46 protein-coding genes and 2 tRNA genes (2 of these 48 running past the window's edge) are annotated in these 57,671 nt (G+C 74.3%); 35 read left to right on the top strand and 13 right to left on the bottom strand.

The genetic code is table 11. From position 1 onward, the window contains the following. The 4 genes from JOF54_RS05495 to JOF54_RS05480 all read left to right on the top strand — a co-directional run. Window positions 1–1,284: the 3' portion of an extracellular solute-binding protein gene (locus tag JOF54_RS05495; RefSeq protein ID WP_210053715.1), read on the top strand. 351 nt of this gene lie to the left of the window's left edge; 1,284 of the gene's 1,635 nt are visible here — the last part of the coding sequence; the start codon falls outside the window, past its left edge; it ends in the stop codon at window positions 1,282–1,284. Beyond that, window positions 1,281–2,288, top strand: coding sequence for a hypothetical protein (locus JOF54_RS05490; RefSeq protein WP_210053714.1), 1,008 nt, complete (start codon window positions 1,281–1,283; stop codon window positions 2,286–2,288). The genes JOF54_RS05495 and JOF54_RS05490 overlap by 4 nt, the downstream gene beginning before the upstream one ends. Before the next feature lie 68 nt (window positions 2,289–2,356). Then, the gene (locus JOF54_RS05485) at window positions 2,357–3,130 is read left to right on the top strand and encodes an endonuclease/exonuclease/phosphatase family protein (protein WP_210053712.1); all 774 of its coding nucleotides are present in this window, start codon (window positions 2,357–2,359) and stop codon (window positions 3,128–3,130) included. 97 nt (window positions 3,131–3,227) lie between these two features. After that, the gene (locus JOF54_RS05480) at window positions 3,228–4,076 is read left to right on the top strand and encodes an aldo/keto reductase (protein ID WP_210053711.1); all 849 of its coding nucleotides are present in this window, start codon (window positions 3,228–3,230) and stop codon (window positions 4,074–4,076) included. Between the two features lie 7 nt (window positions 4,077–4,083). On the opposite strand, the gene JOF54_RS05475 is transcribed toward JOF54_RS05480, so the two are convergent. After that, a complete protein-coding gene (locus JOF54_RS05475) occupies window positions 4,084–5,331 on the bottom strand; it encodes an MFS transporter (protein WP_210053709.1) in 1,248 nt (415 codons plus the stop codon). A 52-nt stretch (window positions 5,332–5,383) separates the two neighbouring features. Here JOF54_RS05475 and JOF54_RS05470 point away from each other — a divergent pair, with 52 nt between their 5' ends. Continuing rightward, entirely contained in the window at window positions 5,384–6,016 is a 633-nt protein-coding gene (locus tag JOF54_RS05470; RefSeq protein WP_210053707.1) for a DUF2238 domain-containing protein, read from the top strand. A gap of 7 nt (window positions 6,017–6,023) precedes the next feature. Beyond that, window positions 6,024–7,256 carry an MFS transporter gene (locus JOF54_RS05465; RefSeq protein WP_210053705.1) on the top strand — a complete coding sequence of 411 codons (1,233 nt, stop codon included), beginning with the start codon at window positions 6,024–6,026 and terminating at the stop codon, window positions 7,254–7,256. A gap of 7 nt (window positions 7,257–7,263) precedes the next feature. Here JOF54_RS05465 and JOF54_RS05460 read toward each other — a convergent pair. Together JOF54_RS05460 and JOF54_RS05455 are read right to left on the bottom strand one after the other, a co-directional pair. Further along, window positions 7,264–7,337, bottom strand: a tRNA-Gly gene (locus tag JOF54_RS05460). A gap of 80 nt (window positions 7,338–7,417) precedes the next feature. Further along, window positions 7,418–7,490: transfer RNA gene (locus JOF54_RS05455), tRNA-Pro, on the bottom strand. 184 nt (window positions 7,491–7,674) lie between these two features. Between JOF54_RS05455 and tig the strand changes: the two genes are divergently transcribed. From tig to clpX, 4 genes are all read left to right on the top strand, one after another. Then, complete coding sequence (gene tig / locus JOF54_RS05450; RefSeq protein ID WP_210053704.1) at window positions 7,675–9,138, top strand: trigger factor; 1,464 nt, start codon at window positions 7,675–7,677, stop codon at window positions 9,136–9,138. Window positions 9,139–9,636: 498 nt separating this feature from the next. Further along, entirely contained in the window at window positions 9,637–10,311 is a 675-nt protein-coding gene (locus tag JOF54_RS05445; protein WP_372443472.1) for a ClpP family protease, read from the top strand. A gap of 10 nt (window positions 10,312–10,321) precedes the next feature. After that, entirely contained in the window at window positions 10,322–10,981 is a 660-nt protein-coding gene (locus JOF54_RS05440) for an ATP-dependent Clp protease proteolytic subunit (protein WP_372443471.1), read from the top strand. 120 nt (window positions 10,982–11,101) lie between these two features. After that, window positions 11,102–12,391: an ATP-dependent Clp protease ATP-binding subunit ClpX gene (gene clpX, locus JOF54_RS05435; protein ID WP_210053702.1), complete on the top strand. Its 1,290-nt coding sequence runs from the start codon at window positions 11,102–11,104 to the stop codon at window positions 12,389–12,391. Between the two features lie 92 nt (window positions 12,392–12,483). Here the strand turns inward: clpX and JOF54_RS05430 are convergent, their stop codons facing one another. The 3 genes from JOF54_RS05430 to JOF54_RS05420 form a co-directional block, all read right to left on the bottom strand. Continuing rightward, entirely contained in the window at window positions 12,484–13,038 is a 555-nt protein-coding gene (locus tag JOF54_RS05430) for a uracil-DNA glycosylase family protein (protein WP_210053700.1), read from the bottom strand. Between the two features lie 76 nt (window positions 13,039–13,114). Beyond that, window positions 13,115–13,813 (bottom strand): hypothetical protein, encoded by a 699-nt coding sequence (locus JOF54_RS05425; protein ID WP_210053698.1) that lies wholly within the window; start codon window positions 13,811–13,813, stop codon window positions 13,115–13,117. Between the two features lie 130 nt (window positions 13,814–13,943). Beyond that, window positions 13,944–14,402, bottom strand: coding sequence for an SRPBCC family protein (locus JOF54_RS05420; protein ID WP_210053696.1), 459 nt, complete (start codon window positions 14,400–14,402; stop codon window positions 13,944–13,946). Window positions 14,403–14,520: 118 nt separating this feature from the next. On the opposite strand from JOF54_RS05420, the gene JOF54_RS05415 reads away from it, so the two are divergent. Together JOF54_RS05415 and JOF54_RS05410 are read left to right on the top strand one after the other, a co-directional pair. Beyond that, complete coding sequence (locus JOF54_RS05415; RefSeq protein WP_210053695.1) at window positions 14,521–15,558, top strand: NADPH:quinone reductase; 1,038 nt, start codon at window positions 14,521–14,523, stop codon at window positions 15,556–15,558. A gap of 21 nt (window positions 15,559–15,579) precedes the next feature. Then, window positions 15,580–16,542 carry an aldo/keto reductase gene (locus JOF54_RS05410; RefSeq protein ID WP_210053693.1) on the top strand — a complete coding sequence of 321 codons (963 nt, stop codon included), beginning with the start codon at window positions 15,580–15,582 and terminating at the stop codon, window positions 16,540–16,542. A gap of 177 nt (window positions 16,543–16,719) precedes the next feature. Here JOF54_RS05410 and JOF54_RS05405 read toward each other — a convergent pair whose 3' ends face one another. Next, entirely contained in the window at window positions 16,720–17,580 is an 861-nt protein-coding gene (locus JOF54_RS05405) for an SDR family oxidoreductase (RefSeq protein WP_210053691.1), read from the bottom strand. Window positions 17,581–17,640: 60 nt separating this feature from the next. Continuing rightward, window positions 17,641–20,244 (bottom strand): valine--tRNA ligase, encoded by a 2,604-nt coding sequence (valS, locus tag JOF54_RS05400; protein WP_210053689.1) that lies wholly within the window; start codon window positions 20,242–20,244, stop codon window positions 17,641–17,643. Window positions 20,245–20,378: 134 nt separating this feature from the next. Between valS and JOF54_RS05395 the strand changes: the two genes are divergently transcribed. The 14 genes from JOF54_RS05395 (at window position 20,379) to JOF54_RS05330 (ending at window position 35,427) form a co-directional block, all read left to right on the top strand. Beyond that, window positions 20,379–21,449, top strand: coding sequence for an ABC transporter substrate-binding protein (locus JOF54_RS05395; protein WP_210053687.1), 1,071 nt, complete (start codon window positions 20,379–20,381; stop codon window positions 21,447–21,449). Between the two features lie 19 nt (window positions 21,450–21,468). Further along, window positions 21,469–22,926 (top strand): bifunctional folylpolyglutamate synthase/dihydrofolate synthase, encoded by a 1,458-nt coding sequence (locus JOF54_RS05390; protein WP_210053685.1) that lies wholly within the window; start codon window positions 21,469–21,471, stop codon window positions 22,924–22,926. Then, window positions 22,923–23,273, top strand: a complete 351-nt coding sequence (locus tag JOF54_RS05385) for a DUF4233 domain-containing protein (RefSeq protein ID WP_307803857.1) — start codon at window positions 22,923–22,925, stop codon at window positions 23,271–23,273. Before JOF54_RS05390 ends, JOF54_RS05385 begins: the two co-directional genes overlap by 4 nt. A gap of 57 nt (window positions 23,274–23,330) precedes the next feature. Next, complete coding sequence (gene ndk / locus JOF54_RS05380; protein WP_210053683.1) at window positions 23,331–23,762, top strand: nucleoside-diphosphate kinase; 432 nt, start codon at window positions 23,331–23,333, stop codon at window positions 23,760–23,762. A gap of 24 nt (window positions 23,763–23,786) precedes the next feature. Further along, on the top strand, window positions 23,787–25,025 hold the full coding sequence (locus JOF54_RS05375; protein WP_210053682.1) for an NAD(P)/FAD-dependent oxidoreductase: 1,239 nt from the start codon (window positions 23,787–23,789) through the stop codon (window positions 25,023–25,025). Between the two features lie 78 nt (window positions 25,026–25,103). Then, window positions 25,104–28,109, top strand: a complete 3,006-nt coding sequence (locus JOF54_RS05370) for a Na+/H+ antiporter subunit A (RefSeq protein ID WP_210053680.1) — start codon at window positions 25,104–25,106, stop codon at window positions 28,107–28,109. After that, entirely contained in the window at window positions 28,106–28,726 is a 621-nt protein-coding gene (locus JOF54_RS05365) for a Na(+)/H(+) antiporter subunit C (protein ID WP_210053677.1), read from the top strand. The genes JOF54_RS05370 and JOF54_RS05365 overlap by 4 nt, the downstream gene beginning before the upstream one ends. Beyond that, window positions 28,723–30,315, top strand: coding sequence for a Na+/H+ antiporter subunit D (locus JOF54_RS05360; RefSeq protein WP_210053676.1), 1,593 nt, complete (start codon window positions 28,723–28,725; stop codon window positions 30,313–30,315). The genes JOF54_RS05365 and JOF54_RS05360 overlap by 4 nt, the downstream gene beginning before the upstream one ends. Beyond that, window positions 30,312–30,920, top strand: a complete 609-nt coding sequence (locus JOF54_RS05355; RefSeq protein ID WP_210053673.1) for a Na+/H+ antiporter subunit E — start codon at window positions 30,312–30,314, stop codon at window positions 30,918–30,920. The genes JOF54_RS05360 and JOF54_RS05355 overlap by 4 nt, the downstream gene beginning before the upstream one ends. Further along, window positions 30,920–31,270: an MrpF/PhaF family protein gene (locus tag JOF54_RS05350; protein WP_245357978.1), complete on the top strand. Its 351-nt coding sequence runs from the start codon at window positions 30,920–30,922 to the stop codon at window positions 31,268–31,270. Before JOF54_RS05355 ends, JOF54_RS05350 begins: the two co-directional genes overlap by 1 nt. Then, window positions 31,267–31,665, top strand: coding sequence for a monovalent cation/H(+) antiporter subunit G (gene mnhG / locus JOF54_RS05345; RefSeq protein WP_210059368.1), 399 nt, complete (start codon window positions 31,267–31,269; stop codon window positions 31,663–31,665). The genes JOF54_RS05350 and mnhG overlap by 4 nt, the downstream gene beginning before the upstream one ends. 13 nt (window positions 31,666–31,678) lie before the next feature. Beyond that, window positions 31,679–33,655: a TIGR03960 family B12-binding radical SAM protein gene (locus JOF54_RS05340; protein ID WP_210053671.1), complete on the top strand. Its 1,977-nt coding sequence runs from the start codon at window positions 31,679–31,681 to the stop codon at window positions 33,653–33,655. A gap of 149 nt (window positions 33,656–33,804) precedes the next feature. After that, on the top strand, window positions 33,805–34,734 hold the full coding sequence (locus JOF54_RS05335) for a hypothetical protein (protein ID WP_210053669.1): 930 nt from the start codon (window positions 33,805–33,807) through the stop codon (window positions 34,732–34,734). Window positions 34,735–34,803: 69 nt separating this feature from the next. Next, window positions 34,804–35,427 (top strand): pyridoxamine 5'-phosphate oxidase family protein, encoded by a 624-nt coding sequence (locus JOF54_RS05330; RefSeq protein WP_210053667.1) that lies wholly within the window; start codon window positions 34,804–34,806, stop codon window positions 35,425–35,427. 72 nt (window positions 35,428–35,499) lie between these two features. Here the strand turns inward: JOF54_RS05330 and JOF54_RS05325 are convergent, their stop codons facing one another. Beyond that, window positions 35,500–35,988: a hypothetical protein gene (locus JOF54_RS05325; protein ID WP_210053665.1), complete on the bottom strand. Its 489-nt coding sequence runs from the start codon at window positions 35,986–35,988 to the stop codon at window positions 35,500–35,502. A 192-nt stretch (window positions 35,989–36,180) separates the two neighbouring features. Then, complete coding sequence (locus tag JOF54_RS05320) at window positions 36,181–37,695, bottom strand: Dyp-type peroxidase (RefSeq protein WP_210053662.1); 1,515 nt, start codon at window positions 37,693–37,695, stop codon at window positions 36,181–36,183. A gap of 125 nt (window positions 37,696–37,820) precedes the next feature. Here JOF54_RS05320 and JOF54_RS05315 point away from each other — a divergent pair, with 125 nt between their 5' ends. From JOF54_RS05315 to JOF54_RS05305, 3 genes are all read left to right on the top strand, one after another. Beyond that, window positions 37,821–38,558 (top strand): TIGR03936 family radical SAM-associated protein, encoded by a 738-nt coding sequence (locus JOF54_RS05315; RefSeq protein WP_210053660.1) that lies wholly within the window; start codon window positions 37,821–37,823, stop codon window positions 38,556–38,558. A 313-nt stretch (window positions 38,559–38,871) separates the two neighbouring features. After that, entirely contained in the window at window positions 38,872–42,321 is a 3,450-nt protein-coding gene (locus JOF54_RS05310) for an Rne/Rng family ribonuclease (protein ID WP_307803856.1), read from the top strand. 87 nt (window positions 42,322–42,408) lie between these two features. Beyond that, a complete protein-coding gene (locus tag JOF54_RS05305; RefSeq protein ID WP_210053658.1) occupies window positions 42,409–43,848 on the top strand; it encodes an FAD-dependent oxidoreductase in 1,440 nt (479 codons plus the stop codon). A 9-nt stretch (window positions 43,849–43,857) separates the two neighbouring features. Here the strand turns inward: JOF54_RS05305 and JOF54_RS05300 are convergent, their stop codons facing one another. The 3 genes from JOF54_RS05300 to JOF54_RS05290 are packed head-to-tail and all read right to left on the bottom strand — an operon-like array spanning window position 43,858 to window position 45,475. Beyond that, a complete protein-coding gene (locus tag JOF54_RS05300) occupies window positions 43,858–44,331 on the bottom strand; it encodes a PH domain-containing protein (RefSeq protein ID WP_210053656.1) in 474 nt (157 codons plus the stop codon). Next, on the bottom strand, window positions 44,328–44,720 hold the full coding sequence (locus JOF54_RS05295) for a DUF3037 domain-containing protein (protein ID WP_210053654.1): 393 nt from the start codon (window positions 44,718–44,720) through the stop codon (window positions 44,328–44,330). Before JOF54_RS05295 ends, JOF54_RS05300 begins: the two co-directional genes overlap by 4 nt. Next, window positions 44,717–45,475 carry a HipA family kinase gene (locus JOF54_RS05290; protein ID WP_210053652.1) on the bottom strand — a complete coding sequence of 253 codons (759 nt, stop codon included), beginning with the start codon at window positions 45,473–45,475 and terminating at the stop codon, window positions 44,717–44,719. The genes JOF54_RS05295 and JOF54_RS05290 overlap by 4 nt, the downstream gene beginning before the upstream one ends. Window positions 45,476–45,681: 206 nt before the next feature. On the opposite strand from JOF54_RS05290, the gene rplU reads away from it, so the two are divergent. From rplU to JOF54_RS05260, 6 genes are all read left to right on the top strand, one after another. After that, entirely contained in the window at window positions 45,682–45,990 is a 309-nt protein-coding gene (rplU, locus tag JOF54_RS05285) for a 50S ribosomal protein L21 (protein ID WP_210053650.1), read from the top strand. A gap of 7 nt (window positions 45,991–45,997) precedes the next feature. Further along, the gene (gene rpmA, locus JOF54_RS05280) at window positions 45,998–46,285 is read left to right on the top strand and encodes a 50S ribosomal protein L27 (RefSeq protein ID WP_210053647.1); all 288 of its coding nucleotides are present in this window, start codon (window positions 45,998–46,000) and stop codon (window positions 46,283–46,285) included. A 178-nt stretch (window positions 46,286–46,463) separates the two neighbouring features. Beyond that, complete coding sequence (gene obgE / locus JOF54_RS05275) at window positions 46,464–48,056, top strand: GTPase ObgE (protein ID WP_210053646.1); 1,593 nt, start codon at window positions 46,464–46,466, stop codon at window positions 48,054–48,056. Then, complete coding sequence (gene proB, locus JOF54_RS05270) at window positions 48,056–49,198, top strand: glutamate 5-kinase (protein ID WP_210053643.1); 1,143 nt, start codon at window positions 48,056–48,058, stop codon at window positions 49,196–49,198. The genes obgE and proB overlap by 1 nt, the downstream gene beginning before the upstream one ends. Window positions 49,199–49,413: 215 nt before the next feature. Continuing rightward, window positions 49,414–50,286 (top strand): LuxR C-terminal-related transcriptional regulator, encoded by an 873-nt coding sequence (locus tag JOF54_RS20740; RefSeq protein ID WP_307803855.1) that lies wholly within the window; start codon window positions 49,414–49,416, stop codon window positions 50,284–50,286. A gap of 201 nt (window positions 50,287–50,487) precedes the next feature. Continuing rightward, window positions 50,488–57,671: the 5' end (the start) of a malectin domain-containing carbohydrate-binding protein gene (locus JOF54_RS05260; protein ID WP_210053641.1), read on the top strand. It continues 7,876 nt past the right edge of the window; 7,184 of the gene's 15,060 nt are visible here — the first part of the coding sequence; its start codon is at window positions 50,488–50,490; its stop codon lies off the right edge, out of view.

Raw genomic sequence — 57,671 nt, 5'->3', positions numbered from 1 at the left:
ACCCGGCTGCGGGCCGAGCTCGCGCTGCAGGTCGTGCCGGCCGCCGACTACGCCGTCAAGCTCGCCACCACCGTCAGCAGCGGCGACCTGCCCGACGTGCTGGAGATGCTGCCCGTCCAGCCGCAGCTGCCCCAGCTGCTCGGCGCCACCTGCGCCGACCTCACCCCGTTCCTCGCCGGGGACGCCGTCCTCGACTACCCCAACCTCGCGGCGTGCACGCCGGACATGTGGCGCACCACCGTGTTCGACGGGAAGATCTTCGGGGTCCCGGTGCCGCGGCCGGTGCAGTCCGTCGCCCCGTTCGTCCGGACCGACCTGCTGGAGCAGCGCGGCCTAGACCCCGACGTCACCAGCTGGGAGCAGCTGCTCGACCTCTGCGCCGCGCTGACCGAGCCCAAGCGTTCGCGCTACGCCTTCAGCCTGGCCCCGGTCAGCTACCTGACGGGCGCGCTGGGCGGCATCGCCGACTGGGCCGAGCAGGACGGCACCTTCGTCCGCTACCAGGAGAGCCCGCAGTACCGGGAGGCGCTGGCGCGGTGCGCCGAGCTCAGCGGCAAGGGCTTCCTGCACCCCGACGCCTTCGCGGCCAACGCGACCGTGCTGGGCAAGCAGCGCCTGGTCGGCGGCCAGGTGGGCATCCACCCGGACGGCTTCTCGGCCTGGGGCTCGCTGGCCCGCTTCCTGCCCGCCGGCCAGCAGGAGGTGATCGGCGCCCTCCCCGTGGCCGGGTTCGACGGGGCGACGCCCACCTACACCGTCAGCGCCGGCTCCTCGAACTTCACCGTCATCCGCAAGGCCGACGAGGGCCGGGTGCGCGAGCTGCTGCGGATCCTGGACTACCTGTCCGCGCCGTTCGGCTCGGCGGAGTTCCTGTTCCGCAAGTACGGCACCGCGGGCGTCCAGCACACCGTCGAGGGCGGCAACCCGACGCTGACGAAGAAGGGCACCGACGAGGTCACCCCCGTCACCGAGGCGCTCGACTACCACCTGGCCGACGGGATGAAGGTGGCCTACGAGGGGGCGCTGACCGGGATCACGAAGGCCAAGCACGCCTACGCCTCCGCGGCCGAGCCGGCCTACGTCCGCAGCGCCACCACGGGCCTCTACTCCGAGACCTTCGCCCGGCGCAACAACAACTTCGTCGCCATGATCACCGACGTGCAGAACGGGGTGATCACCGGCCGGCGGCCGCTCACCGACCTGGACGAGGCGCTGAAGACGTGGAACGACGGCGACGGGGCCACCATCAAGCGGGAGCTGGCCGCCGCGAAGGAGCAGCAGTGAGCAGCTACCGGCACGACCTGACCGGGTTCGTCGACTTCCTGGGGGAGTGGCTGCCCCGCTACGCGCTGGAGGGCACCGGGCGCTACGCCCGCCACCTCCACCGGGCCGACGTCGAGGCCGGCGTCCCCGACGCCTACGGCTGCGCGGACGCCGCCGGCATCCTCTACATGCTGGGCGCCCTGCCGGCCGGCGCGGACGAGCGGGCGGCGTGGGTGGAGAGCCTGCGGTCCTTCCAGGACCCGACGTCCGGCGTCTTCGCGGACCGGACGCACTCCGACCTGCACACGACGGCGCAGGTGACGGCGGCCCTCGAGCTGTTCGACGCCCGCCCCGCGCACCCGCTGGCCGTCCTCGCACCGGTCCTGGAGCCCGCCGCCGTCGCCGGCTTCCTCGACGGCCTGGACTGGGACCACCCCTGGCCCTCCTCCCACGACGGGGCCGGGGCGGCGGCCGCGCTGGCCATCACCGGGGAGGCCGGACCGGCCTGGTTCGACGCCTACTTCGCCTGGCTGGACGCCGAGGCCGACGCGGCCACGGGGCTGTGGCGGCGCGGCCGGATGCTCCCGGCGCAGGAGTGGCCCGGGCTGTTCTCCAACCTCGGCGGCTCGTTCCACTACCACTTCCTCTACGACTACTTCCGCCGTCCGTGGCCGCACCCCGAGCGGGTGCTGGAGACCTGCCTCACCCTGCTGCACGACTCGGCGGCCGCCATCGCCGAGACGTCGGTCGGCTTCGCCGAGATCGACCTCGTGTACTGCCTCAGCCGGGCCCGACGGCAGACCGACGTGCACTTCCGGGCGGCGGGGGAGGCGCTGGAGTTGCTGGCCGACCGGGTGGCCGCGCTGCTGGGGGACCCCGGCTACCTCGGCTCCGACGCCACCGACGACGTGCACGTCACCTTCGGCGCCGTCTGCACCGTGGCGGAGCTGCAGCGTGCCCTGCCCGGCAGCATCGCGACGCCCGTGCCGCTGCGGCTGGTGCTGGACCGGCGGCCGTTCATCTAGGCCGGGCCCGCGGCGACGCCGGCACCCGGCGGCGCAGGGCGGGCCGGGTGCCTCGTAGCGTCGGGGGCATGCGGCTGGTGACCTTCAACATCCTGCACGGGCGCAGCCTGCGCGACGGCCAGGTGGACACGGGACGGCTGGCGGAGGCGGTCCGCCGCCTCGACCCCGACGTCCTGGCCCTGCAGGAGGTGGACCGCGCCCAGGCCCGCTCCCACCACGCCGACCTCACCGAGGTGGCCGCCACCGCCATGGGTGCGGTCGACCAGCGCTTCGTCCCCGCGCTGGCCGGGACGCCCGGCGCGGCGTGGGCGCGGCCGTCGGACCCCGACGACCCGGGCTCGGCCGCCTACGGGGTGTCGCTGCTGTCGCGCTACCCGGCGACCGCGTGGCGGGTGCTGCACCTGCCGTGGGTGGCCCGGGGCTTCCCGCTGCTGCGCCGGTTCCCCACGCGCTTCGGGATGCACCACGAGGAGCCCCGCGCGGCCGTGATCGGGCGCTTCGAGACCCCGGACGGCCCGCTGACCGTGGCCACGACGCACCTCACCTTCGTGCCCGGGCTGGCCCACCTGCAGCTGCTGAGGCTGCGCCGCGCGCTCGCCGACGTGGCCGGCCCGGTGGTCCTGATGGGCGACCTCAACCTCGCGGGCCGCCAGCCGGAGCTGGTCACCGGCTACCGGTCGCTCGGCCGGCGCCCGACGATGCCGGCCGGTCGCCCCGCCCGCCAGATCGACCACGTCCTGCTGCGCGGCCGGCTGGGCCGGGTCCGTGCGGTCGAGAACCCCGAGCAGGAGCTCTCCGACCACCGGCCGCTGGTGGTCGAGCTGGGTCCGCGGCAGGGGTGACCGCCGCCGCCCGGCGGGCGCTGGCTAGGCTGAGCAGCCGTGCGCGGGGCGAGCGCGCCGGAACCGGCGCCGCCCCCGGACCACGAGGAGGACACCCATGAGCAGCGTTCCCACGATCGACCTGAACAACGGCCAGACCATCCCGCAGCTGGGCTTCGGGGTCTTCCAGATCGACCCCGCCGAGACCGCGGACGCCGTCCGGCAGGCCCTCGAGATCGGCTACCGGCACATCGACACCGCCGAGATGTACGGCAACGAGGCGGGCGTCGGCCAGGGCATCCGCGACGCCGGCCTCGACCGCGACGAGGTCTACATCACCAGCAAGCTGAACAACGGCTTCCACGAGCCCGACGACGCCCGCCGCGCCTTCGACCAGACGCTGGTCGAGCTGGGCACCGACCACGTCGACCTGTTCCTCATCCACTGGCCGCTGCCGACGCTGTACGGCGGCGACTTCGTCTCCACCTGGAAGACGCTGGAGGAGTTCTACCGCGACGGCCGGGCCCGCTCCATCGGCGTCTCCAACTTCCAGGTCAACCACCTGCGCCGGCTGGCGCAGGAGAGCGACGTGGTGCCGGCGGTCAACCAGATCGAGGTGCACCCCTACCTGCTGAACAGCGAGGTGCGGGCCTACGGCGCCGAGCACCGGATCGCCACCGAGGCCTGGTCGCCCATCGCCCAGGGCGCGGTCCTCGGCGACCCGGCCATCGTCACGGTGGCCGAGAGGCTGGGCCGCACGCCCGCCCAGGTGACCCTGCGCTGGCACGTGCAGCGGGGCGACATCGTCTTCCCGAAGTCCACGACGCCGTCGCGCATCCAGGAGAACTTCGAGATCTTCGACTTCGAGCTCACCGACGACGACATGGTGTCCATCTCGGCGCTGGACCGCGGCGACGCGGGCCGCACCGGCGGGCACCCCGACACGATGGACTACGTGCCGGCCTGACCCCGGCTCAGCGCAGCTCCCGACCCCCGTCGCCCTCCGGCGACGGGGGTCGTGCCGTCCCCGGGGCCAGCGGCCGGATGGTGCCGGCCAGCAGCGCGGCCAGCCCCAGCAGCCCGGCCGTCACGGTCAGCGCCCGCAGGACGCCGACGTGGTCGCCCAGGAAGCCGATCAGCGGGGGACCGGCCAGGAACGCGGTGTAGCCGATCGAGGCGACGACGCTGACCCGGCCCGCCGCCCGCCGCGGGTCGTCGGCCGCCGCGCTCATCCCCACGGGGAAGCCCAGCGCCGTGCCCAGCCCCCACAGCACGGCGCCCGCGGCCGCCAGCGGCAGGACGCCGCCGAAGACCACCAGCAGCAGCCCCACCAGCGCCACCAGGGCGGAGGCGCGGACGGTGGCGACCCGGCCGGAGCGGTCGATGAGCTGGGGGCCGAACCAGCGGCCCAGCGTCATCGCGGCCAGGAACCCGGCGAAGACCAGCGGACCCGCCACGGGCGGCGCGCCGTAGCCGTCCAGCACGGCGACGGCCAGCCAGTCGTTGCCGGTGCCCTCGGTGAAGGCCATGCAGAGCACGAAGACCCCGATCAGCAGGGTCCGGGGCTCGGTCCAGGCCGCCAGCGGGTGCCGGGCCGTGCCGGCGGCGTCCCGCTCCGGCTCGACCGGCGGCTCGACGGGGAGGAAGCGGCGGGTGCCCAGCGGCACGACGACCGCGACGACGACGGCGGCCGCCACCAGGTGCACCGCGACCGGGACGCCCAGCGCGACCATCGCGGCCCCGCCCAGCGCGCCGGCCACCGTGCCGACGCTGAACCCGGCGTGGAAGCGCGGCATGATCGCCACCCCCAGGCGCTGCTCGACGGCGGCGCCCTCGACGTTCATGGCGACGTCCCAGGTGCCGTTGCCGAAGCCGATGAGGAAGAGGCCGACGACGACGGGCGGGATGCCGGCCGGGTACCCGAGCGCGACCACGGCCAGCCCCGCCGCCACGCAGCAGGCCATCACCGTGACCGTGCGCGCCGTGCCCAGCCGGGTGACGACGACCCCGGCCAGCGGCAGCGCGACCAGGGAGCCCAGGGCGACGGCCAGCAGCACCAGCCCCAGCGTCGACGGGGACGCCTGCAGCGCGTCGCGGAGCTGCGGGATGCGGGAGGCCCAGGTGGCGAAGCCGAACCCGGCGCCGATGAAGGCGACGTAGGTCGCGTTCCGGGCGGACAGCACCGCGGGCGGGTGCGGGGTCGGGGTGCGCGTGGTGTCCATGTCCCGCGCGACGCTACCGGTGCGGCCCCGCCGCCCCTGCCAGGATGGGCGCGTGCGCCGCCTCCCGGTCCTCGACGTCGCGGTGAAGGTCGCCCTCGTCGCGCTGCTCGTGTCCGCGCTGGTCCTCCCCGACCTGTCCGGGGTGAAGGAGAAGGCGGGCACGGCGCGGCTGGTGGTCTACCCGCTGGGTCTCGCGGCCGTGCCGCTGTGGTGGTGGGCCTGGGGACGGCGCCGGGCGGTGCGGAGGGACCCGGTGGCCCGGCCCGGCTTCCCGTGGGCCGCCGACCTGCTCGTCTCGCTGCCCTGGCTGCTGGACACCCTGGGCAACCGGGCGGACCTGTTCGACACCGTCAGCTGGTGGGACGACGGGATGCACTTCCTCAACTGGGCGCTGCTCACCGCGGGCGTGCTGCTGGCCTGGGCGCCGCGCGGGGTGTCCCGGGCGCTCGTGGTGCTGGCCGGGCTGGCCTTCGGGATGGCGGCGGCGCTGGCGTGGGAGCTGGGCGAGTACGCCACCTTCCTGCGCACCTCGCCGGAGCTGCAGACCGCCTACACCGACACCCTGGGCGACCTGACGCTGGGCTCGCTGGGCGCCCTCGTCGGGGCCCTCGCCGTCGCGCTCACCCGGCCGCGGGCCGCGACCCCCGCGGGCGGGCGGGAACATCGCGGCGCCGGAACGGCTTGAGCACGGCGTGACCCAGGGAGCAGCCGAGCAGACCCGCCCCGCGCCGACGGCGGAGGTCGCCTGGACGCCCCGGCTGCTGGCCCTCGCGGTGGCCGCCGCGGTGGCCGTGGCCGTCATCTACATCCCGCAGTCGCTGCTCACCGACGTCGCGGCCGACCTCGGCGTCAGCCCGGGCGCCGCCGGCCTGGTGGCCACCGCGGTGCAGGCGGGCTACGCGCTGGGCATCCTGCTCCTGGTCCCGCTGGCCGACCGGGTGCACCCGCGCCGCCAGATCACCGTCCAGTCCGTCCTGCTGGCCGCGGCCCTGGCCCTGTCCGCGACGCTGCCCACCGTCGCCGCTGTCGCCGCCGGCTTCGCCGTCGTGGGCCTGGTGGCCAACATCGCGCAGGTCGTCATCCCGGCCGCGGGCCGGCTGGCCCCGGCCGCCCGCCGCGGCACCACGACCGCCACCATCGTCGGCTCCCTCTCGGTCGGCATCTTCGGCGGCCGGATCCTGGCCAGCCTGGTGGTCGAGAGCGTCGGCTGGCGCTGGGTGGCCGTCGGCTTCGCCGCCCTCGTGCTGGCCACCGTGCCGTTCACCCGGTGGGCGCTGCGCGACGCCGCCGTGCCGGCCGAGGCGGGCACCGGCTACCCGCGGCTGCTGCTCGACACCCTGGCGCTGGTGCGCCGCAGCCCCCAGCTGGCCCAGTCCGCGCTGCTGCAGTTCTTCGTCTTCGCCACCTTCAACTCGGCCTGGACGGTGATGGTGCTGCACCTGACGGCCGAGCCCTACGGCTGGAGCGTCCGCGCCGCCGGCCTGTTCGGGCTGGTCGGGCTGGCCGCGGGGCTGACCACTCCGCTGTCGGGGCGGCTCGTCGACCGGTTCGGCACGCTGCCCGTCGCCGGGGCCGCGCTCGCGGTGATGCTGGTGGCCATGGCCGCGGTCGTCGTCGACGCCGACCGGCTGGTGCCCTTCGCGCTCAGCATGTTCGCGGCCACCGCGGCCGGCCAGCTGCACCAGTCGGCCCACCAGAGCCGCGTGCTGGCCCTGGAGCCGGAGCGCGCGGCGCAGGCCAACACCGTCTTCATGTTCTTCGTCTTCCTCGGCGGCTCGGCCGGGGCGTTCCTCGGACCCGCGGCCTACGCGGCGGGCGGCATGGCGCGCGTCGGGGTGGTCTGCTGCGGGCTGCTCGTGGTGGCCCTGGCGGCCTGGGCCGTGGTCTCGCTCCGGGCCCGGCGGGCCGCGCCGGCGACGCGCTGAGAGGTGCTGGAGCGGGTGACGAGAATCGAACTCGCGTAGCCAGTTTGGAAGACTGGGGCTCTACCATTGAGCTACACCCGCAGGGCTGACGGACCCGGTCATCCAACCACACCGGGGACCGGCCGGGCACATCCGCCGAGGCCTCGCGGCCAGCAGCCGGGTCGGGGCGACAGGACTCGAACCTGCGATCTTCTGCTCCCAAAGCAGACGCGCTAGCCACTACGCTACGCCCCGCGACCGCCCGTCGTCGTGCACGGCGTCGAGGCCCGAGTGTAGGGCACCGGCCGGGGTCCTGCGATCGCGGTTTTGGCCCGCCCGGCCGCGCGGAAGTAGGATGACCGTTGCTCTAGACGAGCCGTGACCCGGGCGCTGTTCCGACGACGCCCTGGGACGAAACCCCAATCCAGGAGTGACAAGAGTGCCCAGCACTGTCGAGCAGCTGAGCCCCACGCGGGTCAAGATCACCGTCGAGGTGCCGTTCACCGATCTCAAGCCGAGCATGGACAAGGCCTACGCCGAGATCGCCAAGACCATCAGCATCCCCGGCTTCCGCCGCGGCAAGGTGCCCCCGATGGTCATCGACCAGCGCTTCGGGCGCGGCGCGGTGATCCAGGAGGCGTTCAACGACTCCTGGATGCGCTTCTACGGCGCCGCGGTGGCGGAGAACTCGCTGTCGCCGCTGACGCAGCCCGAGGTCGAGGTGACCAAGCTCGAGGACGGCGACCTCATCGAGTTCACCGCCGAGGTCGACGTCCGGCCCGAGTTCGACCTGCCCGACTTCTCCGGCCTGACGGCCACCGTCGACGCCCTCGAGGTGCCCGACGCCCAGGTCGACGAGCAGATCGACGTCCTGCGCAGCCGCTTCGGCTCCCGCGAGACCGTCGAGCGCGCGGCCGCTGACGGCGACATCGTCAGCATCAACCTGGTCGCCACCCAGAACGGCGAGGCGCTGCCCGACGCGACGGCGGAGGACCTCGAGTACACCGTCGGCTCCGGCCAGATGCTCGACGGGCTCGACGAGGCCGTCACCGGCCTCTCGGCGGGGGATTCGAAGACCTTCACCTCCACCCTGGTCGGCGGTCCCCTCAAGGACGAGCAGGCCGACATCGAGGTCACCGTCACCAAGGTGCAGCAGCAGGAGCTGCCCGAGGCCGACGACGAGCTCGCCCAGCAGGCGTCGGAGTTCGACACCATCGGCGAGCTGCGCGCCAGCATCGCCGACCGGCTGACCGCGATGGCCCGCCTCGACCAGGCCGGCCGCGCCCGCGACGCCGTCCTCGAGGAGCTCATCTCCCAGCTCGAGATCGACGTGCCGGAGAACATCCTGGCGTCGGAGACCGAGGCCCGGAAGCAGCAGATCAGCCAGCAGCTCGCGCAGGCCCAGCTGAGCCTCGAGCAGTACCTGACCGAGGCCGAGGAGGGGCAGACCGAGGACGAGTTCTGGGCCGACGTCGAGACCCGCTCCGTGCAGGCGCTCAAGGCCCAGATGATCCTGGACAAGGTCGCCGACGAGCACCAGGTGGGCGTCGACCAGAACGACCTGACCCAGCACATCATCCGCAAGGCCCAGCAGGACAACGTGCCGCCGCAGCAGGTCGCCGACCACCTGCAGGAGCACCCGCACCACATCGACGAGTACATGACGGAGATCCGTCGCGGCAAGGCGCTCGCGCTGATCGTCGAGTCGGCCACGGTGACCGACAGCGACGGCGCCCCCGTCGAGCTGGCGAACCTCCGTGAGGACGGCACGATCGGCGACCCGGCCGAGGAGACCGAGGCCGTGGAGGGCGAGGTCCTCGACGGCACCGCCCCGGTCGCCGAGGGCGACGGCACCACCACCGCCGACGCCCCCGTCGACGAGGAGGAGCAGGCCAAGGCCTGACCCACCGCCCCGCACCACCCGCAGAGCCCCCGTCCGGTCCCGGACGGGGGCTCTGCTGCGTCCAGGGGGTCCGTCCTGAGGTGGCGGGGCCAAGCCTGCGCCGATCCTGAGCCGGGGCCGACGTCGGCCACAGCCCGCGCCGAGGTCGGCCCGGCATCGTTCTCATCACCGGACGACGAGGGGGATCGCCGGTGAGCAGGGCCCCGCAGGGGCGGCGCAGGTCAGGGGGAGCGCCGCCGCACCGGAGCCCGGCGGACGGAGCGGCGACCCACGTCTGGGGGAGGGTCGGCGCCCGGTCGGCCGGGGCCCGGGCGGGCAGGGGAGCGGTGCACGGCAGGGACGGCCCACGTCAGGGGAGGGTCGCCCGCGCCGTCGCCGACGGGAACGGCGCGGCCGTGGCTCACGTCTGGGGGAGAGCCACCGCCCGCCGCCACCCGTGTCCGGGCGGGCCCCGGGCACGCTGCGCCGACAGCGAACAACGCGCGCGCTCACCCCGGGATGTCAGTCCTGCGGGGTAGGTTCGTCGACGTGAACGCACACTCTGAGTACCCAGGGCAGGCGGGCGTCGTCCAGCCCCGAGCAGCGAGCCGGAACGGCATCGGACTCGACGACAACGTGTACCAGGCGCTGCTGCAGAACCGCATCATCTTCCTCGGCTCCGAGGTCCGCGACGAGAACGCGAACGCGATCTGCGCGCAGATGCTGCTGCTGAACGCCGAGGACCCGCACCGCGACATCTACCTCTACATCAACTCCCCGGGCGGCTCCGTCGACTCGGGCATGGCGATCTACGACACCATGAACTGGATCTCCAACGACGTCGCGACCGTGGCCATGGGCCTCGCCGCCTCGATGGGGCAGTTCCTGCTGTGCGCCGGCACCAAGGGCAAGCGCTACGCGCTCCCGCACAGCCGGATCATGATGCACCAGCCCTCCGGCGGCCTCGGCGGCACCGCGAGCGACATCCGCATCCAGGCCGAGCAGTCGCTGCACATCAAGACCGTGATGCAGAAGCTGATCGCCGAGCACACCGGCCAGACGCTCGAGCAGATCGAGGCCGACTCCGACCGCGACCGCTGGTTCACCGCCGAGGACGCGCTCAAGTACGGCCAGATCGACCACGTCTACGCCTCGGCCGCGCAGATCCCCTCCACCCAAGCCCCGAACCAGTAAGGAGCGTGCGATGAGCAACGCATCGTTCGGCGCGCCCCGCGCTGAGGGTCAGCCGTTCGCGCCGACCATGGACTACTACATCCCGCAGTGGGAGGAGCGCACGTCCTACGGGATGCGGCGCATCGACCCCTACACCAAGCTGTTCGAGGACCGCATCATCTTCCTCGGCACCCCGATCTCGGACGAGATCGCCAACGCGGTGATGGCCCAGCTGCTGTGCCTGCAGCAGATGGACGCCGACCGCGACATCGAGATCTACATCAACTCCCCGGGCGGCTCGTTCACCGCGCTGACGGCGATCTACGACACGATGCGCTACATCAAGCCCGACGTGCGCACCGTCTGCCTGGGGCAGGCGGCCTCGGCCGCCGCCGTGATCCTCGCCGCCGGCACCAAGGGCAAGCGTCTCGCCCTGCCGAACAGCCGGATCCTCATCCACCAGCCCGCCACCGAGGGCGGCTACGGCCAGTCCTCCGACATCGAGATCCAGGCGCGCGAGATCCTGCGCATCCGGTCCCTGATGGAGGACATGCTGGCCACCGACACCGGCAAGAGCACCGACGAGGTCAGCCGGGACATCGAGCGCGACAAGTACCTGACGGCCGAGCAGGCCCTCGAGTACGGCATCATCGACGAGATCCTGACGTCCCTCAAGGCCGTCGACGCCTGAGCCCCACCGGGCAGACCCGGCCCGTCGACGAGGTAGTCCCTCGCCGTCGGGCCGGGTCCACCTGATCCACCGGCCGACCCGCGGGTCGGCCGGGCTGCACCACCGAGGAAAGGAACGGTCGTGGCACGCATCGGAGAGAGCGGCGACCTGCTGAAGTGCTCCTTCTGCGGGAAGAGCCAGAAGCAGGTCAAGAAGCTGATCGCCGGACCCGGCGTCTACATCTGCGACGAGTGCATCGATCTCTGCAACGAGATCATCGAGGAGGAGTTCTCCGAGGGCACCGAGGTGGGCCTGCTGGAGGAGCTGCCGAAGCCGCACGCCATCCGCTCCTTCCTCGACGGCTACGTGATCGGCCAGGGCAACGCCAAGAAGGCGCTCGCCGTGGCCGTCTACAACCACTACAAGCGCGTCCAGGCGCAGGCGGCCAACCCGGCCCGCCGCGCGGAGGACGACGGCGTCGAGCTGGGCAAGTCCAACATCCTGCTGATCGGCCCGACGGGCTGCGGCAAGACCTACCTGGCCCAGACCCTCGCCAAGATGCTCAACGTGCCCTTCGCCATCGCCGACGCGACGGCGCTGACCGAGGCCGGCTACGTCGGCGAGGACGTCGAGAACATCCTGCTGAAGCTGATCCAGGCCGCCGACTTCGACGTGAAGAAGGCCGAGACGGGCATCATCTACATCGACGAGGTCGACAAGATCGCCCGCAAGAGCGAGAACCCGTCGATCACCCGCGACGTCTCCGGCGAGGGCGTCCAGCAGGCGCTGCTGAAGATCCTCGAGGGCACGTCGGCCAGCGTGCCGCCGCAGGGCGGCCGCAAGCACCCGCACCAGGACTTCATCCAGATCGACACCACCAACGTGCTGTTCATCGTGGGCGGGGCCTTCGCCGGGCTGGACCACATCATCGGCAGCCGGGTCGGCAAGCGGCCGCTGGGCTTCAACAACGACTCCGCCACCCGGCGGCCCGAGGCGGAGGACCCCTTCGAGGACGTCCGGCCCGAGGACCTGGTCAAGTTCGGCCTGATCCCGGAGTTCATCGGCCGGCTGCCGATGATCGCCTCGGTCAGCCCGCTGGACCGTGACGCGCTGATCCGCATCCTCGTGGAGCCGCGCAACGCGCTGGTCAAGCAGTTCAAGAAGCTCTTCGAGCTCGACGGCGTCGACCTGGAGTTCAGCGACGACGCCATCGAGGCCATCGCCGACCTCGCGCTGCTGCGCGGCACCGGCGCGCGCGGCCTCCGCGCGATCCTCGAGGAGGTGCTGCTCAACGTCATGTACGACGTGCCGAGCAGCGACGACGTCGCCCAGGTGATCATCACCGCCGAGGTCGTGAAGGACGCGGCGCTGCCGACGCTGGTCCCGCGCGAGAAGCTCGCCAAGCGCGAGCGCCGCGAGAAGTCCGCCTGAGCGCTCCTGCTCCGACGCCGACCTGCTCGGTCACCGGCCCCGGCCGGCACCTCCCGCACCCGCGGGGCGTGCCCGCCGGGGCCGGTGCCGGTTCAGGCCCCGGCCTCCAGGTGCTCGAGGAAGTCGACGAGGTCGGTCCACAGGGCGGTCCGCGAGGCCGCCATCGCGTTGTTGGCGCCCGAGGGCCCCGGGAGCACGAAGGCGGGCACGCCGGCGACGGCCCAGTCCAGCTCGCCGTAGCCGCGGGGGAGCCGCTCGCCCGCGCCCCGGGCGTACCAGGTGGCCGCCGTCTTGCTGACGAACGCGACCACCCGCGGGGCGGCGGCGCGCACGGCGGCGTCGAAGGGTGCGCGGTGGACCAGCACCTCGGGCTCGCGGCCGGCCAGCTCCACCCGCTCGATCACGAGGTCGGTGAGGCCGACGCCGAGGGCGGGCAGGCGCTCGGCCCGGTCGGGTGAGAGGCGCTCGGCGACCAGGCCGCTGGCGTGCACGAGGGCCCAGAACTGGTTGCCGGGGCCCGCGTAGTACTGCGCCGGACGGCGGCCGCGGCCGGTGGTGCCGGCGACCAGCACCCGGAGCCCCGGGCGCAGCAGGGAGCGGTCGGGGGCGGTGCTCGTCGGGTCGGGTGTCGTCATGGTCGTGGCCATCCCACCAGACGGCGGCCGGGCGCCGGCCACGGACCCGTGCGCCCGTGCGCCGGCCGCCCGGCCGCGCGTGCCGGGGCTAGCCCGCCAGCCGCGAGGCGGCGCGGGGCAGCGTCGCGTACATCGGGTGCAGGGGTAGGCCCGTCGGGTCGTCGGCGCGGTGGGACCAGCTGTCGTCCTGGCCGGTCACCGACAGGGTGAGCACCAGCAGACGGCGTCCGGAGGCGACGGTGGCCGTCGCGTCGAAGGTCCGGAGCCCGGCCTCGAGGTCGGCGGGGCTGGCGCGGGTGACCTCGGTGAAGCGGGCGGTGCCCCGCGGGACGCGGACCCGGCGGGTCGGGGCCACCTGGACCTCGGCGTGACCCGGGTCGTCGGCCAGGGTGGCGGCGCAGCGCCGCAGGGACCGCTGGACGGCGGCGGCCGCCGCGGCCGCCCGGGCCCGGCTGTCGAACTCCACGACCACGGCCAGGGCCGCGCCCCGCTCGGCGTCGGGCAGGGTGAAGCTGCGCTCGGCCGTCACCGCGCGCGCACCGGGGTAGCGGTTGAGCGGGCGGGTCAGGCACGGCGACGGGCTGGTGGGCTCGGTCGAGCGCGTGGTCCCCTCCGAGACCCAGTCGCCCCGCTGGTGCCAGGACAGGGTCCGCTCCACGGGCAGGTGGGCGGCGGCGCCCGAGGGGCCGGCGGCGCTCGCCCCGACCGGCGCGACGATCGCGGTGGCGGCGGTGACGGCGAGAGCGCTCAGGCCGAGGGCGGCGGTGCGCAGGGGACGGACGGGCATGATGACCTCCGGGACAGCGGGTGTGCTTCGTGCGCTGTCTACGCCCGGGGCGCCGGTCGGGTTGCCCCGGACGCGGAACGGCCCGGACACCCGTGGGTGTCCGGGCCGTCCTGCGGGGCCGGGGGCGAGGTCAGCCGTTGACCGCGGCGGCGAGCGAGGCGAGGGAGGACTCCATCGCGTCCTCGCTGACCAGCGGGAAGCCGACCTTCTTGAGCAGCTCCTTGTCCGTGACGTGGGTCCAGTCGTAGGTCAGGGTGACGTCGGTCCGGTCGGAGCCGTCGGCCTTGAGCTCGTACATCCACTCCCACCCGGGCGGCTCGGTGCCGGCCGGGGCGGTCTTCCAGGCGATCAGGGTGTTGGGCTGGAAGCCGGTGACGTGGTTGTCGACCTGGTACTCCCCGCCCATGTGGGCGCCCTCCATGTCCATCCGGAAGGTGTCGCCCACCGCGCTGATGCGCTGGGGCTTCACCGCCGAGCGGAGGAAGCCGGAGCCGTCAAACTCGGTGTGCCGCTCGGGGTTGGAGAGCAGGTCGAAGATCTGCGCCGCGGGGGCGTTGATGGTCCGCGTGACCGTCTGCGTCGTCGTCATGGCGCCAGTCTGGCCGGTGACCCCTGAGCGCACGGCCACCGGGTCCCGTCGTGCACGACCTTTCCGCCAGGTGGACGCCCGCGGGAAGAGTCCGGCGCCGCACGGGGTTGGGACTGGTATGAAGGCCATCCTCTACACCGCGACCGGTGACCCGTCCGTCCTCCAGCTCGTCGACCGCGAGGTGCCCGAGCCCGGGCCCGGCGAGGTCCGCGTCAAGATCGCCGTCTCCGGCGTCAACCCCACCGACTGGAAGTCCCGCGCCGGCGGCGGCCCCGGCCAGGACCTGCCGTTCCCCGAGGTGACGCCGAACCAGGACGGCGCCGGCACGGTCGACGCCATCGGCGCCGACGCGGCCGACCTCGCCCCGCGGCTGCGGGTCGGCAGCCCGGTCTGGACGTTCCTGTCCCAGCACCAGCGGCCGACCGGCACGGCGCAGGAGTACGTCGTCGTCCCCGTCGAGCACGTCGTCGCCCTGCCCGAGGGCGTCTCGTTCGACGTCGGCGCCTCGCTCGGCGTGCCGGCCATGACCGCCCACCGCGCGCTCACCGTCTCCGAGCAGGGACCCTCACGGCTCGCCCCCGGGGCCCTGGAGGGCCGGACCGTCCTGGTGGCCGGGGGAGCGGGTGCCGTCGGGCACGCCGCCATCCAGCTGGCCCGCTGGGCCGGCGCCACCGTCATCACCACCATCAGCAGCGACGCCAAGGCCGCCCTCGCGACCGCCGCCGGCGCCCACCACGTGGTCAACTACCGCACGGGTGACGCGGCGGCCGAGATCTCGGCGATCGCCCCGGACGGCGTGGACGTCGTCGTCGAGGTGGCGCCCGGCCCCAACGCGGCGCTGAACACGGCCGTGCTGGCCAACCACGGGACCGTCGCCTACTACGCCAACAACAACGGCGACACCGTCACCCTGGACGTCGTCCCGACCTTCGCCAAGAACATCCGCTACCAGGGCCTGCTGCTCTACACCGTCGGGGAGGACGCCCTCGCCGTCGCGGCCGAGGACATCACCCGGGCGCTCGAGGACGGCGCGCTGCCGGTCGGCGAGGAGGCGGGGCTGCCGCTGACGCGCTTCCCGCTGGAGCGGACGGCCGACGCGCACGCGGCGGTCGAGGCCGACACCGTGGGCAAGGTGCTCATCGACGTCGCCGGCTGAGCCCTGGCTAGGCTCGGGCCCGTGGCAGGGGTGAGCGGGCGGCGGCGACTGGGGCGGACCGACGTCGAGGTCACCCCGCTGGGCTTCGGCGCCGCCGCGCTCGGCAACCTGTACGCACCGGTCACCGACGAGGACGCGCGGGCAGCCGTCGACGCCGCCTGGGACGCCGGGATCCGCTACTTCGACACCGCACCCCACTACGGGCTGGGGCTGTCGGAGCGGCGGCTGGGCGCCGCCCTGGCCGGGCGCCCGCGCGACCAGCTCGTCGTGTCCACGAAGGTGGGCCGGCTGCTCGTCGACAACCCGCACCCCACGGGCTCGGACATGGCGCACCAGTTCGCCGTCCCTGACGACCTGACCCGCGTCCGGGACTACTCCGCCGACGGCGTCCGGCGCAGCCTCGAGGCCAGCCTCGAGCGGCTCGGGCTCGACCGGGTGGACGTCGCGCTCGTGCACGACCCCGACGACGTGCTGGACCAGGCCGTCGCCGAGACGGTGCCCGCGCTGGTGGCGCTGCGCGAGGAGGGGCTGGTCGGGGCCGTGGGCGTCGGGATGAACCAGTGGCAGGCGCTGCACCGCGTCGTCGTCGAGACCGACCTGGACGTGGTGATGGTCGCGGGCCGCTGGACCCTCGTCGACCGCTCCGCCGAGCCCCTGCTGGCGGCGGCGCAGGAGCGCTCGGTGTCGGTGCTGGCCGCGGCCGCCTACAACTCCGGGCTGCTCACCGCGCCCTGGCCGGCCGACGACGCCCGCTTCGACTACGGGCCCGCGCCGGCCGGCGTGCTGGCGACCGCCCGTCGCTGGGCGCTCCGGGCCGAGCAGCATGGCGTCACGCTGCCGGACCTGGCCCTGCAGTTCCCGCTCCGGCACCCGGCGACCGCGGCGGTGGTCGTCGGGCTCCGCTCCCCGGTGGAGGTGGCGGCGGCCGCGGAGCGGCTCACCCGCCCCGTCCCCGAGGCGGTCTGGGCCGACCCGACGCTCTGACGACGTCCGGCCCGCCCCGCTCCCTGAGCTCGTCGAAGGGGCGACCCCCGCTTCCTGAGCCTGTCGAAGGGCCGACCCCCGCTCCCTGAGCTCGTCGAAGGGCCTCCGGAGCGCCGGGGTGACCCTTCGACAGGCTCAGGGCGCGGTGGACTCGGCTCAGGGCGCGGTGCACACGGCTCAGACTGCGGCGACGGCGTCCCGCAGGCCCTCGACCAGCGGGGTGGTGGGGCGGCCGAGGAGGCGGCGCAGGTCGCCCGTGCTGGTGTCGGCCAGCGTGCCCGCGGCGGTCCCGGCGTCGAGCGCGGCCACGAAGCCGGCGGTGCCCTCGTCGAGACCCGCGGCCGTCAGCGCGGCCACGTGCTCCTCGGTGCTCACGTCGCGGTACCCGACCGGGCGACCGCTGACCTCGGCCATCGCGGCGGCCAGCTCGGGGAGCGTCCACGCCACGTCGCCGGCGAGCTCGTAGACCGTGTTCTCGTGGCCGTCCTGGACGGCGACGGCGGCTGCGGCCTCGGCGTAGTCGCGGCGGGAGGCGCTGGCGATCCGGCCGTCGTGCGCGCTGCCCAGCAGCACGCCGGACTCCGCCGCCTGGCCGACCTGGGCGGCGTAGTTCTCGTGGTACCAGTTGTTGCGCAGCACGGTCCAGGCCAGCCCGGAGCCCGCGAGGACCTCCTCGGTCGCCTTGTGCTCCGGAGCCAGCACCAGCGTGGTCGTGTCGGCGTGCGGGGCGCTGGTGTAGACGACCCGGCGGACGCCCGCCGCGGCGGCGGCCTCGACGGCGTTGGTGTGCTGCTGGACGCGCTGGCCGACCTCGGAGCCCGAGACCAGGACCAGGGTGTCGACCCCGGCGAACGCCGCCTCGAGGGCCGCGCGGTCGTCGTAGGAGGCGACCCGGACCTCGGCGCCGGAGGGCACGACCTCGGCCGCCTTGGCGGCGTCGCGGACGACGGCGACGACGTCGGCCCCCCGCTCCAGCAGGGAGGCGACGACGAGGCGGCCGAGGTGGCCGGTGGCTCCGGTGACGGCGGTGGTGGGCATGGGGTGCTCCTCAGTCAGTTGAAACTTCTACTGACTGCGGCAACCCGCGGCCGCCGGGGGTTATTCCGCCGACCGCGGAGCCGCCGGCCGGGTCTCCTCGGCCAGGGTGACCCGGACGGCGACGGGGCCGTCGCCCGCGACCCAGGAGACGTCGCCGGTGATCCGGCCCACCGCGCGCAGGTCGGCCTCGACGTCGCGCAGCCGGGCGAGCGCCTCGGCCAACCCGGAGAACTCCGCGGCCGCGACGTCGGTCCGCATCGAGACCTTGGCCTGGGACTTCGCCCCGCGGATCTCGACCAGCGCCGTCGACACCGCGGCCAGCACCGCCGGGTCGCCGTCGGTCGCCAGCTCGGCGCGCGCCGGCCAGGCCGCCGTGTGGATCGAGCCGTCCTTCCACCACGACCAGACCTCCTCGGTGGCGAAGGGCATGATCGGCGCGAGCAGCCGCAGCATCACGTCCAGGGCCAGCGCCAGCGCCGCCTGGGCCGAGCGCACCGCCGGGTCGGTCACGTCGCCGTAGGCGCGCTCCTTCACCAGCTCGAGGTAGTCGTCGCAGAACTGCCAGAAGAACTGCTCCGCGGCCTCCAGCGCCCCGGTGTAGTCGAAGGCGTCGAACGCGGTGGTCGCGGCGTCGACGACGTCGGCCAGCGCGGCCAGCACGGCCCGGTCGACGGGCTCGGTGACGGCGGCCAGGTCGGGGTCGCTGCTGATCGCCAGCACGAACTTCGAGGCGTTGAGCACCTTGGTCGCCAGCCGGCGGCCCACCTTCATCTCGCGCTCGTCGAAGGGGGAGTCCATCCCGGGACGGGCCTTGGCGGCGCGCCAGCGGACGGCGTCGGAGCCGTAGCGCTCGAGGATCTCGGTCGGCACCACGACGTTGCCCTGGGACTTGCTCATCTTCTTGCGGTCCGGGTCCATGACGAAGCCCGAGATCATCGAGCGCACCCAGGGCAGGGAGCCGTTCTCGAAGTGCGCGCGGACGACGCGGGAGAACAGCCAGGTGCGGATGATCTCGTGCGCGTGGGTGTTGAGGTCCATCGGGAACGTGAGCCCGAAGAGCTCCGGGTCCCGCTCCCAGCCGCAGACGATCTGCGGGCTCAGCGAGGACGTCGCCCAGGTGTCCATGACGTCCGGGTCGGCCATGAAGCCGCCGGGGACGCCGCGCTGCTCGGCGGTGTAGCCGGTCGGCACGTCGGAGCTGGGGTCGACCGGCAGCGCCGACTCGTCCGGCACCAGGGGGTGGGCGTAGTCGGGCTCGCCGTCGGCGCTGAGCGCGTACCAGACGGGGAACGGGACGCCGAAGAACCGCTGCCGCGAGATCAGCCAGTCGCCGTTGAGGCCGCCCACCCAGTTGTCGTAGCGGTACTTCATGTGCTGCGGCACCCAGGCCAACTCGTCGCCGCGCGCGAGCATGACGGCCTTGAGGTCGGCGTCGCGGCCGCCGTTGCGGATGTACCACTGCCGGGTCGAGACGATCTCGAGCGGCTTGTCGCCCTTCTCGTAGAAGCTCGCCTTGCGCTGCGTCGGCTTCGGCTCGCCGTCGAGGTCGCCAGCGGCGCGGAGGGCGGCCACGACCTTTTCGCGCGCTGAGAACGTCGTCAGGCCGGCCAGCTCGTCCCAGTTCACGGCGTCGGAGAGCCACTCGGGCTTGTCCCGCAGCAGCCGGCCGTCGCGGCCGATGACCACCCGCGCCGGCAGCTGCAGCTCACGCCACCAGGTGACGTCGGTCAGGTCGCCGAAGGTGCAGCACATGACCAGGCCGGAACCCTTGTCGATCTCGGCCGCGGGGTGCGCCAGCACCGGCAGCTCGACGCCGTAGAGCGGGGAGGTGACGGTCTGGCCGAACAGGTGCGCGTAGCGCTCGTCGTCGGGGTGGGCGATGAGGGCCACGCAGGCCGGGATCAGCTCGGGACGCGTGGTCTCGACGTGCACCGGGCCGTCGGCGGCGTGGAAGGCGACGCGGTGGTAGGCGCCGGGGTAGTCCCGGGCCTCTAGCTCGGCCTGGGCCACGGCGGTCTGGAAGGTCACGTCCCACAGGGTCGGCGCCTCGGACATGTAGGCCTCGCCGCGCGCGACGTTGCGCAGGAACGCCTTCTGCGCCACCGAGACGGAGTCGTCGGAGATCGTCGTGTAGAGCGAGGACCAGTCCACGCTCAGCCCCACCCGGCGCCACAGGTCCTCGAAGGTGCGCTCGTCGACGTGGGTCAGCTCGTGGCACAGCTCCACGAAGTTGCGCCGGCTGACGGGCACCTGGCGCTTGGCGTCGGGCTTCTCGGGCGGGGTGAAGTCCGGGTCGTAGGGGACCGACGGGTCGCAGCGGACGCCGAAGTAGTTCTGCACCCGGCGCTCGGTCGGCAGGCCGTTGTCGTCCCAGCCGATGGGGTAGAAGACGTGCTTGCCGCGCATCCGCTGGTAGCGGGCCACCAGGTCGGTGTGGGTGTAGGAGAAGACGTGCCCCACGTGCAGCGAGCCGGAGACGGTCGGCGGCGGGGTGTCGATGCTGAACACCTCGGCGCGGGAGGACGGGCGCACGAAGGCGTAGGTGCCGGCGGTGCGCCACTGCTCCACCCAGCGGTCCTCCAGACCCTCCAGCGCCGGCTTCTCCGGTACCCGGGCGGCCTGCGGGTGCGCGACGGGCCGGCTGACGAGCGGTTCGGTGGTCACCGGTGAAGTCTAGGAAGGCTGTGCGCCGCGCGCACATCGGCGACGTCCACCGACCGGCACACGGGCCCGCAGGCGGCCCGAGGTGAGGATAGGCTTCCCTAACTCGTCCGCTCGCCGACCCCGGAGGTCCTGCCGTGCCCCTCACCCGCCGCTCCCTGCTCGGCTCGCTCGCCGTCCTCGGCGTCGCCGTCCCCGGCCTGACCGCGTGCGGGGCGACCGGCAAGGCCGCGGCCGGGGCCGACGACGCCGTCACCGGGACGTCCGACGGGCCGGAGGACGGCGCGTTCCCGGTGACCATCGCCCACAAGTTCGGCGAGACGACGCTGACCGAGCAGCCGACCCGGATCGTCTGCGTCGGGCTCAAGGACCAGGACGACCTGCTGGCCCTCGGGATCGTGCCGGTGGGCGCCTCGACGTGGCTCGAGCTCGGCCAGGGCGGCGTCATCGGCCCGTGGGCGGAGGCGGCGCTCGACGGGCGCCCCGCCCCGCAGGCGCTCGAGACCGCCGACGGCATCGCCTTCGAGGCCGTCGCGGGCCTGGCGCCCGACCTCGTGCTGGCGCTCTACGCGGGGCTCACCGCGGAGGACTACGAGAAGCTCAGCGCGATCGCCCCGGTCGTCGCCGCGCCGGAGGGGTTCGTGGACTACGGCATCCCCTGGGACGTCGAGGCCGAGGTCGTCGGCCGGGCGGTCGGGCGGCCGGCGCGGATGGCCGAGCTGGTCGCGGCCTCGAAGCAGGCCGTCGCCGACGCCGCGGCGGCCCACCCGGCCTTCGCCGGTCGGACCGCGCTGGTGGCCACGCCGTACGAGGGGATCTACGTCTACGGCGAGCAGGACCCGCGGACGCGGCTGCTGACCAGTCTCGGCTTCGTGCTGCCCGACGGGTTCGCCGAGGCGCTGGGGGACACCGGCAACACCTTCGGCGGCACCATCAGCGACGAGCGCGCCGACCTGCTCGACGTCGACGCCCTCGTCTGCTTCGCCGACGCCGGCGACCAGCAGCAGCAGATCGAGACCGCGGTCTTCCGCCGGTTCGCCGTGGCGCGGGAGGAGCGCGTGGTCTGGCTGCGCAGCGCCGACGCCGCCACCGACCCGTTCTCGTTCCTCACCGTGCTCTCCCTGCCCTACCTGCTGGAGAACTTCGTGGACCGGGTGGCGGCGGCGGTGGACGGCGACCCGGCCACGAGCAGCGAGCAGGAGGGCTGAGGCCTAGACTCGACAGGCCATGCCAGAGCCGCAGTCACACGCCCAGATCGTCGCCGCCCTCACCCGCCGCTGGCCCGAGCACCGGGTCGCGCCCAGCCTCGCCCGGGTGCAGGCGCTCACCGGGCTGCTCGGGGACCCCCAGCACGCCTTCCGGGTCATCCACGTCACCGGCACCAACGGCAAGGGCAGCACCTCGGCGATGATCGAGTCGCTGCTGCGCGCCACCGGTCTGCGGACCGGCCGGTTCACCAGCCCGCACGTCACCGCGGTCAACGAGCGGATCACCATCGACGGCGAGCCCATCTCCGACGAGCGCTTCGACGAGGTGTGGCGCGAGGTCGAGCCCCTCGTCGCTCTGGTGGACGAGCAGCAGCTCGACGGGGTCTCGATGACCTTCTTCGAGATCATCACCTGCATGGCCTTCGCGGCCTTCGCCGACGCCCCCGTCGACGTCGCCGTCCTCGAGGTGGGCCTGGGTGGCACCTGGGACGCGACGAACGTGGCCGACGGCGACGTCGCGGTCGTCACCCCGATCGACCTGGACCACACCCACCTGCTGGGCGGCACCGTCGCCGAGATCGCGGCCGAGAAGGCCGGCATCATCAAGCCCGGCGCGCAGGCGATCCTCGCCGGCCAGCCGGTCGAGGCGGCCGCCGTGCTGCTCGCCCGCTGCGCCGAGGTCGGCGCCATCGCCCAGCGCGAGGGGCTCGACTTCGGCGTGCTCGGTCGCCAGCTCGCCGTCGGCGGCCAGATGGTGCGGCTGAACGGTGCCGAGGGCCCGGTCGACGACGTCTTCCTGCCGCTCTACGGCGCGCACCAGGCCAACAACGCCGCGCAGGCGCTCGCCGCCGTCGAGGCGTTCCTGGGCCTCAAGGCCGTCAACCCCGACGTCGTCCGCGAGGGCTTCGCCCAGGTCATCTTCCCCGGCCGCCTCGAGGTGGTCCGGCGCGGGCCCGCCGTCGTCCTGGACGCCGCGCACAACCCGCACGGAGCCCGGGCCACCGCCGCCGCGCTGACCGAGGCCTTCGCCTTCAACCCGCTGGTCGGCGTCGTCGCCGTGATGGCCGACAAGGACGCACGTGGCCTGCTCGAGGTGTTCGAGGAGGTCATGAACGAGGTCGTGGTCACCCAGGTGTCCTCGACCAGCCGTGGGATGCCCGCCGACGAGCTGGGCGAGCTGGCCGCCGAGGTCTTCGGCCCCGAGCGCGTCACCGTCGCCCCCCGCCTCGACGACGCCCTGGAGGTGGCCGTCGGCCGCGCCGAGGCCGAGGGCGCCGGCACCCCCGGCGTCGTCGTCACCGGCTCGGTGGTGCTGGTCGGCGAGGCCCGCGCGCTGCTGGTCACCGACACCCCCGAGCCCGCCCCGACCCCGACCGACGACCTCGACGACGACTGGGCCGACGACGAGGAGGACCCCGACGGCGACGAGGGCGTCGACCCCTACGACGGCTTCCTGCCCGGGGCGGGGTCCCGGTGAACCTCAGCGCGAAGAACCCCATGCGGGTCGTGCTGCTGGCGATCCTCGCCTTCGAGGTGATCCTGTTCGGCCTGGCGATCCCGGTGATGATCCTCATCTCCGACGTCGACCCGCTCACCGCCGGCCTGTGCGCCGGGGGAGCGGCCCTGCTGGCGCTGGTCGCCGCCGCGATGATGCGCCGGCCCGCCGGCTACCCGCTGGGCTGGCTCACCCAGCTCGTCGGTCTCGCGCTGGGGCTGCTCACGACGGCGATGTACGTCGTCGGCGGGCTGTTCCTGGCCCTGTGGCTGATCACCTTCATCCTGGGCCGGCGGCTCGACGAGCAGGGTCGCACCCGACCCGCCTGAGCCGGCGCCGCCCGCAGCGCGGGCCGGTCGTCACCGCCTCCCGCTAGGGTGCAGCCCATGACTGCCGCCGCCGAGGTGCCCACCCAGCGCTCCTTCGTCCTGATCAAGCCCGACGCCGTGCGTCGCGGGCTGGTCGGGGCCGTCCTCAGCCGCTTCGAGAGCAAGGGGCTGACCGTCGTCGCCCTGCAGCTCCGCCAGGTCAGCGAGGAGCTGGCCGACGCGCACTACGCCGAGCACCTGGACCGCCCGTTCTACCCGCCGCTGCGCCGCTTCATCACCTCCGGCCCCTCGGTCGCCCTGGTGCTGGAGGGCGACGAGGCCATCGAGGTCGTGCGGAGCCTCAACGGCGCGACCGACGGCCGCAAGGCCGCCCCCGGCACCATCCGCGGCGACCTCTCCCTCTCCAACCGCGAGAACCTCGTGCACGGCTCGGACTCCCCGGAGTCGGCCGCCCGCGAGATCGCGCTCTGGTTCCCCGAGATCGGCTGAGGCCCGGGTGCCGGTGAGCGGGTGGTGAGCGGGTCCGAGCCGGTCGTCGTCGTCGGGGCCGGCCTGGCCGGGCTGGCCTGCGCGCAGCGGCTGGTCGCCGCCGGGGTGGACGTCGTCGTCCTGGAGGCCTCCGACGGCGTCGGCGGCCGGGTCCGCACCGACGTCGTCGACGGCTACCGCTGCGACCGCGGTTTCCAGCTGCTCAACCCCGCCTACCCGGCGCTGCGCCGGGTCGTCGACCTCGACGCCCTCGACCTGCGGCCCTTCCGCGCCGGCGTCGTCGCGGCCACCGGGGACCGCCAGGCGGTCCTCGCCGACCCCCGGCGCGAGCCCGGCCTGCTGGGCCGCACGCTCACCGCGCCGCTGGGCTCCCTGCTCGACAAGGTGCTCTTCGCCCGCTGGGCCGCCACCGCGCTGCTGCCGGTGGGCCGGACCACCGGCCGGCCGGACCGGACGCTCAGCGAGGCGCTGGACCGCGCCCGCGTCACCGGCCCGCTCCGGAGCGGCGTCGTCGAGCCGTTCCTCGCGGGCGTGCTGGCCGAGCGCGACGGCTCCACCTCCGCCGCCTTCGTGGGCCTGCTGCTGCGCTCGTTCATCCTGGGCTCGCCCGCCGTCCCCGCGCTCGGGGTCGGCCGGCTGCCCGAGACGATGGCGGCCGGGCTGCCGGCCGGCACGGTCCGGCTGGGCACGACCGTGCACCGCGTCGACGCCCACGCCGTCGAGACCGACGGCGGCACCGTGGGCGCCCGCGCCGTCGTGGTGGCCACCGACCCGCCGACGGCGGAGCGGCTGACCGGGGTGCCCGCCCCGGCCATGAAGGCCCTCACCACCTTCTGGCACAGCGCCCCGGAGCCGCCCGGAAGAGAGCGCCGGCTGCTGCACCTGGACGCCGACCGGCGCGGTCCGCTGCTCAACTCCGCGGTGATGACCGACGTGGCGCCGGAGTACGCGCCGCCCGGACGGGCGCTGGTGGCCAGCACGGTGCTGGGCGCCGACGGCACCGCCGAGGCCGAGCGCGCCGCCCGCCGGCACGCCGGAGTCGTCTACGGCGCCGACCCCACCGGCTGGGAGCTGGTGACCACCTCGGTGGTCCCCGGGGCGCTGCCCGAGCAGCGCCCGCCGCTCGACCTCCGCCGCCCCGTCACGGCGCCGTCGGGGGTCCACGTGGCCGGCGACCACCGCGACACCGCGTCGATCCAGGGAGCGCTCGTCTCGGGCCGACGGGCCGCCGCGGCGGTGCTCGGCGAGGTCCGCCCGGCCTGAGGAGCGAGGGGGGTGCTCGTGCGGACCCGATAGGATTCCAGACCTGCCCCGCCCGCCCCCGACGACGGAAGGCCCTCCGTGACCCTCCTCATCGCCGTGCACTTCGGCGTGGGCCTGCTCGCCCCGATGCTCCTGCGCCGGCTGCGCTGCCGGGCCTTCTTCGTGCTGGCCCTCGCGCCGCTCGCCGCCTTCGTGTGGACCGTCCTGCAGGGCCCCGCGGTCCTCGGCGGCGCCGTGCTGACCGACGGCTTCCGCTGGATCCCGGCGCTCGGCATCGACGTCTCGTTCCGCCTGGGCCTGCTGCAGTGGGTGCTGATGCTGGTCGTCAGCGGGATCGGCGCGCTGGTGCTGTTCTACTGCCGCTGGTACTTCGGCGACGAGGCGCCGCCCACCCGCACCGGGGCCGTGCTGGTCGCCTTCGCCGGCGCCATGATGGGGCTGGTCACCTCCGACGACCTCATCGCGCTCTACGTCTTCTGGGAGCTGACGACGGTCTTCTCCTACCTGCTGGTGGGCCACAACCCGGCCTTCGCGGCCAACCGGCGGGCCGCGCTGACGGCGCTGATCGTGACGACGTTCGGCGGGCTGGCGATGCTCGTCGGGATCGTCCTGCTGGCCGTGCGCTACGACAGCTACAGCCTGTCCCGGGTGCTCGAGGGCGCCGCCGCGTCGGGCGTGGACTCCCCGCTGGTCGTGACCGCGGTGCTCCTGCTGCTCGTCGGCGCGCTCTCGAAGTCGGCGCTGGTGCCGTTCCACTTCTGGCTGCCGGGGGCGATGGCCGCGCCCACCCCCGTCAGCGCCTACCTGCACGCCGCCGCCATGGTGAAGGCCGGCATCTACCTCGTCGCCGTGCTGGCGCCGGTGTTCGCGGGCACCCCGGCCTGGCGGCCCGTCCTGCTCAGCCTCGGCGCCGCGACCATGCTGCTCGGCGGCTGGCGGGCGCTGCGGCAGTACGACATCAAGGTGCTGCTGGCCTACGGCACCGTCAGCCAGCTGGGCTTCCTCGTCGTGCTGATGGGCATCGGCACCCGGGCCGCCGCCCTGGGCGGGCTGGCCCTGCTCGTCTCGCACGCCCTGTTCAAGGCGACGCTGTTCCTCGTCGTCGGCATCGTCGACCACAGCGCCGGCACCCGCGACCTGCGCAAGCTGGCCGGCGTCGGCAAGGCCATGCCCGTCGTCGCCGCGGCCGCCGCCGTCGCCGGGGCCTCGATGGCCGCCGTCCCGCCCACCCTGGGCTTCGTGGCCAAGGAGGCGGGCTTCGAGTCGCTCACCTATCTCGTCGCGGACGGCGACGGCACCGGCTGGCCCGTGCTGCCCGCGGTGCTGCTCACCGCCGCCCTGGTGGTGGGCTCGGCCCTGACCACGGCCTACACGCTGCGCTTCTGGTGGGGCGCCTTCGCCACCTCGGCCAAGTGGGTCTACGTCGACCCCGAGGGCGCCGACGAGGACGTCCGGCCGCACCACCGGGTGCCGTGGGGCTTCGCCGCGGCGCCGGTGCTGCTGGCCGCGCTCAGCCTGGCCGGCGGCTTCACCGGCCACCAGCTGACGGAGGCCTTCGGCGGCTACGTCGAGCAGTTCTCGGTGGGGGAGGAGAGCCACGGCATCGCGCTGTGGCACGGCCTCAGCGTCCCGCTGCTGCTCTCGGCGCTGGCCCTGGCGGGCGGCGTGCTGCTGTTCTGGCAGCGGCACCTCATCGCCCGCGCGCAGTCGACGTTCCCGGCCGTGCTGGAGGCCGAGGAGGCCTACCAGAAGACGATGCGCGGCGTGGACCGGCTGGCCGTCGAGGTCACCGCCGTCACCCAGCGGGGCTCGCTGCCGCTCTACCTGGGCGCGATCCTGCTCGTGGTCATCGCGCTGCCCGGCGGTGCGCTGCTGGTGCTGCGCGACTGGCCGGACGGCGTCCGCGCCTTCGACACCCCGGCCCAGCTGCTCGTCGGCGCGATCATGGTCGTCGCGGCCTTCCTGGCCGCCACCTCCCGCGGCCGGCTGCGCGCGGTGATGCTGGCCAGCGTCACCGGCTACGGCGTCGCGGTGCTGTTCCTGCTCCATGGCGCCCCCGACCTCGCGCTCACCCAGACCCTCGTCGAGACGGTGACCCTGGTCGTCTTCGCGCTGGTGCTGCGCAAGCTGCCCAAGTACTTCACCACCCGGCCGCTGCAGGCCAGCCGCTGGTGGCGCCTCGTCGTCGCCGTGACCGCGGGCGCCGTCGTCTCGCTGGTCGGCCTGGTGGCCGTCGGCGCCCGGACCGCCGTCCCGGTCTCGGCGGCCTTCCCCGACGCGGCGTACACGTTCGGCTACGGCTACAACATCGTCAACATCACCCTCGTCGACATCCGCGCCTGGGACACCCTGGGCGAGATCTCGGTGCTGGTGGTGGCCGCGACGGGCGTGGCCAGCCTGATCTTCCTGCGCAGCCGCTACTCCGTGCTGCCCACCCGGCCCGCCGTCACCAGCGACACCGGCACCGCGGGCCGCACCACCTGGCTGCGCGGCGGGGAGACCCTGTCGCCGCTGCGCCGCTCGATCGTCTTCGAGGTCGTCACCCGGGTGCTGTTCCCGGTGATGATCGTGGTCTCGGTGTACCTGCTGATCGCCGGCCACAACGCCCCCGGCGGCGGCTTCGCCGGCGGCCTGGTGGCCGGGATGGCGCTGGTCATCCGCTACCTCGCGGCCGGCAGCCGCGAGCTGGACGAGGCCGCCCCCGTCGACGCCGGCCGGGTGCTCGGCGCCGGGCTGGTGCTCGCCGGGCTCAGCGCCCTGGCGCCGCTGCCGTTCGGCGGCCGGATCCTGCAGAGCTACGACATCAGCGTCGACTTCGGCCGGCTCGCCGAGGTGGTCACCCCGCTGGGCCCGCTCCAGCTGCTCGGCTCGCCCCACCTGGTCACCTCGGTGTTCTTCGACGTCGGGGTCTACCTCGTGGTGATCGGCGTCATGCTCGACCTGGCGCGCAGCCTCGGCTCGGGCATCGACCAGCACGAGGCCGAGGACCGCGCGCCGGCCCCGCAACCGGGCACGGGCACCCGCGCCACCGCGACGACGGCGCACCCCGCGGCCGTCGGCGCCGGACGGGAGGCCGGCCGGTGAGCCCCAACCTGACCCTCGTGCTGATCTCCGGCGTCCTCGTGGCCGCCGGGGTCTACCTGCTGCTCGAGCGCTCCCTCACCCGCATCCTCATCGGGGTGCTGCTGGCCTCCAACGGCGTCAACGTCATGTTCCTGGTGGCCAGCGGCGCGGCGGGCGGGGCGCCGATCATCGGCGTCACCGAGCCGCAGGACATGAGCGACCCGCTGCCGCAGGCCATGGTGCTGACGGCCATCGTCATCACCCTCGGCGTCACCGCCTACCTGCTGGCGCTGGCCTACCGCAGCTTCCAGATCAACGGCCACGACGAGGTCGCCGACGACGTCGAGGACGCCGCGATCCGCCGGCTGGCCGACGCCGACCTGGCCTCGGACTCCTACGACGAGGACGTCGAGGGCCACCCCGACGAGGTGGGCCAGGGCACCGCGGACGAGGAGGGCGAGCGCGTGCCCGCGCCCGACCCGGAGGCCGAGGACGCCCCGGAGGTGGAGCGTGGCGACGACGCCGAGCCGGCCCCGCCCGGGGAGCCGGACGCCTCCGCCGACCTCGCCGACGACGCCTCCGGGCCGTCCGACCCGCACCCGTCCGAGCCGCACCAGCCCGCAGGGGAGACCCGATGAACAACCTGGTGCCCCTGCCGGTCCTGCTGCCGATCCTCGGCGCCGGCCTCGCGCTGGCCCTCAACCGGCGGCCGCGCGCCCAGCGCGCGGTTTCCACCGTCGTCATGGTCGCGGTCGTCGCGGTCTCCGGCGCGCTGATGTACCTGACCGACCGCGTCGGTCCGATCGTGCTCTGGGTGGGCGACTGGCCGCAGCCGCTGGGGATCGCCCTGGTCGCCGACCGGCTGTCCGCGCTGATGCTGGTCGTCAGCTCGGTCGTGACGCTCATGGTCCTGCTGTTCTCGATGGGCGCCGACGAGGAGGAGCGCAAGCGCGAGACCCCCGTCTCGATCTTCCACCCGACGCTGCTGGTGCTCTCGGCCGGCGTCTCCAACGCCTTCCTGGCCGGCGACCTGTTCAACCTGTTCGTCGGCTTCGAGATGCTGCTGTTCGCCTCCTACGTGCTGCTGACGCTCGGCGGCACCGGGGAGCGGGTGCGCGCCGGCAGCACCTACGTCGTCGTCAGCCTGCTGTCCTCGACGCTGTTCCTCGTCGCCATCGCCGCCGTCTACGCGGCCACCGGCACCGTGAACATCGCCCAGCTGGCGCTCCGGCTGCCCGAGCTGCCCGACGGCATCCAGCTGGTCCTGCAGCTGATGCTGCTCACCGTCTTCTGCATCAAGGCCGCCGTCTTCCCCATGTCCGCGTGGCTGCCGGACTCCTACCCGACGGCGCCGGCCCCGGTGACCGCGGTGTTCGCCGGCCTGCTCACCAAGGTGGGCGTCTACGCGGTGATCCGCACCCAGACCGTGCTGTTCCCCGACAGCCACCTCACCGGCCTGCTGCTGTGGGCCGCGCTGGCCACGATGGTGGTGGGCATCCTGGGGGCCATCGCGCAGTCGGAGATCAAGCGGATGCTGTCCTTCACCCTGGTGAGCCACATCGGCTACATGATCTTCGGGATCGGCCTGGCCAGCGTCTCCGGCTACGCCGGCGCCATCTTCTACACCGCGCACCACATCACCATCCAGACGACGCTGTTCCTGGTCACCGGCCTGATCGAGACGCGGGGCGGCAGCACGTCGCTGAACCGGCTCGGCGGGCTGGCCGCGGCCTCGCCCGTGCTCGGCATCCTCTTCTTCGTGCCGGCCATGAACCTGGCCGGCATCCCGCCGCTGTCGGGCTTCGTCGGGAAGGTGGGGCTGCTGGAGGCCGGGGCCCAGCAGGGCGGCTTCCTGGCCTACCTGCTCGTCGGCGGCTCGGTGGTCACCAGCCTGCTCACCCTCTACGCCATGGCGAAGGTCTGGAACCGCGCCTTCTGGCGGCCCCGCACCGCCGAGCCCGACGCGCTCGAGCTGGTGGCGGGGGAGGAGGACAGCGGCGCCGCCGTCGCCCCCGGCACCACCAAGCAGGCGGCGGCCGCCCAGGAGCGCGCGCAGCGCACCCGGCTGCCGCGGCCGATGGTCGCCACCGCGACGGTCCTCGTGCTGCTCGGCGTCGGGATCACCGTCGTCGCCGGCCCGCTGTACGGCTACGCCGAGCGCTCGGCGGCCGACATCGTCGAGGGCGTCGCCTACGTCCGCGCCGTCCTGCCCGAGGGGGTCCGGTGAGCACCGGGCCCGACGTCGCCGCCCGTCCGCTGGGGCCGGGCCGGCCGCGCCGCCGGGTGAACCCGCCGGCCGTCGTCGTGCTGACGCTGGTCTGGGTGCTGCTGTGGGACGAGGTCTCGCTGTTCATCGTCCTCACCGGCGCGCTGCTCGCGGTGGGTGTGGGACTGGTCTTCCCGCTGCCGCCGATCGACCTGCACGGTCGGTTCCGCCCGGTGCAGGGCGCGCGGCTGCTGGTCCGGCTGCTGGTCGACGCCTTCCGGGCGAGCGTCGACGTCGTCGCCCTGGCGTTCCGGTTCGGCACCACCCCGCGCAGCTCGATCGTCCGCGTCCAGCTGCGCAGCCGGTCCGACCTCTACCTGACCCAGACCGCCGAGCTGGTCTCGCTGGTCCCGGGCACGATCGTGCTGGAGGTCCACCGGGCCACCAGCACCCTGTACCTGCACGTCCTCGGGGCCACCGACGACGAGGCCATCGAGACCGCCGTCGCGGCGGTGCTCGCGGCCGAGGCCCGGGTGCTGCGGACGTTCGGGTCGGCGGCCGAGGTGGCCGCGCTGGACGCGGGCCGGCCGCAGCCCGACCCCCACGTCGACGGAGAGGCGGCCTGATGGTCGACATGGTCGTGATGGTGATGGTGTCCGCCGGGGCGCTGATGCTGGCGGTCGCCGCCGTGCTGACGGTGGCCCGGATGTCGCGCGGGCCGAGCAGCCTGGACCGGGTGGTGGCCGCCGACGTGCTCATCGCCGTGGTCATCGCCGCGCTGGCGCTGGAGGCGATCGTCAACGACCACAGCACCACGCTGCCGGTCATGCTCGTGCTCTCCCTGCTGGGGTTCGCCGGCTCGGTGAGCATCGCCCGCTTCGTCGCCGACCGGGACAAGGCGACCCGCTGGGACGTCGAGAGCCAGCAGACCCCGACGGGCTCCGGCCCGGGGACCGGTCCGGGGGAGCGCGGATGAGCGCCGTCCTCGACCTCGTCGGCGCCACCTGCGTGCTGCTCGGCGCCTTCCTCTGCCTGGCCGCGGCGGTGGGCCTGGCCCGCTTCCCCGACGTCCTCAGCCGGATGCACGCGGCCACCAAGCCGCAGACGCTCGGGCTCATCCTCGTCGCCACCGGTGTCGAGCTGTCGCTGCGCAGCTGGGCGGCGTTCGGCACCGTGGTGCTCATCGCGGCCCTCCAGCTGACCACCGCCCCGGTCGCCGCGCACCTGGTCAGCCGGACCGTCTACCGCAGCAACCAGGTCCGCCGCGACCTGCTGGACCGCGACGACCTGGCCGAGGACCTCGCCGAGGCCGGCTTCACCCTGGGCCCCGTGCCCGAGGAGGGACGCGACGGCTCGGCCGACGGCCGTTAGCCTGGGACCCACCATGACTGCTCCCGCACCGGTCCAGACCGCCCCGGCCACCAGCGCCCCGGAGTCGTTGTTCCCGCGGCTGGAGCCGTTGCTGGCCCGGGTCAGCAAGCCCATCCAGTACGTCGGCGGGGAGCTGAACAGCGTCAGCAAGGACTGGGACGCCACCGAGGTGCGCTGGTGCCTCAGCTACCCCGACGCCTACGAGGTGGGGCTGCCGAACCAGGGCGTCGCGATCCTCTACGAGGTGCTCAACGAGCGCGACTGGATCCTCGCCGAGCGCACCTACGCGGTGTGGGCGGACATGGAGGCGCTGATGCGCGAGCACCAGGTGCCCCAGTTCACCCTGGACGCGCACCGCCCCGTCGGGGCCTTCGACATCTTCGGCCTGAGCTTCGCCACCGAGCTCGGCTACACCAACATGCTGACGGCGCTGGACCTCGCCGGCATCCCGCTGCACGCCGCCGACCGGCGCGAGCACGACCCGGTCGTCCTCGCCGGCGGGCACGCCGCCTTCAACCCCGAGCCCGTCGCGGACTTCATCGACGCCGCCGTCCTCGGCGACGGCGAGGAGATCGCGCTCAAGATCTCGGAGGTGGTGCGGGAGTGGAAGGCCGAGGGCCGGCCCGAGGGCCGCGACGGCCTGCTGATGCGGCTCGCGGCCGGCGGCGCCGTCTACGTGCCCAAGTTCTACGACGTCGACTACCTGCCCGACGGCCGGATCCAGCGCGTCGCCCCCAACCGTCCGGGCGTCCCGTTCCGGGTCACCAAGCACACCCTGATGGACCTCGACGCCTGGCCGTACCCGAAGAAGCCGCTGGTGCCGCTGGCCGAGACGGTGCACGAGCGCTACTCGGTCGAGATCTTCCGGGGCTGCACCCGCGGCTGCCGCTTCTGCCAGGCCGGGATGATCACCCGGCCCGTCCGCGAGCGGAGCATCGAGACGATCGGCGCCATGGTGCAGGCCGGCATCGAGGCGACGGGGCTGGAGGAGGTCGGGCTGCTCAGCCTCTCCAGCGCCGACCACTCCGAGATCGGCGAGGTGACCAAGCAGCTGGCCGACCGCTACGACGGCACCAACGTCTCGCTGTCGCTGCCCAGCACCCGCGTCGACGCCTTCAACATCGACCTGGCCAACGAGCTCTCCCGCAACGGCCGGCGCTCGGGCCTGACCTTCGCGCCCGAGGGCGGCTCGCAGCGGCTGCGCCAGGTGATCAACAAGATGGTCACCGACGAGGACCTCATCCGCACCGTCGCCGCCGCCTACGCCAACGGCTGGCGGCAGGTGAAGCTCTACTTCATGTGCGGCCTGCCGACCGAGACCGACGAGGACGTGATGGCCATCGCCGACCTCACCAAGCGGGTCATCGACACCGGCCGCGAGGTGAGCGGCCGCCGCGACATCCGCTGCACCGTCTCCATCGGCGGGTTCGTGCCCAAGCCGCACACCCCGTTCCAGTGGGCGGCGCAGTGCGACGCCGACGTCGTCGACGCCCGGCTGGCCAAGCTCCGCGGGGCCGTCCAGCACGACAAGCGGTACGCCAAGGCGATCGGCTTCCGCTACCACGACGGCAAGCCCGGCATCGTCGAGGGCCTGCTCAGCCGCGGCGACCGCCGCGTCGGCCGGGTCATCGAGGCCGTCTGGCGCGACGGTGGCCGCTTCGACGGCTGGAGCGAGCACTTCTCCTACGAGCGCTGGATGCGCTGCGCCGCCGAGGCGCTGGAGCCCACCGGTGTCGACGTGCCCTGGTACACCGTCCGCGAGCGCGAGTACGCCGAGGTGCTGCCCTGGGACCACCTCGACTCCGGCCTGGACAAGGACTGGCTCTGGGAGGACTGGCAGGACGCCCTCGACGAGGTCGAGGTCGAGGACTGCCGCTGGACCCCCTGCTTCGACTGCGGCGTCTGCCCGCAGATGGACACCAGCATCCAGATCGGCCCGACGGGCAAGACCCTGCTCCCCATCGCCCAGGTGACCTCCGGCCTGTCCTGAGCAACTGCGGGGAGACGGCACGGTCTGGCTCGAGCGGGCTGTCGTCCTCCCGCCGTTCCCGTCGTCCCCAGGTGGGAGCAGCGGCCCGGCCGCGTCCACAGGGGCGTCGCGGACCGGCCGACCTCGTCAGCGGTCCCGAGGATCTGGGCGTGGAGGTGGTCCTGGGGCAGCCGCGGCGGGCCGGCTACGAACGCGTGGCCCAGGGCGTGCACGTCCGGACGGCACGGCCCCTCACGCTGGTGGAGCGGCTCAGGGCGCTCGCCGTCGTGCTGCCGCCGACCGCGGTCTTCACCCACCTGACGGCGGCTGCCGTCCGGGGCTGGTGGTTGCCTCCGGTCGTCGACCCTCCCGTCTTCGTGGCCGTGACCGCGGGTGAGCGGTACCCCGAGCGCGCCGGGCTCCGGGTGGCCCGGCTGACCAGGGCTCCCGAGGTCGAGGTGGTGGCCGGCCTGCCCCTGGCCGCGGCGCCTGAGACCCTGCTGGCGCTGGCGCGGGACCTCGCACCCCTCGACCTCGTCCCGCTGGCCGACGCGGCGCTGCGGATCGGGGACTGCACGACCGCGGCCCTGGCCGCGGTGGCGGCCGGTCGACGACGAGGAGCTCCGGCCCTGCGCGCGGTGCTGCCGATCCTCGACGCGCGGTCGGAGTCGGCCTGGGAGTCGGTCCTGCGCCTGCTGCACCAAGCCGCGGAGGTCGACGTCGTCCCTCAGCACACGGTGCGCGACGACCGCGGCGGCTTCGTCGCCCGCGCCGACCTGTGGCTGAGGGGCACCCGACGCCTCCACGAGTACGACGGCGGGGTGCACCGCGAGGCCGCCCAGCACCGGCGCGACCTGGACCGCGACCGGCGCCTCGTGGAGGCCGGTTGGCAGCGCTGCGGCTACACCGCCCCCGAGGTGCTGTTCGGCGGGGCCCGGATCATCGCCTCGGCCGACGCCGTCCTGGGCCGGACCTGGGACCCGCACCGGCTCCGCGCCTGGCAGCAGCTGGTCTCCACCTCCCTGCACACCCAGGCCGGCAGAGCTCGGGTCGCTGCTCGCTGGCAACTGCGGCGAGACGACGGGCCGGCCAGGCCGTGAGGCCGTCGTCTGCCCGCAGTTGCGGAGAATGTCCGGGCAGAGGCGGGCCGGAGTGCCTAGGGTCGGGGCATGACCTGGGCCGAGATCACCACCGTCGACGAGCTGGAGCAGCTGGTGGGCACGCCCAGCGCGGCGGCGGTCGCCAAGCAGCGCGACACGCTGCACGCGCTGGACCGCGACTGGCTGGCGGCCAGCCCGTTCTGCCTGCTGGCGACGTCGGACGCGGAGGGCCGCTGCGACGTCTCGCCCAAGGGCGACCCGCCCGGGGAGCTCGCGCACGTCCTCGACGACAGGACGCTGGCCATCGCCGAGCGGCCGGGGAACCGTCGGGTCGACGGCTTCCGCAACGTCCTGGCCAACCCGCACGTCGGGCTCGTCTTCTTCCTGCCCGGCCGCGGGGACACCCTGCGGGTCAACGGCCGGGCCCGGCTGGTCCGGGACGCCCCCTTCTTCGACGACCTCGTGGTCAAGGGGCACCGGCCGCTGCTGGCCCTCGTCGTCGAGGTCGAGGAGGTGTTCTCGCACTGCTCGAAGGCGTTCCTGCGCTCGCAGCTGTGGGACCCGAGCACCTGGCACCCGGACGCGGTCGCCCGTCGGCCCGTCATCGCGCGGACCCTCGAGCGGCCGGACGCGTCGCTGGAGGAGCTGGAGGCCTACTACGGGCCGTCCTACGCCGCGAAGCTCTACGGCTGAGCCCCGCCCGCCCCGGGCGCCGGACCCCGTGCGGGGTCCGGAGCCCGGGACGCGCGGCTGCGCGGGACCGGGTCAGGCGCGGCCGGTGACGCCGATGTAGGTCGTCAGCCGGCTCGCCGGGTTCAGCAGGACCGCCGGCGCCAGGCAGCGGTCGGGGACGTCGAAGCGGCCCCTGACCCGGGCGTCGCCGTCGGCGTCGTAGGCGACCGGGCCGACGGTGTCGACCACGACGCCGCCGCAGACCAGGCTGGCCGACGCCGTCGTCACCGGGTTCGCCCCCGTGCTGGTGAGCACCAGGTCGCGGACCTTCACGTCGACCCGGCCGTCGGCCCAGACCTTCACGGTGCTGCGGCTGACGGTCCAGTCCGCGCCGCCCGGGCTGACCCCGGCCAGCACCGGGTCGGTGGTCAGGCTGCCGACCAGCGGCGCCGAGAGAAGGGGGCCGGCGGGCCGGCCCCGGTCGTGGTGGCGTCCGTCGTCGGCGACGGCCGGGGCGGCCGCGGAGGCGAGGAGCAGGGCGGTGGCGGCGCCGAGGGCGAGACGGCGGTGGGTGGTGGGCATGACGACCTCCTGGTCGACCGGTCACCGCGTCGGCGCCGGTCCTCGTGGGTGGGCGGGGCCCGTGCGCCCCGACCGCCCCGGGACCGGGTGCGGGCCGACGACGCCGTGGCTCCACCTCCCGAGACGAGACAGCCCGTGCGATGGTTCGCCGTCCCGGCCGCCGGATCGGCCGACGACCGGGACAGCGACGTCTCAGAGCGCCCGGACCGCCCGCACCGACGGTGCGAAGAAGTACTCCCCGCCCTCCATGGTCACGAAGTGCGAGACGGCCAGCTCGGGCCGGTCGCCCGGGTCGAGGGTGACCGGCGCGGCCCCGCGGAAAGGCGTCGTCGGGTCCGCCGACTGGCCGATCACCGGGTCGACCCCGCTGCCCGGGTGGGCGAAGGAGGGGTTGTCGGCCCAGCTCTGCTGGACGAACTCGAACTGGTCGGCGATCGAGGTGACGTAGCAGGCGAAGAGCAGCCCCCGCGCCTGCGCCGGGTCGCTGGTCCCGCTCAGCGCCTCGGCGTGGGTGAGCTCGGGCCCGAAGGAGATGCCGCGCCGCATCATCCGGTGGCTCTGGGTCCGCGCCTCGGCCAGCTCGACGGTCTCCGCCGTCGGCTCCGGGTCCTCGTCGAAAGGCGTGTCGTCGCGGGGGTACGTCTTGCGGACGTGGGCGGCGTAGGGGCAGAGGGTGCCGTCGCGGTCCTTGGCGAAGGTGAAGGCGTTCTCCTGCCCGGAGCCCTCGGCGAGGGTGGGGTTGTCGGCCGTCGGGCTCATCACCAGCGGCGCCCCGCTCTTCCAGCGGCCGACCAGTTGCGCGCCCATCAGCGTGGCCGAGACCGGGTTGTCCGCCGTCGAGGCGGTGACGGCGAGGGCCTTCACCGCCAGGTCGAACTCGGGCACCCGCTGGCTGAGCCGGCGGAAGACGAGGAAGGCGCCGTTGCGCATCATCGGCACCGGCGGCCGGGACACCGGCCCCCGCGTCGACACCTTCGGCCCGGCCGGGTTCTGGCCGGGGTAGCCGAAGACGAACTCGCCCGGCCACAGCAGCCGCTGGCCGGGGCCGCCGTGGTCGGGGTCGTTGACCGGGTCGGCGCTGGCGGTCAGCGGGTCGCCGCCCGGGGTCCGGCCGCGGACGCCCGGCTGGGAGACGCCGTCGGCGTAGCCGAAGTGCTCGTGGCCGTGCACGGGCTCGGGCCGGACGCTGCCGGCCTCCTCGTGCACCAAGCTCCAGCCTCCGGAGCCGACGGGCGCGAGGTGGAGGGCGACGGTGTCGTCGATCTCGGCGCGGGTGGCGCCGGTCAGCACGAAGACGCCGTCGACGGGCGCGGTCGGGCCCAGCACCGGCCAGTCGGCGGCCGGCGGGTCGGACAGCACGTCGGTGCGGCCGGCCATCCCGGCCCGGAACTCGGCCAGCTCGGGGGCGTCGTCGAGCCCGTCGACGCCCAGGGCGGTGAGCCCGGCGTAGGTGAAGGCGACGTTGAGGCCCGGCGTGGGCAGCAGGTCCTCGATGCCCGCCGCCCGGCGGCGGGCGATCTCGGCGCGCTGCTCCAGGACCTCCGCCGCCGTGGTGAGGGGCAGCCCCTGGACGAAGGGCACGAACAGGGTCGGGTCCTCGATGCGGAAGAAGAGCAGCAGCTCCTCGCGCTTGACCAGCCCGGGCAGGATGTCGCCCTGGATGACGCGGGTGTCCAGCGTCGGCTCGGCGTGCAGGTCACGGCTCATCGCCGCCTCCTCGGTGGGTTCGGGTCGGCGGCCCGGAGTCCGGACCGCCCTGTGCACCCAGGAGGTCCGGCGGGGGAGCGGTGATACCGCGGCGGCCGCCGCCGGGCCCAGTAGGGTGCTGGGCCATGGCCACTCGGACCCAGCCGGAGCAGCAGGCCCCGCCGGTGCAGAAGCTGCGGGTCCGCTACGCCAAGCGCGGCCGGGCGCGCTTCACCAGCCACCGCGACTTCGGCCGGGCCTTCGAGCGCGCCCTGCGCCGCGCCGGCGTCCCGATGGCCTACTCCTCGGGCTTCTCGCCCCACCCGCGGATCGCCTACGCCAACGCCTCGCCGACCGGCGCCGCCAGCGAGGCGGAGTACCTCGAGATCGGCCTCTCGGCCACCTGCGACCCCGCCCGGGTCCGGGACGCGCTCGACGCCGCCCTGCCGCCCGGTCTCGACGTGGTCGAGGTGGTCCCCTCGACGCCGGGGGCCCTCGCGGACCTGCTGACGGGCTCGGTCTGGGCCCTCGACCTGGCCGGGGTTCCCGACGCGGTGCTCGACGGCGCGGTGGCGCTGTTCCTCGAGCAGCAGGAGGTCCGGGTCGAGCGGATGACCAAGAACGGGATGCGGCAGTTCGACGCCCGGGTGGCCGTCGTCGCCCTCGTCCCGGCGACCGGGGAGGAGCCCGTCGGTCCGCCGCCGCCGGGCAGCCGACGGCTGCTCGTCACCCTCGAGCACACCACCCCCGCCGTCCGGCCCGACGACGTGCTGGCCGCCCTCGTCGCCCTGGCGCCGGAGGCCGCGCCGGCCGACCCGCCCGTCCTCACTCGCCTCACCCAGGGCGTCCTGGACCGCGGCACGGGCGCCGTCGTCGAGCCCTGAGGGGCGCACCGGCGGTCTCGCCTCGCGGGTCCGTGCGGAGGAGTGTGGGATACTCGGTCTCGACCGGGTGCTCCGAGCCGTCCCAGGCGAGGGTCCCGGCCTCGACGCGTCCGTGGTGGGGTGACAGCCCGCCACGCTGGTGAGGAACTCAGGTCTCCACCGCGACAAGCCGGTCCGAGCGTGTGACGACGGCCGTGCCTGACCGCGGGAGTCCCGGCTCACCACGTCGGTCCCCGTCAGCTTCCGCCGCCCGGCCCCAGGGCCGGAGCGGCGAACGAGAACTGCGCGTCCCCCGCGCACCAGAGGAGTCCGAGTGCTCGACCACGAGCCCGACACGAACCAGCCCGCCGAGGGCACCAGCACCACCGACCAGCCCGCCGCCGCGGCCCCCCGCCGCCGGCGACGTGCCGCGAGCCGTCCCGCCGGTCCGCCGGCCGGCGACCCCGCCGCCCCGCCCGTCGTGACCGAGGAGGTCGCCGCGCCGGCCGAGGTCGCCGCGCCGGCCGAGGTCGCCGCGCCGGCCGAGGTCGCGGCGACGACGCCGGACCCGGCCCCCGCCGTCGAGGCCGCGCCCGCCGCCGAGCCGCTCGGCGGCACGCCCCCCGACGACGCGCCGCTGCCGGCCAAGAAGACCGCGCGCAAGGCCGCCGCCAAGCGGCCGGCCAAGAAGGCCGCCGCCCCCGCCGTCGAGGAGCCCGCCGCTGCGGCGCCGGCCGACGGCACCCCCGAGTCCACGCCCGAGGCGCCGGTCGCCCCGGCCAAGCGCGCGCCCCGCAAGCGCGCGGCCAAGAAGGTCGCCGCCCCGGCCGCCGAGGCGTCCGCGGACGACCTGCTGGCCGAGGCCAGCGTCGTCCCCGAGGTGAGCGTCGCCGCCGAGGTGCCGGCCGCCGAGGTGCCCGCCGTCGACGAGCCGGCCGCGCCGGTCGCGGAGAGCCCCGCCGACGAGCCGAGCGTCGCGTCGCTGCTGCCCGAGCCCGCCGCGGAGCCCCGCACGGGCGCCTGGGCCGGCGAGGAGGCCGCGGCCGAGGTGCCCGCGGCCCTTCAGCAGCTGGCCGACGCCATCGCCCGCGACGGCCAGCCGGCCGACGAGCTGGAGGAGGCGCTGGAGGAGACCCCGGTCCCCGACCTCGCCCCCCTGGACGAGTCCCCGCTCGACGTGTTCGAGGACACCGCCGCCGGCACCCAGGTGCAGGCCGACGAGACGGCCCCGGCCGACCCGGACCAGCAGGTCCAGCCCGCCGACGCCGAGCCGGTGGACGGCACCGAGGGCGAGCCCGACGCCGACGACGAGGACGACGACGAGAACGAGAGCCGGGACGGGGACGGCTCCCGCCGCCGCCGCCGTCGCCGCGGTGGCCGCCGCCGTCGCCGCACCGGTGGTGACGACGACAGCGCCGACAGCACCGACGCCGAGGGCGAGGACGAGGCCGAGGCGTCGACCCCTGCTCCCGCCGCGCCCGCCGACGCCGGTGAGGACAGCACCCCGGCCGCCGAGGGCGAGCCCGAGGGCTCGGCCGACGCCGAGGACGAGGACGGCAGCGAGTCCGGCGAGGAGGGTGACGGCTCGCGCCGCCGCCGTCGTCGTCGTCGCCGTCGCGGAGAGGACGCCGGCAGCTCCGCCGACGACCCGGGCGAGGTCGTCGTCCGCGTCCGCGAGCCGCGCAAGAACACCCGCTCGGCCAGCTCCGAGGTCACCGGCATCGAGGGCTCCACCCGGATGGAGGCCAAGCGGCAGCGCCGCCGGGACGGCCGCGAGGCCGGTCGTCGTCGCGCGCCGATCCTCTCCGAGGCCGAGTTCCTGGCCCGCCGGGAGTCGGTCAGCCGCAAGATGATCGTGCGGCAGGCCGAGGACCTCTCCCAGATCGCCGTGATCGAGGACGACATCCTCGTCGAGCACTACGTCGACCGGGACTCCGCGGCGTCGCTGATCGGCAACGTCTACCTCGGCCGCGTGCAGAACGTGCTGCCGTCGATGGAGGCCGCCTTCATCGACATCGGCCGGGGCCGCAACGCCGTGCTCTACGCCGGCGAGGTCGACTGGGACTCCTTCGGTGCCGAGGGCCAGGGCCGCAAGGTCGAGCGCGTGCTCAAGTCCGGCCAGACGATCCTGGTGCAGGTCACCAAGGACCCCGTCGGGGCCAAGGGCGCCCGGCTCACCAACCACGTCTCGATCCCGGGCCGCTACATCGTCTACGCGCCCAGCGGGCACCTCTCGGGCATCTCCCGCAAGCTGCCGGACACCGAGCGCCGCCGGCTCAAGGAGATCCTGGCCGACCTCATCGGCGAGGCCAGCGTCATCGTGCGCACGGCCGCCGAGGGGGCGAGCGAGGAGGAGCTGGTCCGCGACGTCAACCGGCTCAAGGCGCAGTGGGCCGACATCGAGAAGAAGGTCAGCTCGGGCCAGTCCCCGCAGCTGCTCTACGGCGAGCCGGACCTCACCGTCCGGATCGTCCGCGACCTCTTCACCGAGGACTTCTCCGAGCTGATCATCCAGGGCAACGGCGGGCCGAACGACGCCTCCGTGGCCGTCGAGTCCTACGTGACCCACGTGGCCCCGCACCTCGGGGACCGAATCCGCAGCTGGGACCCCGAGACCCAGGGCGACCTGTTCGCGGAGTTCCGGCTGGACGAGCAGATCGCCAAGGGCCTGGAGCGCAAGGTGTTCCTGCCCTCGGGCGGCTCGCTGGTCATCGACCGCACCGAGGCGATGACGGTCATCGACGTCAACACGGGGAAGTTCACCGGCAGCGGCGGCAACCTCGAGGCCACCGTCACCAGCAACAACCTGGAGGCGGCGGAGGAGATCGTCCGCCAGCTCCGGCTGCGCGACATCGGCGGCATCATCGTCATCGACTTCATCGACATGGTGCTGCCCGCCAACCGCGAGCTGCTGCTCCGCCGGCTGGTCGAGTGCCTGGGTCGCGACCGGACCCGGCACCAGGTCGCCGAGGTCACCAGCCTCGGCCTGGTGCAGATGACGCGCAAGAAGATCGGCACCGGCCTCGCCGAGGCCTTCACCACCGAGTGCCCGCACTGCCACGGCCGCGGCGTCGAGATCCACGACCTGCCGGTCGACTCCCAGCGCCAGGCCGACGGCGGCACCCGCGACTCCGGTCGCGGGAGCGGTCGTCGCGGCGGCGGCAACCAGGGCGACAACGGCGGTGGCGGCAACGGCGGTGGCCGGGGCGACAGCGGTGGCAACGGCGGTGGCCGGGGCGACAGCGGCGGCGGTGGCCGGGGTGGTCGCGGTGAGCACGGCGGCCGCGGCGAGAACGGCGGCCGGGACAACGGTGGCCGGGACAGCGGTGGCCGGGGCGACCGGCAGCCGCGGCCCAGCGCGCCGTCGAACCCTGCTCCCGAGCCCGTGGCCGAGCCGGCCGCGGTCGAGGAGCAGCCGGCGCTCGCGGTCGACACCCCGTCGACCGACGTGACGGCTGAGCCCACGACGACGCCGGACCCGACGACTCCTGAGCCCACGACACCCGAGCCGAGCGCGACGGAGCCGACGGCTCCCGAGCCGACGCCCGAGCCCGAGGAGCGCCCGCGGGCCCGTCGCGGGGGCACCCGTCGCCGCGCCGTCCGCGAGCAGGGCGCGCCGAGCACGTCGTCGACCACGGCCCCGGCCGAGCCGACGGCCCCTTCCGAGCAGGCGGCTCCCGCCGAGCAGCCCGCGCCGGCCGAGCACCAGGACGTGCCCACCGTGGCCGACCCGCAGGCGGCCCCGGCCGCCGACCCGCAGGGCGAGCCGGCTCCGTCCAGCTAGCCCGCGGGCTCCGCACGGACGCAGGACGCCGCACCCGGCCGGGTGCGGCGTCCTGCGCGTCCAGGGGCACCGGCCATACTGGCCGCCATGAGCGAGGACGCCCCGGACCCGACCCCGCTCGTCGTCGCCGTGATCGGCGCGGGGCCGTCCGGGATCTACGCCGCGGAGGCGCTCACCGCGCAGTCCGCGGTGCCCGTCGAGGTCGCGGTCATCGACCGGCTGCCCGTCCCGTTCGGCCTGGTCCGTTACGGCGTCGCCCCCGACCACCACAGCATCCGCTCGATCCGGAACACGCTGGAGCGGACGCTCGAGCGGGCCGACGTCGCCTTCTACGGCGACGTCACCATCGGCCGCGACCTCACCGTCGAGGAGCTGCGCGGAGCCGTCGACGTCGTCCTCTACGCCTACGGCGCGGGCTCGGACCGCCGGCTCGGCATCCCCGGGGAGGACCTGCGCGGCAGCCTCGGCGCCCCCGAGTTCGTCAACTGGTACTGCGGGCACCCCGACGTCCACCCCGACGCGCACACCGAGGCCGACCCCCTGGGCGTCCCCGGGGCCGACGCCGGGGCCCAGATCGCCCGGCTGGTGCGCGAGTCGCGGACGGCGGTCGTCGTCGGGGTCGGCAACGTCGCGCTGGACGTGGCCCGCGTGCTGGTCAAGACCTCCGACGAGCTGGCCGACACCGACATGGCCGACGAGGTGCTGGCCTCGCTCGCGGGCAAGCAGGTCGACACCGTCCACGTCCTCGGCCGCCGCGGGCCGGCCTACACCGCGTTCACCACCAAGGAGCTGCGCGAGCTCGGCCAGCTGCCGGACCTCGACCTCGTCGTCAGCGCCGAGGACCTCGAGTTCGACGCCTCGAGCCTGGCCGTCGTCGCCCAGGACAAGGTGGCCGCGCGCAACGTGGCGGTGCTGCGGGAGTGGGCGCAGCGACCGCTCACCGGGGCGTCCCGGCGGATCCACCTGCACTTCTGGACCCGGCCGGTCCGCGTGCTGGGGGAGGACCACGTCACGGGCATCGAGCTGGAGCGCACGGTGATCGGCACCGAGGGCTACGTCGAGGGCACCGGCGAGCTCAGCACCGTCGACGCCGACCTCGTCGTGCGCTCCGTGGGCTACCGGGGCGTCGCGCTGCCGGGGGTGCCCTACGACGCGGGCACGGGCCGCGTCCCGCACGCCGAGGGCCGCGTCATCCGCGACGGCGGGTTCTCCCCGGACGAGTACGTGACGGGCTGGATCAAGCGCGGCCCCACCGGGGTGATCGGCACCAACAAGTCCGACGCCGTCGAGACGGTCGCCTCCCTGCTGGCCGACGTCGACGCGGGCCGGCTGACTCCCCGCGGGCGGTCCGGGGACCTCGACCGGCTGCTGGCCGGCCGCGGCCTGCACGCGCTGGACCTGCCCGCCTGGCACCGGATCGACGCCGCCGAGGTGGCGCTGGGTACCAGCCACGGCCGGCTGCGGACGACGCTGGCCCACCGCGTCGAGCTGCTGGCCGCGGCGCAGGTCCCGGCCGAGGACGGCTGACCGGTCCGCTCAGCCCCGGCGCTGCCGGGCGAGGCGCCGCTGGATGAGGTCGGCCGCGTCGGTGACCGTGGTGTCGGTGCGGCGGCGGAGCGCGCCGCCGGGGGCCGGCAGCGCCCGGCGGCGGCCGTCGGCCAGCTTCAGCGCGAGCCAGCGCGGCGGGGTGGCGGCGTCGACGCGGACGCCGGTGATCTCGGACCAGCCGAACCGGCGGGTGCCGATCTCGCGCAGCTCGACCCCGTCGTCGTCGACGACCACCCGGGTCCGGGCCGTGACCACCACCGCGGCCGCCGCCACGAGCAGCAGCAGGACGAAGCCGGCGGCGAGGGCGAGGTCGGCGCCGCCGCGGGGGCGGGCGGGGTCGAGCAGGTCGCGCAGGCCGCCGCCGACGATCCAGACCAGGGCCACCAGTGGGGCCAGCCGGAGCAGCAGCGGCGGGCCGCCGAGCCGCCAGACGACCGGGCCCACCGGGGTGCCGGTGCTCATGCGGGCGCCGGCGGGGCGACGAGGGTGCCGAGCAGCCGGCCCAGGGTGCCCGCCGGGTCGTCGGTGACCCCGGCGTGGACGGGGGAGGGCTGGACGACGGTGCTCCGCGGCGCCGTCAGCCGGCCGAAGGTGTGCGCGAGCCCCGTGCCCTCCCGCGCGGTGCCCTCCGGGGCCCGGCAGGCGGCGACGACGGCCTCGGCCGAGGTGCGGACGGCGTCCAGGTCGACCTCCTCGGCCAGCGCCCGCAGCCGGACGTCGTCGACGACGACGGCGGCGTGCAGGTAGTCCAGGGCCTGGCAGTAGAGGATGACGCCGACGTTGACGAACTCCCCGCGCTCGATCCGGGGCACGGCGCGCAGCACGGCGTACTGGAACGCGTGCCGGCTCACGGCAGCCACCGCTCGGCCGCGTCCAACCGGGCCAGCAGGTACTCGCGGTAGACCTCGCGGGCGGTCGGGGCGTCGTGGGGGGCCCGCGGGTCCGGCCGGGTCGGGTCGGGCTGCAGCCAGGCGTCGGGCACCAGCGCGAGCACCTCGGCCAGCAGGGCCGCGTCGACCCGGGCCGCCAGCTCGGCGTGCACGGCGCGCGGGTCGCCGACCCCCACCAGCACGTGGTCGGCGTAGTTGTAGGCCGACGCCGCGAAGGCCCCGACGTCGCCCCAGGCGTGGTGGAAGCGCAGGCACGCGCCGTGGTCGATGGCCCACAGCGCCTTGTGCCAGATCAGCAGGTTGGTGTTGCGGCGGCTGCGGTCGACGTTGGCGACGAAGGCGTCGAGCCAGACGATCCGGGCGGCGGTCGTCGCGTCCACGGTGAAGGTCGTGTCGTAGCCGACCGAGCCGGGCAGGTAGTCGACGCCGAGGTTCAGCCCGGCGCTGCGCGTCACCAGCTCCTGGACCTCCTCGTCGGGCTCGCGGCGGCCGATCTCGGGGTCGACGTCGACGAGCGCGAGCTCGGGGACCGGGATGTCGAGGGCGCGGGCGATCTCCCCGACGACGATCTCGGCGACCAGCGCCTTGGGGCCCTGGCCCGCGCCGGTGAACTTGACGACGTAGGTGCCGAGGTCGTCGGCCTCCATCAGCGCCGGCAGCGAGCCGCCCTCCCGCAGCGGGGTCAGGTAGGCCGTGGCGGCGATCCGGGGGAGCACGGGTGCCACAGTAGTGGGGGAGCGCGCTCCGGCGCGGGACGGCTCGTTTGACCCCCGCGGGGCCGCCGCGTAATCTTGACCCTCGGTGTGCGCCGGCTGGATCGCGTGCACGCCGCACCGGTGTGATCGGATCCGGCCCTCGGGGTCGGAGGCGTGGTCACGCCGCCGATAGACTTCCGGAAGACATCGAAGAGAGTAGGTCAGGCGTGTACGCAGTCGTGCGTAGTGGCGGCCGCCAGCACAAGGTCAGCGTGGGCGACGTTCTCGAGATCGACAAGACCGACAGCGCGGTGGGCGAGAGCCTCAACCTGCAGCCGCTGATGGTCGTCGACGGCGAGTCCGTGCTCTCGACGGCCTCGGCCCTGAGCTCGGTCACCGTGACCGCCGAGGTGCTCGGTGCGTCCAAGGGTCCGAAGATCCACATCCTCAAGTACAAGAACAAGACCGGCTACCGCAAGCGCCAGGGACACCGCCAGCACTACGTCCAGGTCCGCGTCACCGGTATCGAGAGCTGAGGCAGACATGGCACATAAAAAGGGCGCATCCTCCACCCGCAACGGTCGCGACTCGAACGCCCAGCGCCTCGGCGTGAAGCGCTTCGGCGGCCAGCTGGTCAACGCCGGCGAGATCATCGTCCGCCAGCGCGGCACGCACTTCCACCCCGGTGACGGCATCGGCCGCGGCGGCGACGACACGCTCTTCGCGCTCCGCGAGGGCCACGTCGAGTTCGGCACCAAGCGTGGTCGCCGCGTCGTGAACATCCTCCCGCTGGACGTCCCGGCCGCCGTCGAGGTCGCCGTCTCCGCGTGACCTCACGCACCTAGCACGAACGCACGACCGGAAGGGTGGCCCGACGGGCCACCCTTCCGCTGTTTCCACCGGCCGGCCGACCCGCCGCCGGGCACGACCCCGGACGGGACGACCCGTCGGGCCCTGCACCACCCACACCACCCGTACGCCGGCACCGTACGCACGAGAGGAGCGCGGCATGGCGATCCCCAGCTTCGTCGACCAGGTCACGCTGCACGTCTACGGCGGCAACGGCGGCCACGGGGTGGCCTCGGTCCACCGCGAGAAGTTCAAGCCCCTGGGCGGACCCGACGGCGGCAACGGCGGTGACGGCGGCTCCGTCGTCCTGCGCGTCGAGCCCGGGCTGACCACGCTCGTCGACTACCACCGCCAGTCCCACCGGCGGGCCACCAGCGGCCAGCCCGGGCGCGGTGACCACAACAACGGCGCCAACGGCGAGGACATCGTCCTGGGCGTCCCCGACGGCACCGTCATCACCGACGCCGACACCGGCGAGCAGCTGGCCGACCTCACGGGCGAGGGCGCCGAGCTCGTCGTGGCCCGTGGCGGCCGCGGCGGCCTCGGCAACGCGGCGCTGGCCTCGTCCAGCCGCAAGGCCCCCGGCTTCGCCCTGCTGGGCGAGGAGGGCGAGACCCGCACCGTCGTCCTCGAGCTCAAGGTCGTCGCCGACGTCGGCCTGGTCGGCTTCCCGAGCGCGGGCAAGTCCTCGCTCGTCGCCGCCATCTCCCGGGCCCGGCCCAAGATCGCGGACTACCCGTTCACCACCCTGGTGCCCAACCTCGGCGTCGTCGTGGCGGGGGCGACCACCTACACCGTCGCCGACGTGCCCGGCCTCATCGAGGGCGCCAGCGAGGGCCGCGGCCTCGGCCACGACTTCCTGCGGCACATCGAGCGCTGCGCCGCGCTGGTGCACGTCCTCGACTGCGCCACCTTCGAGCCCGGTCGCGACCCGCTGACCGACCTCGACGTCATCGAGGCCGAGCTCGCCGCGCACGGCGGCCTGGAGGACCGGCCCCGGCTGGTGGCCCTCAACAAGGTGGACATCCCCGACGCGGCCGAGCTGGCCCAGCTGGTCGTCGACGACCTGGAGGCCCGCGGCCTGCGGGTGTTCTCCATCTCGACCAAGAGCGGTGAGGGGCTGCAGGCGCTCACCTTCGCCATGGCCGAGGTCGTCGCGCATCGGCGGGCCGCGATGCCGCCGCCCCGCCCGGCCCGGATCGTGCTGCGGCCGCAGTCGGTCGGCGGCAAGGGTGCGGACTTCACCATCAAGGCCGAGGGCGACCTCTGGCGGGTGCGCGGGGAGAAGCCCGAGCGCTGGGTCCGCCAGACCGACTTCAACAACACCGAGGCCGTCGGCTACCTCGCCGACCGGCTCAACCGGATCGGCATCGAGACCCGGCTGCTGGAGCTCGGCGCCCGCGCCGGCGACGGCGTGGCCATCGGCGGCGCGGATGCGGTCGTCTTCGACTTCGCCCCGCAGGTCGACGTCGGCGCCGAGATCCTCAGCCGGCGCGGTGAGGACCAGCGGTTCACCGAGGAGCGCCCGGCCGCGCGCCGGCGCCGCGACAAGGACGCCGCCTACCACGCCGCCGACGACGAGGTGGAGGGCGAGTTCACCTTCACCAGCCTCGGCGACCTGGCCGACGACGCCCCCGAGCTGGACGACGCCTCCGAGGTGGACGAGACCGCCGAGGTCGACCAGGCCGCCGGGGCCGACCGGACCGCCGGGGACGAGGGCGTGCCCGTGGCCGACGAGGTCCGCGAGCGCTGATGGGCGCGGCGGACGTGCGCGCCGCGGTCGCCGGAGCGGCCCGGGTGGTGGTCAAGGTCGGCTCGTCGTCGCTGACCACGCCCCAGGGCGGGATCGACCCCGCCCGGATCGAGGCGCTCGTCGACGCGCTGGCCGCCGTCCGGGCCGGTGGCCGCGAGGTCGTCCTGGTGTCCTCCGGGGCGATCGCCGCCGGCCTGGCGCCGCTCGCGCTGCGCAGCCGCCCGCGCGACCTCGCCACCCAGCAGGCGGCCGCGTCGGTCGGCCAGGGTCTGCTGATGGGCTACTACACCCACCTGTTCGCCGCGCACGGGCTCGGCGTGGGGCAGGTGCTGCTGACCGTCGACGACGTCACCCGGCACGGCCACTACCGCAACGCCTTCCGCACCTTCGGCCGGCTGCTGGAGCTCGGGGTGGTGCCCGTGGTCAACGAGAACGACACCGTGGCCACCCACGAGATCCGCTTCGGCGACAACGACCGGCTGGCCGCGCTCGTCGCCCACCTCGTGCACGCCGACGCGCTGGTGCTGCTCAGCGACGTCGACTCCCTCTACACCGCCAAGCCGGGGGAGCCCGGCGCGCGCCGCATCCCCGAGGTGCACGGCGAGGCCGACCTGGCCGGCCTCGACGTCTCGGCCAAGGGCTCGGCCGTCGGCACCGGCGGCATGGTCACCAAGGTCGAGGCGGCCCGGATCGCCACCACGGCGGGCATCGACGTCGTCCTCACCAGCGCCGACCGGGCCGGTGCCGCGCTGCGCGGCGAGCCCGTCGGCACCTGGTTCCACCCCACCGGCAAGCGCCGGCCCACCCGGCTGCTGTGGCTCCGGCACGCCAGCGACGCCCGCGGCGCGCTCCGCCTGGACGCCGGCGCCGTCCGGGCCCTGGTGGAGCGGCAGGCATCGCTGCTGCCGGCCGGCGTGACCGCCGTCGAGGGCGCGTTCAGCGCCGGGGAGCCCGTCGACCTCGTCGGGCCCGACGGCGCCGTCGTCGCCCGCGGGCTGGTCAACTACGACGCCGAGGAGCTGCCCGCCCTGCTGGGCCGCAGCACCCGCGAGCTGGCCGCCGAGCTGGGCGCCGGCTACGACCGCACGGTGGTGCACCGCGACGCCCTCGTCGTCTTCGACGACGCCGCGACCGCCCGCTGAGGTGACCGGGTCGAGAACTTCCCCCGGTTCTCCTGCGCCGGTACACGCTTTCCCTTAGGGTCCTCACAGGCGCCGGGGACGGGGGTACTCCGGGGCCGAGATCCGTGGACGCGACCCCCGACAAGATCGTGGGGGACGATCACATGTGGACTTCGCTGTCCGCTCCGGTGGAACCGGGGACCGCGACATCGCTGGCGGGGACGCGTGCCCCGGCCGTGCTGGTCGTCGGAGGGGGCGCCCGGGCCGCGCACGCGGGCCTGGTGCTCGCCGCGGCCGAGACGCTGACGCTGAGGACGCACCGCCCGGGTGAGGGCGGGGGCGGTGGCCGACCCGACGTCGTGCTGGTGGCCTTCGACCAGCCCGCGGCCCTGGAGCACGCGCTGCTCGAGGTCCGCTCCGGCGCCGGTGCGGCCCGGCTGGTGGTGCTGTCGGAGGTCGACGACCCGTCGGTCCTCGCCGCCGCCGTCCGCGCGGGGGTGGACGGCTGGATCCTGCCGGGCACGCCGGCGCCCGAGATGGTCGAGCGGCTGACGCGGGTCGCGGCGGGGGAGACCGGCTTCTGCCACGTCGTCACCGCCATGCTCGTCGCCGTGCTGCGCGCCGGCGTCGCCCCGCCCGCCGCGGAGCCCGAGGTGCCGCCCGAGCCCGACCCGCTGACGGCACGCGAGCGCCAGGTGCACGACGAGGTGCAGGTGGGTCGCACCATCCGCGAGATCGCGCAGGCGCTGTCGCTGAGCGAGGTCACCGTCCGCTGGCACGCCACCCGCGCCGCCAAGAAGCTGCTGCGCGCCGTGGTGCCGGAGCCCGTGCCCCCGGTGGCCGCCGTGGTCCCGGCGGTCGCCGCCCGGGCCCTGTCGCTGGTGCCGCGCCCGCCGCGCCCGGTCCGCCCGGCGCGACGGACGACCCTCAGTCCTGCCGAGACCCGTGTCGCCGAGCTGGTGGCGCAGGGGCTCAGCAACCCGCAGGTCGCCGAGCGGCTCTGCATCTCCCGGCACACCGTGGAGTCCCACCTCAAGCAGATCTTCGCCAAGCTCGGCGTCCGCTCGCGGGTGGAGCTCACCCGCGCGCTGCTCACCGAGGCCGGCTGACCGCCGGGCTCCACCGCCCACCACCTGACCGCCCCACCACCCGGACCCGTCCGGGCGGTGCGGCCTGCCCTGCACCCGTCCGGACCGGCCCTTCGGAGCCCTCGCCCTCCCGGATGGCTCGATGGTCCGACCCATCGAGGAAACCCCTGAGTTCGGTGATCCGCTCAGGGGTCCGCTCAGCCAGAGTTCGGCTGTCGTTCCATGTTCAACTTCTTCTCGGGAGACCAGGTGTCCTCACCTACCAGCTCGATCCGCACCGCCCTGCGGTTCGGCCGCACCGCCGCCGTCGCGCTCGTCACGGGCGCGCTCGTGGCCGGACCGCTCCAGCTGCTGCAGTCCTCGTCCACGCCGGCCGTCGCCGCCGAGCCCACCCCGCCGCTGAGCGTCAAGGTCGACATGACCAACAACGCGAGCACGGCGCCCGTGGGCTACACCGCCGACCTGGGCGGGGCTTACACCGACGCCGCCGGGTTCGGCTGGGTGCGACAGGACAGCCTGGCCGGCACGCACGTCCCATTCGGCGTGCCGCTGAACACGCGCGACCGCAACCTCTGCACCAACACGACCAACGTGCCGACGCCGCAGCGGACCTTCATCCACATGCAGGCGCCGGTGACCAACGCCACCAACAACAGCACCCCAGTGGCCTGGGAGCACAAGCTTCCCAACGGTCAGTACCAGGTGAGCGTGGGCGTCGGCGACCCGAACCCGGGCAACGACGCCGAGTCGCACGTCATCAACGTCGAGGGCACCAAGGCGGTCGAGGGCATGGGTGGGACGACCTCCGCGGCCTGCACGGCCGGGCGCCTCCGGACGACCACCGTCTGGGTGGACGTGAACGACGGAAAGCTGACGGTCGACGCCCTGGGCGGGACCAACACCAAGCTCGCCTTCGTCACCATCGACGCCATCCCCGTCGTCGACCTGACCGCACGTGCGGCGGCTGGCGGCACCACGCTCAGCTGGGACGCCGCGAGTGGCGTCGACGGCTACCGGGTGTGGCGCGGAGACAACCTGCCGGTCGACACCTCGAAGCCGGCGCTGGCCACGGTCACCGACCCCGCCTACGTCGACGAGTCCGCCACCAAGGGCACGATCTCGTACTACGCCGTCGCACCCGCCGGCACCGGCACGCCGGCCGCGGTATCGGTCACCGAGGGCGTGATGGACGATGACGCGACAGCCACCCGGCCCGAGCTGCCCAAGACGTTCACGTTCCGCAGCCCCACCGGGACCCCGCCCGTTCCCGCCGGCACCACCGCGGACACGGGCCTGAACTATGCCAACGCCCGCGGCTACGGCTGGGTCGCCGCCGGCACCCAGAAGCCGCTGAGCATGCCGGCGAACGGTCGGGTGCGCCCCGAGGCCGTGCCGGACCCCAAGCTCTCCGGCGTCATGCACATGCAGTGGAACAACGTCGCCAGCGGCACCGCCGGTACGCCGCGCCCCGGCGCCTGGCAGCTGGCCGTGGCCGACGGCTCCTACGACGTCGAGCTGTCGGTCGGGGACGCCCTCCCCGGTGGGGACGTCACTAGCCACACGCTCACGGTCGAGGGCAAGCCGGCGGTCACCCGCTTCGGCGTCACCGCGGCCACGACGGGCGCCGCCCGCTTCAAGAGCGCGACGCTCACCGACGTCGCCGTCACCGACGGGTTCCTCACCGTGGACCCCACGGGCGGCGTCAACACCAAGATCAACTACATCACCGTGACGCCGACGCCGAGCGACAAGAAGCCCGGTCAGGTGACCGCGCTGACCGCCAGCGCCGGTGACGGCAAGGTCACCCTCGGCTGGACCGCTCCGGCCGACGACGACCTCGCCGGCTACCGCGTCTACCGCAGCACCACCAGCACCGTCGACACCACGGGCACCCCGCTCAGCGGCACCGACCTGGTGACCGGCACCGCCTACACCGACGCCAGCGCGGCGAACGACACCACCTACCGGTACGCCGTGGTGGCCGTCGACAAGGCCGGCCAGGCCGGCCCCACCTCCGACGTCTCGGCCGCAGCGACGCCGTCGGCCGTCGAGCCGGTGCTCACGAAGCTGCCGGTCAAGATCAACTTCGTGGCTGCCGACACCACCGTGGCCACCGGCTTCGCCAAGGACTTCGGCCAGGCCTACACCAACGCCCGTGGTCGCGGCTGGGTCGTCCCCGGCACCCACACCGGTCTGGACCTGGTGGGCAACGGCCGCTTCCGCGACGTGCGGACCGGCTTCGACGTCCCCGTCCGCCAGCGCGGTGTGCTGCACATGCAGGGCAACGACGTGAAGCCCACCTTCACCGGTGTGGCCGCCCCGGGCGCCTACGAGCTCGCCGTGGCCGAGGGCACCTACGACGTCACCGTCAGCGTCGGCGACCAGCCCGGCGCCAGCTCCTACGACAGCAAGCACTCGATCACCGTCGAGGGCACCAAGGCCGTCGAGCAGTTCCAGGCCACCGCGGCCGCCGAGTTCTCGACCGGGACCGTCCGCGTCGAGGTCACCGACGGCAAGCTCACCGTGGATGCCACCGGCGGCACGAACACCAAGATCAACTACCTGGACGTCGTCGAGGCGGACGTCACGGCCCCGGCCGCGCCGACCGACCTGGCCGTCGAGGCCGGCGACGGCCGCACCGCGCTGACGTGGGAGGCCGGCACCGAGCCCGACCTCGCCGGCTACCGGGTCTACGCCCGCACCGGCACCACCGTCGAGCCCGTCGCGGCCGACCGGCTGACGACGACGCTGCTCGCCGACCCGGCCTTCGCCCACACGGGCCTGGTCAACGGCACCGCGGTCTCCTACCTCGTCACCGCCGTCGACCGCGAGGGCAACGAGTCGAAGCCCTCGGCGGTGGTCACCGCCACCCCGGCGGACACCACCGCCCCCGCGGCCCCGGCCACCCTGACCGCCACGCCGGGCGACGCCCGCGTGACCCTGCGCTGGACCGCGCCGGCCGCCGGCGACGCCGTCGCCTACCGCGTCTACCGCGCCACCAGCAGCCCCGTCGGCACCACCGCGGCGCAGCGCGTCGGCGACGACGTCACCGGGACCGTGTTCGTCGACGCCGACCGCACCAACGGCACCGAGGTCTTCTACGTCGTCACCGCCCTCGACGCCGCCGGCAACGAGTCCGCGGCCTCGGAGGAGAAGTCCGCCACCCCGGCCCCCGACGCCGACACCACCGCGCCCGCCGCCCCGCAGGGCGTCACCGCGGTGCCCGGCGACGGCCGCGCCACCATCAGCTGGACCGCGGGCGCCGAGACCGACCTGGCCGGCTACCTCGTCACCCGCTCCGCGGTGGCCGGGCAGCCCGGCACCCCGGTGAACACCCAGCCGACGACGGCCACCTCCCTGGTGGACACCGCCGCGCTCAACGGCACCACCTACTACTACGTCGTCCGCGCCGTCGACCTGGCCGGCAACCTCTCCGAGGCCTCGGCCGAGGTGAGCGCGAAGCCCGCCGACACCACCGCACCGGCCGTCCCGGCCGGGGTCAAGGCCACCGCCGGCATCCAGAGCGTCACCGTCACCTGGACCGCCGGCACCGAGGCCGACCTGCGCGGCTACCGCGTCTACCGCTCCGAGACCCCGACCGTCACCCGCGGGGACGACGACCTCGTCGCGATCCTCCTCAAGGGCGGCCGGACGTTCTTCGACGGCGACCTCGAGGCCGGCCGCACCTACTACTACGCGGTGACCGCGGACGACCGGCTCGGCAACGAGTCGGCGCTCTCGACCACGGTCTCCGCGGTGCCGAAGACCACCCCGGACACCACCGCCCCGGGTGCCCCGACCGGGCTCCAGGCGGCGGTCCAGGACTCCGAGGTGAAGCTCACCTGGAGCGCCAGCACGGCCGGCGACCTGGCCGGCTACACCGTCTACCGCGCGAGCACCGCGGGCGGCACCGCGGTGAAGCTGACGAGCGCCCTGCTCACCAGCCCGTCCTTCACCGACACCTCCGTCCCGCCGGGCACGACCGCGTTCTACGAGGTCACCGCCGTCGACGACGCGGGCAACGAGTCCGCCCGCTCCGCGCAGGTCCCGGCCGCCGTGGCCGCGCCCGCCTCCGACGTCCGGTTCGTGTTCCAGACCGACGCCGCCCCCGTGCCCGCCGGCCACACCAAGGACACCGGCGCGGCCTACTCGACCGCCACCAAGCGCGGCTGGGTGCGCCAGGACAGCCTGGCCTCGGCCACGCACACGCCCCTGGACCTCACGCCGAACACCCGGACGCGCGAGCGGCCGGCCCCGGTCACGGACCTGCAGAACCGCCTGATCCACATGACCTACGGCGACGTCGTGGGCCCGACCGCGCCCAACGTGCTCACCGCGGGCGCCTGGGAGTACGGGGTCCCCAACGGCCGCTACGCCGTGACCGTCAGCGTCGGCGACCAGGCCGGCGCCACCACGGCCTCGTGCGCCGCGCCCTGCTACGACAGCCGGCACACCGTGCGGGCCGAGGGCGTCGTCGTCCACGACCGCTTCCAGGCCACCGCGGCGGCCGAGTACGCCACCGCGACCGCCACCGTCGACGTGCTCGACGGCAAGCTCACCCTGGACGCCGTCGGCGGCACCAACACCAAGATGAACTGGGTGCGGGTGGTCGGCATCGGCGCCCCGCTGCCCGACACCACCGCCCCGGCCGCCCCCAGCGGCCTGGCCGGCAGCGCGTCCGACGCCTCCGTCGCGCTCACCTGGACCGCGCCGGACGACACCGACGTGGTCGGCTACAACGTCTACCGCGCCACCGGCACCCAGACCACGGTCCCGGTGACCGTGGAGAACCGCCGCAACGGGTCGGTGCTGCTGACCCGCGAGGCCTACACCGAGCGCGAGCTGGCCAACGGCACCGCCTACACCTTCGTCGTCACCGCCGTCGACGCCGCGGGCAACGAGTCCGCGCCCTCGACGGTGCGCACCCTGACGCCGATCAACACCCCGGCCTCGGGCACCGCGCTGAAGGTGGACTTCACCGCCGTCAGCACCGCCCCGGCCACCGGCTACCTGGCCGACTGGGGCCAGGCCTACGGCCTGCGCACCGCCGCCACCCAGGGCACCGGCAACACCTACGGCTGGGTCAACCTGGCCACCGACGCCCCGCTCGACCTCAGCCTCAACGGGCGCGACCGCGCCACCGCGGGGGGCAAGGAGTCGACGCTGGTGCACATGCAGTTCACGACCACCAGCGCCACCGGCACCGCGACCCCGGGCAAGTGGGAGGCCGCCGTCCCGAACGGCGCCTACACCGTCACCGTCGGCGTCGGCGACACCGGCCCGTCGGTCGACAGCACCCACTGGCTGAACATCGAGAACCAGAACGCCGTGGCGGCCTTCACGCCCACCACCGGCACCAAGGTGCTCAGCGCCACCCGCACCGTGCAGGTCACCGACGGCCGGCTCACCCTGAGCCCGGCCGGCGGCACCAACACCAAGGTCACCTACGTCGACATCACCGGCGTCGACCTGGGCGGCCGGCCGTACTCGACCGGGGTCACCCCCGCCAACCTGGCGACCAAGACGGCCATCAACGTCGCCCCGACCACGGACAACGCCCTGAACGGCGACGTGGGCGCGGTCGACGCGACCAGCCTCAAGGGCTCGGTCAAGCTGACCCGCGTCTCCGACGGCAAGGCCGTCCCCGGCTCGGGCGCCACCAGCGGTGGCGGTGACACCGTCACCTTCAAGGCCGACGGCGTCCTCGACCCCGACACCCTGTACCGCTTCGACATCACCGACCAGGCCAAGGACGTCAGCGGGCGGCAGTTCATGCCGTTCTCGTCGGTCTTCACGACCTCCAACGGCCTGGGCGGCGGCGACGTCAACGTCGCCTTCGAGCGGAGCGAGAGCGGCGCCCCGACCGGTGCCATGTACACCTCGGTCGTCATCGGGCCCGACGGCAAGCTCTACGCCGGCAGCATCATGGGCCAGATCTACCGCTTCACCATCAACGCCGACGGCACCCTGGCCAACCGCGAGACCATCAACACGGTCCGCGAGCACGCCACCGCCAAGGGCTGGGAGGGCGCGCCCAACCGGACCATCATCGGCCTGACGTTCGACCCGGCCTCGACGGCGACCAACCCGGTCCTGTGGATCACCGACAACTACGCCTACCTCGGCCAGGACGTGCCCAACCACTCGGGTGCCATCGCCAAGCTGAGCGGGCGCAACCTGGAGACCTACACCGAGGTCGCGGTGAACCTGCCGCGCTCGATCAAGGACCACGAGACCAACTCGATCGCCTTCCGCGACGGCAAGCTGTACATCACCCAGGGCTCGATGAACGCCATGGGTGGCAACGACGGCACCTGGCGCCGTCCGGAGAACCTGATGTCCGCGGCCGTGCTGGAGCTCGACCCGGCCAAGCTGCCGGCGAACCTGCCGGTCGACGTGGCCACCAAGGAGATGAGCGTCCCGGCCCGGGGGGGCGTCCCCGCCCACCAGGGCAGCTACGACCCGTACGCCCCCGGCGCCCCGGTGACGCTGTACGCCACGGGCGTGCGCAACGCGTTCGACCTCGTCTGGCACAGCAACGGACACCTGTACTCCGGCACCAACGGCTCGGCGGCGGGCGGCAATGTGCCGGCCACCCCGGCCACCCTGCCGGCGTCCTGCGTCAACCGCCCGGACGGCGGCTACCCCGCCGACCAGAAGTCCCCGGCGATCACCCAGAACCCGCAGGCCGAGACCGACTACGTCTTCGACGTGAAGAAGGGCAAGTACTACGGCCACCCGAACCCCGAGCGGTGCGAGTGGGTGCTGAACGCGGGCAACCCGACCGGCTACACCGGTGACCCCCTGTTCAAGGTGAACGCCTACCCGGCGGGCACCAAGGCCGACCCGAACTACGACCTCGCGGGCGTCTACGACGCCGGCCTGCACGCCTCGGCCAACGGCACGGTGGAGTACCAGAACACCACCGCCTTCGGCGGCGCCCTGGCCGGCAAGCTGCTCGTGGTCCGCTACAGCGCGAACCAGGAGATCGTGGCCTTCAACGTCAACCCCGACGGCAGCCTGTCCAAGGCCATCGCCGGCATCACCGGCTTCACCGGCCTCCGGCAGCCGCTGGACGTCGCCCAGGACGTCAGCACCGGCAACCTCTACGTCACCGAGCTGACCGACAACCCGGCGACCACCGGCATCAAGCTGCTCAAGCCGCAGGGCCAGTCCAGCGTCGGCCGCGGCGAGGCCACCCCGCGCCTCGTCTACACCGACGTCAAGGGCGGCGCCGCCAGCGCGGCCAAGGACGTCGTCGTCAAGAACACCGGCGGCGCCCCGCTGACCGTCACCGCGGCCACCCTGACCGGCCCGCAGGCGGCCTCGTTCGCCCGCTCCGGCGGTCCGGCCCTGCCCGTCACCATCCCCGCCGGCGGCAGCGCCACCTTCCCGGTGGTGTTCAA

Source organism: Microlunatus capsulatus, from assembly GCF_017876495.1.
GTDB classification, from domain to species: Bacteria; Actinomycetota; Actinomycetes; order Propionibacteriales; family Propionibacteriaceae; genus Microlunatus; species Microlunatus capsulatus.
Note: the sequence above shows the minus strand (reverse complement) of the source record. Positions and strands in the feature narration are given on the sequence as shown.

Coding starts and splice junctions, on each gene's coding strand:
- JOF54_RS05485 (WP_210053712.1), top strand. CDS start 2,357: ATGCGGCTGGTGACCTTCAACATCCTGCACGGGCGCAGCCTGCGCGAC.
- JOF54_RS05480 (WP_210053711.1), top strand. CDS start 3,228: ATGAGCAGCGTTCCCACGATCGACCTGAACAACGGCCAGACCATCCCG.
- JOF54_RS05475 (WP_210053709.1), bottom strand. CDS start 5,331: ATGGACACCACGCGCACCCCGACCCCGCACCCGCCCGCGGTGCTGTCC.
- JOF54_RS05445 (WP_372443472.1), top strand. CDS start 9,637: ATGTCAGTCCTGCGGGGTAGGTTCGTCGACGTGAACGCACACTCTGAG.
- JOF54_RS05440 (WP_372443471.1), top strand. CDS start 10,322: ATGAGCAACGCATCGTTCGGCGCGCCCCGCGCTGAGGGTCAGCCGTTC.
- JOF54_RS05430 (WP_210053700.1), bottom strand. CDS start 13,038: ATGGCCACGACCATGACGACACCCGACCCGACGAGCACCGCCCCCGAC.
- JOF54_RS05425 (WP_210053698.1), bottom strand. CDS start 13,813: ATGCCCGTCCGTCCCCTGCGCACCGCCGCCCTCGGCCTGAGCGCTCTC.
- JOF54_RS05420 (WP_210053696.1), bottom strand. CDS start 14,402: ATGACGACGACGCAGACGGTCACGCGGACCATCAACGCCCCCGCGGCG.
- JOF54_RS05415 (WP_210053695.1), top strand. CDS start 14,521: ATGAAGGCCATCCTCTACACCGCGACCGGTGACCCGTCCGTCCTCCAG.
- JOF54_RS05405 (WP_210053691.1), bottom strand. CDS start 17,580: ATGCCCACCACCGCCGTCACCGGAGCCACCGGCCACCTCGGCCGCCTC.
- JOF54_RS05390 (WP_210053685.1), top strand. CDS start 21,469: ATGCCAGAGCCGCAGTCACACGCCCAGATCGTCGCCGCCCTCACCCGC.
- ndk (WP_210053683.1), top strand. CDS start 23,331: ATGACTGCCGCCGCCGAGGTGCCCACCCAGCGCTCCTTCGTCCTGATC.
- JOF54_RS05360 (WP_210053676.1), top strand. CDS start 28,723: ATGAACAACCTGGTGCCCCTGCCGGTCCTGCTGCCGATCCTCGGCGCC.
- JOF54_RS05350 (WP_245357978.1), top strand. CDS start 30,920: ATGGTCGACATGGTCGTGATGGTGATGGTGTCCGCCGGGGCGCTGATG.
- mnhG (WP_210059368.1), top strand. CDS start 31,267: ATGAGCGCCGTCCTCGACCTCGTCGGCGCCACCTGCGTGCTGCTCGGC.
- JOF54_RS05340 (WP_210053671.1), top strand. CDS start 31,679: ATGACTGCTCCCGCACCGGTCCAGACCGCCCCGGCCACCAGCGCCCCG.
- JOF54_RS05330 (WP_210053667.1), top strand. CDS start 34,804: ATGACCTGGGCCGAGATCACCACCGTCGACGAGCTGGAGCAGCTGGTG.
- JOF54_RS05325 (WP_210053665.1), bottom strand. CDS start 35,988: ATGCCCACCACCCACCGCCGTCTCGCCCTCGGCGCCGCCACCGCCCTG.
- JOF54_RS05320 (WP_210053662.1), bottom strand. CDS start 37,695: ATGAGCCGTGACCTGCACGCCGAGCCGACGCTGGACACCCGCGTCATC.
- JOF54_RS05315 (WP_210053660.1), top strand. CDS start 37,821: ATGGCCACTCGGACCCAGCCGGAGCAGCAGGCCCCGCCGGTGCAGAAG.
- JOF54_RS05305 (WP_210053658.1), top strand. CDS start 42,409: ATGAGCGAGGACGCCCCGGACCCGACCCCGCTCGTCGTCGCCGTGATC.
- JOF54_RS05300 (WP_210053656.1), bottom strand. CDS start 44,331: ATGAGCACCGGCACCCCGGTGGGCCCGGTCGTCTGGCGGCTCGGCGGC.
- rpmA (WP_210053647.1), top strand. CDS start 45,998: ATGGCACATAAAAAGGGCGCATCCTCCACCCGCAACGGTCGCGACTCG.
- obgE (WP_210053646.1), top strand. CDS start 46,464: ATGGCGATCCCCAGCTTCGTCGACCAGGTCACGCTGCACGTCTACGGC.
- proB (WP_210053643.1), top strand. CDS start 48,056: ATGGGCGCGGCGGACGTGCGCGCCGCGGTCGCCGGAGCGGCCCGGGTG.